This window comes from Kitasatospora sp. NPDC001225, assembly GCF_053597855.1.
The window spans coordinates 1-54,802 of sequence record NZ_JBSFJC010000032.1 but is presented as its reverse complement, the minus strand read 5'-3'; the positions used below and the strand labels follow the sequence as shown (position 1 = coordinate 54,802).

At 73.2% G+C, this 54,802-nt stretch carries 54 protein-coding genes (1 of these 54 cut by a window edge); 32 read left to right on the top strand and 22 right to left on the bottom strand.

Annotated features, from left to right (window positions below):
* From ACWDCZ_RS14025 to ACWDCZ_RS13975, 11 genes are all read left to right on the top strand, one after another.
* Positions 1-787: the 3' portion of a peptide ABC transporter substrate-binding protein gene (locus tag ACWDCZ_RS14025; RefSeq protein WP_380777417.1), read on the top strand. 857 nt of this gene lie to the left of the window's left edge; only the last 787 of its 1,644 coding nucleotides appear in the window; its start codon lies off the left edge, out of view; it ends in the stop codon at positions 785-787.
* 140 nt (positions 788-927) lie between these two features.
* Positions 928-1,854 carry an ABC transporter permease gene (locus ACWDCZ_RS14020; RefSeq protein WP_049654878.1) on the top strand — a complete coding sequence of 309 codons (927 nt, stop codon included), beginning with the start codon at positions 928-930 and terminating at the stop codon, positions 1,852-1,854.
* Positions 1,847-2,791 (top strand): ABC transporter permease, encoded by a 945-nt coding sequence (locus ACWDCZ_RS14015; RefSeq protein WP_117489407.1) that lies wholly within the window; start codon positions 1,847-1,849, stop codon positions 2,789-2,791. Before ACWDCZ_RS14020 ends, ACWDCZ_RS14015 begins: the two co-directional genes overlap by 8 nt.
* Positions 2,792-2,811: 20 nt before the next feature.
* A complete protein-coding gene (locus ACWDCZ_RS14010) occupies positions 2,812-3,861 on the top strand; it encodes an ABC transporter ATP-binding protein (RefSeq protein ID WP_049654875.1) in 1,050 nt (349 codons plus the stop codon).
* Positions 3,854-4,870: an ABC transporter ATP-binding protein gene (locus tag ACWDCZ_RS14005; protein WP_117489409.1), complete on the top strand. Its 1,017-nt coding sequence runs from the start codon at positions 3,854-3,856 to the stop codon at positions 4,868-4,870. Before ACWDCZ_RS14010 ends, ACWDCZ_RS14005 begins: the two co-directional genes overlap by 8 nt.
* 203 nt (positions 4,871-5,073) lie before the next feature.
* Positions 5,074-6,699 (top strand): peptide ABC transporter substrate-binding protein, encoded by a 1,626-nt coding sequence (locus tag ACWDCZ_RS14000; RefSeq protein ID WP_049654867.1) that lies wholly within the window; start codon positions 5,074-5,076, stop codon positions 6,697-6,699.
* Between the two features lie 115 nt (positions 6,700-6,814).
* A complete protein-coding gene (locus ACWDCZ_RS13995; protein ID WP_049654864.1) occupies positions 6,815-7,741 on the top strand; it encodes an ABC transporter permease in 927 nt (308 codons plus the stop codon).
* A gap of 76 nt (positions 7,742-7,817) precedes the next feature.
* Positions 7,818-8,732, top strand: a complete 915-nt coding sequence (locus ACWDCZ_RS13990) for an ABC transporter permease (RefSeq protein ID WP_074001556.1) — start codon at positions 7,818-7,820, stop codon at positions 8,730-8,732.
* A gap of 16 nt (positions 8,733-8,748) precedes the next feature.
* On the top strand, positions 8,749-9,801 hold the full coding sequence (locus ACWDCZ_RS13985) for an ABC transporter ATP-binding protein (protein WP_380777420.1): 1,053 nt from the start codon (positions 8,749-8,751) through the stop codon (positions 9,799-9,801).
* On the top strand, positions 9,791-10,885 hold the full coding sequence (locus ACWDCZ_RS13980; RefSeq protein ID WP_074001356.1) for an ABC transporter ATP-binding protein: 1,095 nt from the start codon (positions 9,791-9,793) through the stop codon (positions 10,883-10,885). The genes ACWDCZ_RS13985 and ACWDCZ_RS13980 overlap by 11 nt, the downstream gene beginning before the upstream one ends.
* A gap of 157 nt (positions 10,886-11,042) precedes the next feature.
* Positions 11,043-12,092: an ABC transporter ATP-binding protein gene (locus tag ACWDCZ_RS13975; protein ID WP_074001357.1), complete on the top strand. Its 1,050-nt coding sequence runs from the start codon at positions 11,043-11,045 to the stop codon at positions 12,090-12,092.
* A gap of 13 nt (positions 12,093-12,105) precedes the next feature.
* Here the strand turns inward: ACWDCZ_RS13975 and ACWDCZ_RS13970 are convergent, their stop codons facing one another.
* From ACWDCZ_RS13970 to ACWDCZ_RS13950, 5 genes are all read right to left on the bottom strand, one after another.
* Positions 12,106-13,818 (bottom strand): ABC transporter family substrate-binding protein, encoded by a 1,713-nt coding sequence (locus tag ACWDCZ_RS13970; protein ID WP_117489416.1) that lies wholly within the window; start codon positions 13,816-13,818, stop codon positions 12,106-12,108.
* Positions 13,819-13,983: 165 nt separating this feature from the next.
* The gene (locus ACWDCZ_RS13965) at positions 13,984-16,443 is read right to left on the bottom strand and encodes a peptidoglycan binding domain-containing protein (protein ID WP_449816040.1); all 2,460 of its coding nucleotides are present in this window, start codon (positions 16,441-16,443) and stop codon (positions 13,984-13,986) included.
* A gap of 244 nt (positions 16,444-16,687) precedes the next feature.
* Positions 16,688-17,146 carry a DUF6113 family protein gene (locus ACWDCZ_RS13960; protein ID WP_220450057.1) on the bottom strand — a complete coding sequence of 153 codons (459 nt, stop codon included), beginning with the start codon at positions 17,144-17,146 and terminating at the stop codon, positions 16,688-16,690.
* The gene (gene mshB, locus ACWDCZ_RS13955) at positions 17,143-18,051 is read right to left on the bottom strand and encodes an N-acetyl-1-D-myo-inositol-2-amino-2-deoxy-alpha-D-glucopyranoside deacetylase (protein ID WP_449812132.1); all 909 of its coding nucleotides are present in this window, start codon (positions 18,049-18,051) and stop codon (positions 17,143-17,145) included. The genes ACWDCZ_RS13960 and mshB overlap by 4 nt, the downstream gene beginning before the upstream one ends.
* 31 nt (positions 18,052-18,082) lie before the next feature.
* Positions 18,083-18,277 carry a DUF2304 family protein gene (locus ACWDCZ_RS13950; RefSeq protein ID WP_049658010.1) on the bottom strand — a complete coding sequence of 65 codons (195 nt, stop codon included), beginning with the start codon at positions 18,275-18,277 and terminating at the stop codon, positions 18,083-18,085.
* A 313-nt stretch (positions 18,278-18,590) separates the two neighbouring features.
* Here ACWDCZ_RS13950 and ACWDCZ_RS13945 point away from each other — a divergent pair, with 313 nt between their 5' ends.
* From ACWDCZ_RS13945 to ACWDCZ_RS13930, 4 genes are all read left to right on the top strand, one after another.
* Positions 18,591-20,744: a S9 family peptidase gene (locus tag ACWDCZ_RS13945; RefSeq protein ID WP_387821805.1), complete on the top strand. Its 2,154-nt coding sequence runs from the start codon at positions 18,591-18,593 to the stop codon at positions 20,742-20,744.
* 195 nt (positions 20,745-20,939) lie between these two features.
* On the top strand, positions 20,940-21,929 hold the full coding sequence (locus ACWDCZ_RS13940) for an ABC transporter ATP-binding protein (RefSeq protein WP_449816039.1): 990 nt from the start codon (positions 20,940-20,942) through the stop codon (positions 21,927-21,929).
* The gene (locus tag ACWDCZ_RS13935) at positions 21,926-22,648 is read left to right on the top strand and encodes an ABC transporter permease (protein ID WP_049658004.1); all 723 of its coding nucleotides are present in this window, start codon (positions 21,926-21,928) and stop codon (positions 22,646-22,648) included. The genes ACWDCZ_RS13940 and ACWDCZ_RS13935 overlap by 4 nt, the downstream gene beginning before the upstream one ends.
* 8 nt (positions 22,649-22,656) lie before the next feature.
* Complete coding sequence (locus tag ACWDCZ_RS13930) at positions 22,657-23,919, top strand: sensor histidine kinase (RefSeq protein WP_449816038.1); 1,263 nt, start codon at positions 22,657-22,659, stop codon at positions 23,917-23,919.
* Positions 23,920-23,936: 17 nt separating this feature from the next.
* Here ACWDCZ_RS13930 and ACWDCZ_RS13925 read toward each other — a convergent pair whose 3' ends face one another.
* Together ACWDCZ_RS13925 and ACWDCZ_RS13920 are read right to left on the bottom strand one after the other, a co-directional pair.
* Positions 23,937-25,355, bottom strand: a complete 1,419-nt coding sequence (locus ACWDCZ_RS13925) for a sensor histidine kinase (RefSeq protein WP_449816037.1) — start codon at positions 25,353-25,355, stop codon at positions 23,937-23,939.
* Positions 25,356-25,358: 3 nt separating this feature from the next.
* On the bottom strand, positions 25,359-26,024 hold the full coding sequence (locus ACWDCZ_RS13920; RefSeq protein WP_049657347.1) for a response regulator transcription factor: 666 nt from the start codon (positions 26,022-26,024) through the stop codon (positions 25,359-25,361).
* A 143-nt stretch (positions 26,025-26,167) separates the two neighbouring features.
* Here ACWDCZ_RS13920 and murJ point away from each other — a divergent pair, with 143 nt between their 5' ends.
* From murJ to ACWDCZ_RS13905, 3 genes are read left to right on the top strand one after another with little or no spacing between them, the layout of a single operon-like run.
* Positions 26,168-27,772, top strand: coding sequence for a murein biosynthesis integral membrane protein MurJ (gene murJ, locus ACWDCZ_RS13915; RefSeq protein WP_375874144.1), 1,605 nt, complete (start codon positions 26,168-26,170; stop codon positions 27,770-27,772).
* On the top strand, positions 27,769-28,089 hold the full coding sequence (locus ACWDCZ_RS13910) for a hypothetical protein (RefSeq protein ID WP_049657348.1): 321 nt from the start codon (positions 27,769-27,771) through the stop codon (positions 28,087-28,089). The genes murJ and ACWDCZ_RS13910 overlap by 4 nt, the downstream gene beginning before the upstream one ends.
* 14 nt (positions 28,090-28,103) lie before the next feature.
* Entirely contained in the window at positions 28,104-28,457 is a 354-nt protein-coding gene (locus tag ACWDCZ_RS13905) for a hypothetical protein (RefSeq protein WP_117489428.1), read from the top strand.
* A 41-nt stretch (positions 28,458-28,498) separates the two neighbouring features.
* Here the strand turns inward: ACWDCZ_RS13905 and ACWDCZ_RS13900 are convergent, their stop codons facing one another.
* Positions 28,499-28,990: a GNAT family N-acetyltransferase gene (locus ACWDCZ_RS13900; RefSeq protein ID WP_375874143.1), complete on the bottom strand. Its 492-nt coding sequence runs from the start codon at positions 28,988-28,990 to the stop codon at positions 28,499-28,501.
* On the bottom strand, positions 28,987-29,928 hold the full coding sequence (locus ACWDCZ_RS13895; RefSeq protein ID WP_449816036.1) for a MerR family transcriptional regulator: 942 nt from the start codon (positions 29,926-29,928) through the stop codon (positions 28,987-28,989). The genes ACWDCZ_RS13900 and ACWDCZ_RS13895 overlap by 4 nt, the downstream gene beginning before the upstream one ends.
* A gap of 64 nt (positions 29,929-29,992) precedes the next feature.
* Between ACWDCZ_RS13895 and ACWDCZ_RS13890 the strand changes: the two genes are divergently transcribed.
* Entirely contained in the window at positions 29,993-30,622 is a 630-nt protein-coding gene (locus ACWDCZ_RS13890; RefSeq protein WP_380741170.1) for a response regulator, read from the top strand.
* Between the two features lie 6 nt (positions 30,623-30,628).
* Here ACWDCZ_RS13890 and ACWDCZ_RS13885 read toward each other — a convergent pair whose 3' ends face one another.
* Positions 30,629-31,501, bottom strand: coding sequence for a transglutaminase family protein (locus tag ACWDCZ_RS13885; protein WP_074001369.1), 873 nt, complete (start codon positions 31,499-31,501; stop codon positions 30,629-30,631).
* Positions 31,502-31,598: 97 nt separating this feature from the next.
* Positions 31,599-32,612, bottom strand: a complete 1,014-nt coding sequence (locus tag ACWDCZ_RS13880; protein WP_449816035.1) for a GNAT family N-acetyltransferase — start codon at positions 32,610-32,612, stop codon at positions 31,599-31,601.
* 130 nt (positions 32,613-32,742) lie between these two features.
* Here ACWDCZ_RS13880 and fdxA point away from each other — a divergent pair, with 130 nt between their 5' ends.
* Both fdxA and dapC read left to right on the top strand, forming a co-directional pair.
* Positions 32,743-33,069, top strand: a complete 327-nt coding sequence (fdxA, locus tag ACWDCZ_RS13875) for a ferredoxin (protein ID WP_030061559.1) — start codon at positions 32,743-32,745, stop codon at positions 33,067-33,069.
* Between the two features lie 20 nt (positions 33,070-33,089).
* Positions 33,090-34,238: a succinyldiaminopimelate transaminase gene (gene dapC / locus ACWDCZ_RS13870; protein ID WP_074001371.1), complete on the top strand. Its 1,149-nt coding sequence runs from the start codon at positions 33,090-33,092 to the stop codon at positions 34,236-34,238.
* 125 nt (positions 34,239-34,363) lie between these two features.
* Here dapC and ACWDCZ_RS13865 read toward each other — a convergent pair whose 3' ends face one another.
* The gene (locus ACWDCZ_RS13865) at positions 34,364-35,182 is read right to left on the bottom strand and encodes a hypothetical protein (RefSeq protein WP_387968424.1); all 819 of its coding nucleotides are present in this window, start codon (positions 35,180-35,182) and stop codon (positions 34,364-34,366) included.
* A gap of 302 nt (positions 35,183-35,484) precedes the next feature.
* A complete protein-coding gene (locus ACWDCZ_RS13860; protein ID WP_416875348.1) occupies positions 35,485-36,477 on the bottom strand; it encodes a hypothetical protein in 993 nt (330 codons plus the stop codon).
* Positions 36,478-36,680: 203 nt separating this feature from the next.
* On the opposite strand from ACWDCZ_RS13860, the gene dapE reads away from it, so the two are divergent.
* Both dapE and ACWDCZ_RS13850 read left to right on the top strand, forming a co-directional pair.
* Positions 36,681-37,757 (top strand): succinyl-diaminopimelate desuccinylase, encoded by a 1,077-nt coding sequence (dapE, locus tag ACWDCZ_RS13855; RefSeq protein ID WP_375874138.1) that lies wholly within the window; start codon positions 36,681-36,683, stop codon positions 37,755-37,757.
* 111 nt (positions 37,758-37,868) lie between these two features.
* Positions 37,869-38,678 carry an LOG family protein gene (locus ACWDCZ_RS13850; protein ID WP_049655631.1) on the top strand — a complete coding sequence of 270 codons (810 nt, stop codon included), beginning with the start codon at positions 37,869-37,871 and terminating at the stop codon, positions 38,676-38,678.
* Positions 38,679-38,808: 130 nt separating this feature from the next.
* Here the strand turns inward: ACWDCZ_RS13850 and folP are convergent, their stop codons facing one another.
* Positions 38,809-39,621: a dihydropteroate synthase gene (folP, locus tag ACWDCZ_RS13845; protein WP_074001558.1), complete on the bottom strand. Its 813-nt coding sequence runs from the start codon at positions 39,619-39,621 to the stop codon at positions 38,809-38,811.
* A gap of 181 nt (positions 39,622-39,802) precedes the next feature.
* Here folP and ACWDCZ_RS13840 point away from each other — a divergent pair, with 181 nt between their 5' ends.
* Positions 39,803-40,243, top strand: a complete 441-nt coding sequence (locus tag ACWDCZ_RS13840; protein ID WP_063780265.1) for a DivIVA domain-containing protein — start codon at positions 39,803-39,805, stop codon at positions 40,241-40,243.
* Positions 40,240-40,833 carry a DNA-3-methyladenine glycosylase I gene (locus ACWDCZ_RS13835; RefSeq protein ID WP_449816034.1) on the top strand — a complete coding sequence of 198 codons (594 nt, stop codon included), beginning with the start codon at positions 40,240-40,242 and terminating at the stop codon, positions 40,831-40,833. Before ACWDCZ_RS13840 ends, ACWDCZ_RS13835 begins: the two co-directional genes overlap by 4 nt.
* 42 nt (positions 40,834-40,875) lie before the next feature.
* Here ACWDCZ_RS13835 and ACWDCZ_RS13830 read toward each other — a convergent pair whose 3' ends face one another.
* Positions 40,876-41,676 (bottom strand): enoyl-CoA hydratase-related protein, encoded by an 801-nt coding sequence (locus ACWDCZ_RS13830; protein WP_074001375.1) that lies wholly within the window; start codon positions 41,674-41,676, stop codon positions 40,876-40,878.
* Positions 41,677-41,973: 297 nt separating this feature from the next.
* Here ACWDCZ_RS13830 and ACWDCZ_RS13825 point away from each other — a divergent pair, with 297 nt between their 5' ends.
* Positions 41,974-42,141: a DUF3117 domain-containing protein gene (locus tag ACWDCZ_RS13825; protein ID WP_074001376.1), complete on the top strand. Its 168-nt coding sequence runs from the start codon at positions 41,974-41,976 to the stop codon at positions 42,139-42,141.
* Positions 42,142-42,275: 134 nt separating this feature from the next.
* On the opposite strand, the gene ACWDCZ_RS13820 is transcribed toward ACWDCZ_RS13825, so the two are convergent.
* Entirely contained in the window at positions 42,276-42,908 is a 633-nt protein-coding gene (locus tag ACWDCZ_RS13820; RefSeq protein WP_049655642.1) for an O-methyltransferase, read from the bottom strand.
* 287 nt (positions 42,909-43,195) lie between these two features.
* Here ACWDCZ_RS13820 and sigE point away from each other — a divergent pair, with 287 nt between their 5' ends.
* From sigE to ACWDCZ_RS13800, 4 genes are all read left to right on the top strand, one after another.
* Entirely contained in the window at positions 43,196-43,927 is a 732-nt protein-coding gene (sigE, locus tag ACWDCZ_RS13815; RefSeq protein ID WP_049655634.1) for an RNA polymerase sigma factor SigE, read from the top strand.
* Between the two features lie 122 nt (positions 43,928-44,049).
* A complete protein-coding gene (locus tag ACWDCZ_RS13810; protein ID WP_375874135.1) occupies positions 44,050-44,931 on the top strand; it encodes a zf-HC2 domain-containing protein in 882 nt (293 codons plus the stop codon).
* Positions 44,932-45,091: 160 nt separating this feature from the next.
* Positions 45,092-45,532, top strand: coding sequence for a sec-independent translocase (locus tag ACWDCZ_RS13805; RefSeq protein WP_074001378.1), 441 nt, complete (start codon positions 45,092-45,094; stop codon positions 45,530-45,532).
* 222 nt (positions 45,533-45,754) lie between these two features.
* Complete coding sequence (locus ACWDCZ_RS13800) at positions 45,755-46,423, top strand: hypothetical protein (protein ID WP_049654115.1); 669 nt, start codon at positions 45,755-45,757, stop codon at positions 46,421-46,423.
* Positions 46,424-46,487: 64 nt separating this feature from the next.
* Here the strand turns inward: ACWDCZ_RS13800 and ACWDCZ_RS13795 are convergent, their stop codons facing one another.
* The 4 genes from ACWDCZ_RS13795 to ACWDCZ_RS13780 form a co-directional block, all read right to left on the bottom strand.
* Positions 46,488-47,648 (bottom strand): Mrp/NBP35 family ATP-binding protein, encoded by a 1,161-nt coding sequence (locus tag ACWDCZ_RS13795; protein WP_049654113.1) that lies wholly within the window; start codon positions 47,646-47,648, stop codon positions 46,488-46,490.
* A 56-nt stretch (positions 47,649-47,704) separates the two neighbouring features.
* Positions 47,705-48,361, bottom strand: coding sequence for a DUF1003 domain-containing protein (locus tag ACWDCZ_RS13790; RefSeq protein ID WP_079271870.1), 657 nt, complete (start codon positions 48,359-48,361; stop codon positions 47,705-47,707).
* Complete coding sequence (locus tag ACWDCZ_RS13785; RefSeq protein WP_049654112.1) at positions 48,351-49,649, bottom strand: magnesium transporter MgtE N-terminal domain-containing protein; 1,299 nt, start codon at positions 49,647-49,649, stop codon at positions 48,351-48,353. The genes ACWDCZ_RS13790 and ACWDCZ_RS13785 overlap by 11 nt, the downstream gene beginning before the upstream one ends.
* Positions 49,650-49,777: 128 nt before the next feature.
* On the bottom strand, positions 49,778-50,317 hold the full coding sequence (locus tag ACWDCZ_RS13780) for a hypothetical protein (protein WP_049654123.1): 540 nt from the start codon (positions 50,315-50,317) through the stop codon (positions 49,778-49,780).
* 85 nt (positions 50,318-50,402) lie between these two features.
* On the opposite strand from ACWDCZ_RS13780, the gene ACWDCZ_RS13775 reads away from it, so the two are divergent.
* A complete protein-coding gene (locus tag ACWDCZ_RS13775; RefSeq protein WP_449816033.1) occupies positions 50,403-51,371 on the top strand; it encodes a DMT family transporter in 969 nt (322 codons plus the stop codon).
* Between the two features lie 59 nt (positions 51,372-51,430).
* Here the strand turns inward: ACWDCZ_RS13775 and corA are convergent, their stop codons facing one another.
* Positions 51,431-52,552, bottom strand: a complete 1,122-nt coding sequence (gene corA, locus ACWDCZ_RS13770; protein WP_049654109.1) for a magnesium/cobalt transporter CorA — start codon at positions 52,550-52,552, stop codon at positions 51,431-51,433.
* A 484-nt stretch (positions 52,553-53,036) separates the two neighbouring features.
* On the opposite strand from corA, the gene ACWDCZ_RS13765 reads away from it, so the two are divergent.
* Complete coding sequence (locus tag ACWDCZ_RS13765) at positions 53,037-53,678, top strand: suppressor of fused domain protein (protein ID WP_079271871.1); 642 nt, start codon at positions 53,037-53,039, stop codon at positions 53,676-53,678.
* Between the two features lie 89 nt (positions 53,679-53,767).
* Here the strand turns inward: ACWDCZ_RS13765 and ACWDCZ_RS13760 are convergent, their stop codons facing one another.
* Positions 53,768-54,628 (bottom strand): PHP domain-containing protein, encoded by an 861-nt coding sequence (locus tag ACWDCZ_RS13760; protein ID WP_375874132.1) that lies wholly within the window; start codon positions 54,626-54,628, stop codon positions 53,768-53,770.
* Positions 54,629-54,802: the final 174 nt, after the last annotated feature.

Genomic DNA, 54,802 nt, shown 5'->3' with positions numbered 1-54,802 from the left:
GGACGACCTGGGCAAGCGCGCGGTCGACCAGCCGCAGGGCGCCATCCAGAACATCTCCTTCGCGCTGTACCAGGGCGACTGGAACGCCCCGGGCAAGGAGAAGGTCCGTCAGGGCCTCTCGATGGCGATCGACCGCGACACCATCACCAAGACCGTGCTGAACGGCAACCGCATCCCCGCCGACTCGTTCGTGGCGCCCGGCGTCATGGGCTACAAGGCCGGCACCTGCGGCGACGCCTGCAAGTTCAACCCGGAGAAGGCCAAGCAGCTCATCACCGAGGGCGGCGGCGTTCCCGGCGGCAAGATCACCATCCTGTACAACTCCGACGGCAGCCACAAGGAGTGGGTGGACGCGGTCTGCAACTCGATCCGCCAGTCGGTCGGCGTCGAGTGCCTCGGTGACCCGAAGCCGGACTTCAAGACCTCGCGTGACCTGGTCACCAGCAAGCAGGTCCAGAGCATGATGCGTACCGGCTGGGTGCAGGACTACCCGCTGAACGCCAACTTCCTGCGCGACGTCTACGGCACCGGTGCCGCGGCCAACGACGGCAGCTACTCCAGCTCCGAGTTCGACAAGCTGTCGAAGGAGGCGGACGCCGCCACCACGGTCGAGAAGACCGCGGAGTACTACCAGCAGGCCGAGGCCGTTCTGGCCAAGGACATGCCGGCCATCCCGCTCTGGTACTACAAGACCAGCTCCGGCTACTCCAAGAACGTCCAGAACGTGAAGTTCAACTCCTTCGGCGACCCGGTCTACACCGACGTCGAGGTCAAGAAGAAGAAGTAATCGGTCGGCACCGCCTGACCCGGTGACAACGGCCGGTGCCCGTCCATCCCCACAAGGGCGAGGACTGGCACCGGCCGTTGGCACGCCGACTTATCTCTTGCCGGGTTGACGGGCCCGGCAGAGTCATACATGGAGGCACGATGGGGCGCTTTGTCGCAAGGCGACTGCTCCAGATGATCCCGGTGTTCCTCGGAACGACCGCACTCATCTTTTTCATGGTGCACTTGCTGCCCGGTGACCCGCTGGCAGCGCTGTGGGGCGACAAGGCGCCGGACCCGGTGCAGCTCGCCGCGCTGAGGCACCAGCAAGGCTTCGACAAGCCGCTGGTCCAGCAGTACCTCGACTACATGGGGAAGCTGTTCACCGGTGACTTCGGCACCGGCCTGGACGGACGCCCGGTGCTCGACAAGATCACCGAGGCGCTGCCGGTCACGGTCCAGCTGGCGCTGTTCGCGTTCGCCATCGAGATCGTGCTCGGCATCGGGATCGGCCTGTACGCCGGTCTGCGCCGCGGCAAGCTCTTCGACAAGGGCGCCCTGGTCATGACCCTGCTGCTGATCTCGATCCCGGTCCCGGTGCTGGGCTTCATCGTTCAGACGGTCTTCGGGCAGAACCTGAAGTGGGTCACCCCGACCGTCCAGGACAGCAACGACATCACCCAGATGGTGCTGCCGGCCGTCGTGCTCGGCTCGCTCTCGCTGGCCTACGTCGCGCGCCTCACCCGCACCTCCATCGCCGAGAACATCAAGGCCGACTACGTCCGCACCGCGGTGGCCAAGGGCCTGCCGCGGCGCAAGGTGATCGGCACCCACCTGCTGCGCAACTCGATGATCCCGGTGGTCACCTTCCTCGGTACCGACCTCGGCGCCCTGATGGGCGGCGCCATCGTCACCGAGGGCATCTTCAACGTCCAGGGTGTGGGCCACGCGCTCTACCAAGCGATCAACATGAAGGAGGGCTCGACGGTCTCCGGCTTCGTGGCCTTCCTGGTGATCGTCTACCTGGCCGCCGGCCTGATCGTCGACCTGCTTTACGCGGTCCTGGACCCGAGGATCCGTTATGCCTGACCTGACCGAGAAGAAGACCGCCGGGAAGATCCCGGCCCAGGGCGGCGCCGCCACCGCGGCCGCCAAGCCCGAGAAGCCCCGCAGCCTCGGCTCCGACGCCTGGCACGACCTGCGGCGCAAGCCGATCTTCGTGATCTCCGCGCTGCTGATCCTGCTGCTGATCGTCATCGCGATCGCGCCCGGTCTGTTCACCTCGGTGGACCCGCGGGCCGGCGACCTGCGCAACCACTACCTGACGAAGCCGAACTACGGCCACCTCTTCCAGGCGGACTGGTTCGGCTACGACCTCCAGGGCCGCAGCATCTACGCCCGCGTCGTCCACGGCGCCCGCGCCTCGATCATCGTCGGCATCTGCGTCACCGCCGGTGTGACCATCATCGGCGGCCTCACCGGCATGCTGGCCGGCTACTTCGGCGGCTGGGTCGACACGATCATCTCCCGGATCACCGACATCTTCTTCGGCATCCCGCTGCTGCTCGGCTCGCTGGTGGTCCTGAACGCCTTCACCTCGCGCACCGTCTGGAGCGTGGTCTTCGCGCTGGTCGCCCTGGGCTGGACCCAGATGACCCGTGTCATGCGCGGTTCGGTGATCACGGTCAAGCAGGCCGACTTCGTGACGGCCGCCAAGGCGCTCGGCGCCGGCACCTGGCGGATCATGTTCAAGCACATCCTGCCGAACGCGGTCGCCCCGGTGATCGTCGTCGCCACCATCGCGCTCGGCGGCTACATCGCCGCCGAGGCGACGCTGAGCTTCCTCGGCATCGGTCTGCAGGACCCGACCATCTCCTGGGGCATCGACATCTCCTCCGCCCAGAAGGTGATCCGGACGGCGCCGTTCGCGCTGTTCTTCCCCGCCGGAATGCTGAGCCTCACCGTTCTGGCGTTCATCATGCTCGGCGACGCGGTGCGCGACGCCCTCGACCCGAAGCTCCGTTGAGAGAAGAGGTGACGACCCCGATGACCACCGTGATCGAGAACGACCAGAAGAACGACCGTCTCGAAGTTGGCACTCCTCTTCTCGAGGTGAAGGACCTCCACGTGGAGTTCCACACCCGGGACGGTGTCGCCAAGGCCGTGAACGGCGTCAACTACTCCGTCGCGGCCGGCGAGACGCTCGCCGTGCTCGGCGAGTCCGGCTCCGGCAAGTCCGTGACGGCGCAGACCATCATGGGCATCCTGGACATGCCCCCGGGCAAGGTGACCCAGGGCGAGATCCTGTACCGCGGCCAGGACATGCTCACGATGAGCAACGAGGAGCGGCGGCGGATCCGCGGCCAGAAGATCGCGATGATCTTCCAGGACGCGCTGTCCGCGCTGAACCCGGTGCTCTCCGTCGGCTACCAGCTCGGCGAGATGTTCCGCGTGCACCAGGGCGCCTCCCGCAAGGAGGCGAAGGAGAAGGCCATCGAGCTGATGGACCGGGTGCGCATCCCCGCCGCCCGGCAGCGGGTGAACGACTACCCGCACCAGTTCTCCGGCGGCATGCGCCAGCGCATCATGATCGCGATGGCGCTGTCGCTCCAGCCCGACCTGATCATCGCGGACGAGCCCACCACCGCCCTGGACGTGACCGTCCAGGCCCAGGTGATGGACCTGCTGGCCGAGCTGCAGGCCGAGTACAACATGGGCCTGATCCTGATCACCCACGACCTCGGCGTGGTCGCCGACGTCGCGGACAAGATCGCCGTGATGTACGCGGGCCGGATCGTGGAGACCGCCCCGGTGCACGAGCTGTACGCGAACCCCGCGCACCCGTACACCAAGGGCCTGCTCCGCTCCATCCCGCGCCTGGACCAGAAGGGCCAGGAGCTGTACGCGATCAAGGGCCTGCCCCCGAACCTGCTGAAGGTTCCGACCGGCTGCGCGTTCAACCCCCGCTGCGACGTCGCCACCGACCTGTGCCGCACCGAGATCCCGGCGCTGCACCACGTCACGGACAAGGACGGCAAGGAGCTCACCGGCCGCCGCAGCGCGTGCCACCTCTGGAAGGAGACCCTCCATGGCTGAGAACATCCTGGAGGTCAAGGACCTGGTCAAGCACTACCCGCTGAGCCAGGGCATCCTCTTCAAGAAGCAGGTCGGCGCGGTCAAGGCGGTCGACGGCATCTCCTTCGAGCTGAAGAAGGGCGAGACGCTCGGGATCGTCGGCGAGTCCGGCTGTGGCAAGTCCACGCTGGCCAAGGTGCTGATGAACCTGGAGCGGGCCACCTCCGGCCAGGTGCTGTTCAAGGGCGAGGACATCTCCACCCTGCAGGGCGCCGCCCTGAAGGCAGTCCGCCGGAACATCCAGATGGTGTTCCAGGACCCGTACACCTCGCTCAACCCGCGCATGACGGTCGGCGACATCATCGGCGAGCCGTTCGAGATCCACCCCGAGGTGGCGCCCAAGGGCGACCGCCGCAAGGCCGTCCAGGACCTGCTGGACGTCGTGGGTCTGAACCCGGAGTACATCAACCGCTACCCGCACCAGTTCTCCGGCGGCCAGCGCCAGCGCATCGGCATCGCCCGCGGCCTCGCGCTCAAGCCCGAGATCATCATCTGCGACGAGCCGGTCTCCGCGCTGGACGTGTCCGTCCAGGCGCAGGTGATCAACCTGCTGGAGCAGCTGCAGGGCGAGTTCGGCCTCTCCTACATGTTCATCGCGCACGACCTCTCCATCGTCCGGCACATCTCCGACCGCGTCGGCGTGATGTACCTGGGCAAGATGGTCGAGATCGGCTCGGACGAGGAGATCTACGAGAACGCCACCCACCCGTACACCCAGGCGCTGCTCTCCGCGGTGCCGGTGCCGGACCCGACGGCGCGCGAGTCCCGCGAGCGGATCATCCTCACCGGAGACATCCCCTCGCCGGCCAACCCGCCGTCCGGCTGCCGCTTCCGCACCCGCTGCTGGAAGGCGGAGGACCGGTGCTCCGAGGAGGTCCCGCTGCTCGCGGTCCCCTCGCTGCTGGAGGGCGCGGCCGCCCACGAGTCGGCCTGCCACTTCCCCGAGGTCCGGGAGCAGGCCGCGGCCTGATCCCCCGGTAGTCGCAGGAAGGGCCCGTGGCGTTCGCGCCGCGGGCCCTTTCCGCGTTCCGCCGGTGCCACGCCGCGTCGTCCGGCGCCGCGTCAACTCGGCAGGGGGTCACCGCACCCGTCCGGGTGCACCTGACGCGCGCCGTCGCCGGGGCGCGCTTCTCATGGGGTGTGATGCGAAACACACCCTGAGGAGGGACCTCCATGCCCGTAGCCGCCCGTGCTCGTTGGGTCCTCGCCGTTGCGACCTCCGTGGCCCTGGTGGCCACCGGCTGCAGCAGCAGTAGCGGCGGAGGGGGCAGCGGTTCGTCGGACGCCGGCAAGTCCTTCAGCTACCAGAGCAACGAGCCGCAGAACCCGTTGCAGCCGGCCAACGCGAACGAGGTCGGCGGCGGTCGCATCATCCAGAACCTCTTCAAGGGGCTGGTCGACTACGACCCGAGCAACGCCAAGATCCGGATGCAGGTCGCCGACAAGATCGACACCAGTGACTCGCAGACCTTCGACATCACGCTGAAGGACGGCTGGAAGTTCCACGACGGCACCCCGGTGCACGCCCAGAACTTCGTCGACGCCTGGAACTGGGGCGCCAGCCCGGCCAACAACCAGATCAACAGCTCCTGGTTCTCCGACATCGAGGGCTACCAGGACGTCCACCCGACCTCCGGCCAGCCCACCGCGGACAAGATGTCCGGGCTGACCGTCACCGACGAGCTGCACTTCACCGTCAAGCTGAGCCACAAGGTCTCGTACTTCGAGTACAAGCTCGGCTACATCGCCTTCTCCCCGCTGCCCGAGGGCTTCTTCAAGGACCCGGCCGGGTACGGGCAGAAGCCGGTGGGCAACGGCCCGTACCAGTTCGTCAGCTGGTCGCACAACAACAACGTGGTGACCAAGTCCTTCCCGGACTACCAGGGCGTGGACAAGCCGAAGAACGGCGGCATCGTCTTCAAGATGTACACCACGTCCGAGGCCGCCTACGCGGACCTCCAGTCCAACAACCTGGACGTGATGGACCAGGTGCCGCCGTCCGCGCTGGCCACCTACAAGAGCGACCTCGGGGACCGGGCGGTGGACGCGCCGCAGGGCGCCATCCAGAACATCGGCTTCACGCTCTACCAGGCCGACTGGGCGTCGCCGGACAAGGCGAAGGTGCGCCAGGGCCTGTCGATGGCGATCGACCGCGCCACCATCACCAAGACGGTGCTCCAGGGCTCCCGCAAGCCCGCCACCGCCTGGGTGGCCGAGGGCGTCGAGGGCTACAAGGACGGCGCCTGCGGCGAGTTCTGCACGTTCGACGCGGCCAAGGCCAAGCAGCTGATCCAGGAGGGCGGCGGCGTCCCCGGCAACAAGCTGCTGATCACCTACAACGCGGACGGCGGCCACAAGGAGTGGGTCGACGCGGTCTGCAACTCGATCCGGCAGAACACCGGGGTCGACTGCCTGGGCGACCCGAAGCCCGACTTCAAGACCGCGCGGGCCGCGATCACCGGGCACACCCTCAACGGCGCCTTCCGCACCGGCTGGGTGCAGGACTACCCGCTGAACGCCAACTTCCTGGCCGACGTCTACCGCACCGGTGCCGCGTCCAACGACTTCGGCTACAGCAACCCGCAGTTCGACGACGCGGCCACCAGGGCCGACGAGGCCGCCAGCGTCGCCGACACGGTGACCGGCTACCAGCAGGCCGAGGCCGTGCTGCCGAGCGGGATGCCCGCCATCCCGCTCTGGTACTACCGCACCAACTCGGGCTACTCGACCAAGGTGCAGAACGTGAAGTTCGACTCCTTCGGCAACCCGGCCTGGACCCAGGTCGAGGTCAAGGGCTGAGCCCCGAGCCCTCGCGCCGGCCCCGCCCTCCCCGCACGGAGGGCGGGGCGCGGTCTCTCGGCCGACCGGTCCGGTCGGCCGGGCACCCAGTCGGACACCTAGGAAGGAGGCTCGGATGGGCAGTTACGTGCTGCGTCGGGTGCTGCAGATGATCCCGGTGTTCTTCGGCACCACGCTGCTGATCTTCCTGATGGTCTACACGCTGCCCGGCGACCCGGTGGCGGCGCTGTTCGGGGAGAAGGCCGCCGACCCGGCCGTGGTCGCCAGCATCAAGCACACGTACTACCTGGACCAGCCGCTCTGGAAGCAGTACCTGCACTACATGGGGAACCTCTTCCAGGGGGACTTCGGCACCAGCTTCACCGGCCGTCCGGTCACCGACATCATGGCGGACGCCTTCCCGGTCACCATCCGGCTCGCCCTGATGGCCTTCGTCTTCGAGATGATCGCGGGCCTGGCCCTCGGCCTGGTCTCCGGCCTGCGGCGCGGCAGCGTCGCGGACACCCTGGTGCTGGTCTTCACCCTGGTGGTGATCTCGATCCCGGTCTTCGTGCTGGCCTACATCGCCCAGACGGTGTTCGCCACCAACCTGGGCTGGGTCACCCCGACGGTGCAGGACAGCTACGACCTGACCCAACTGGTGCTGCCGGCCGTCGTCCTGGGCTCGCTCTCGCTCGCGTACGTGGCCCGGCTCACCCGGACGTCGATCGGCGAGAACCTGCGGGCCGACTACATGCGCACCGCGGTCGCCAAGGGCCTGCCCCGGCGCACCATCATCTCCCGCCACCTGCTGCGCAACTCGCTGATCCCGGTGATCACCTTCCTCGGCACCGACCTCGGCGCGCTGATGGGCGGGGCGATCGTCACCGAGGGCGTCTTCAACGTGCAGGGCATCGGCAACGTCCTGTACCGGGCGGTCAACCAGAAGGAGGGCCCCACCGTGGTCGGCATCGTGACCGTCCTGGTGATCATCTACCTGGTCGCCAGCCTGCTCGTCGACCTGCTCTACGCGGTCCTGGACCCGAGGATCCGCTATGCCTGACATCCACGACGAGGACTCGTACGAGCCGCACCCCAAGCCCGGGGTCTCGCGCCTCGACTACGCGGGCGAGCAGGGCATGGCGGTCGAGCAGGAGACGTTAGTCGAACCGGACGTGGTGAAGCGGGAGGAGGCCCGCAGCCTGTGGGCCGACGCCTGGCGGGACCTGCGCCGGCGGCCGATCTTCCTGATCTCGGCGGTGCTGATCGTGCTGCTGGTGGTGATGGCGGTCTTCCCCTGGGCGTTCACCTCCGCGGACCCGCGCAAGGCCGACCTGGTGAACGACTACCTCAGGCGGCCGAACTGGGGCGACGTCTTCGGGGCCGGCTGGTTCGGGTACGACGCCCAGGGCCGGTCCATCTACGCCCGGGTGGTGTACGGCGCCCGCGCCTCGATCACCGTCGGCATCTTCGTGACCGCCGCCGTCACCCTGCTCGGCGGGCTGACCGGGATGGTGGCCGGCTTCTTCGGCGGCTGGGTCGACGCGCTGCTCTCCCGGATCACCGACATCTTCTTCGGCATCCCGCTGCTGCTCGGCGCGCTGGTGCTGCTGAACGCCTTCGCCACCCGCACGGTGTGGAGCGTGGTCATCGCGCTGGGCGTGCTCGGCTGGACCCAGATCGCCCGCGTGATGCGCGGGGCGGTGCTGACCGTCAAGCAGGCCGACTACGTGGTGGCCGGCCGGGCGCTCGGCGCCGGGACGGGCCGGCTGATGTTCCGGCACATCCTGCCGAACGCGATCGCCCCGGTGATCGTGGTGGCGACGATCGCGCTCGGCGGCTACATCGCCACCGAGGCGACGCTGAGCTTCCTCGGCATCGGCCTGCAGGACCCGACCATCTCCTGGGGCATCGACATCTCCTCCGCCCAGAAGGTGATCCGGACGGCGCCGTACGTGCTGTTCTTCCCGGCCGCGGCGCTCTCGATCACCGTGCTGGCCTTCATCATGCTGGGCGACGCGGTGCGCGACGCCCTCGATCCGAAGCTTCGCTGAGCGAGGGGAGCGCATCGTGAGTACAGCGGTGGACACCACCGGGCACGAGCGGAAGGCGCCGTACCAGGGGCCGCTGCTCGACGTCCGGGACCTGCACGTCGAGTTCGCCACCCGGGACGGGGTCGCCCGGGCGGTGAACGGGGTGAGCTACTCCGTCGCGGCGGGGGAGACGCTGGCGGTGCTGGGGGAGTCCGGCTCGGGCAAGTCGGTGACGGCGCAGGCGGTCATGGGCATCCTGGACATGCCGCCGGCCCGGATCCCGCGCGGCGAGATCCTCTACCGGGGCCAGGACATGCTCAGGATGGGCAAGGAGGAGCGGCGGCGGATCCGCGGCCAGAAGATCGCGATGATCTTCCAGGACGCGCTGTCCGCGCTGAACCCGGTGCTCAGCGTGGGCTACCAGCTCGGCGAGATGTTCCGGGCGCACCGGGGGGTGTCCCGCAAGGAGGCGCGGGACAAGGCCGTCGAGCTGATGGACCGGGTGCGAATCCCGGCCGCGAAGGAGCGGGTGAACGACTATCCGCACCAGTTCTCCGGGGGCATGCGGCAGCGGATCATGATCGCGATGGCGCTGGCGCTGGAGCCGGACCTGATCATCGCGGACGAGCCGACCACGGCGCTGGACGTGACGGTGCAGGCCCAGGTGATGGACCTGCTCGCCGAGTTGCAGGCCGAGTACAACATGGGGCTGATCCTGATCACCCACGACCTCGGCGTGGTCGCCGACGTCGCGGACAAGATCGCGGTGATGTACGCGGGCCGGATCGTGGAGACCGCCCCGGTGCACGAGCTGTACGCCCGGCCCGCGCACCCGTACACCAGGGGCCTGCTGGACTCGATCCCCCGGCTCGACCAGAAGGGCCAGGAGCTCTACGCGATCAAGGGCCTGCCGCCCAACCTGCTGCGCATCCCCCCGGGCTGCGCCTTCAACCCGCGCTGCCCGCGCGCCCAGGACGTCTGCCGGGCCGAGGTGCCGGAGCTGTTCCCGGTCGCCGAGGAGGACGGGACGCCATTGGAGGGGCGCGGCAGCGCCTGCTTCTTCTGGAAGGAGACCCTCCATGACCGTTAACGGGTCCAGCGCACTGGGCGCGGTGGTGCCGGAGGAGGTCGCCCTCGCGCGGGAGGTGCCGCGCGGCGAGCCGATCCTCGAAGTCCGGGACCTGGTCAAGCACTTCCCGCTCACCAAGGGCATCATCCTCCGGCGGCAGGTCGGGGCGGTGAAGGCGGTCGACGGGGTCACCTTCGACCTGATGCACGGTGAGACGCTCGGGATCGTCGGCGAGTCCGGCTGCGGGAAGTCCACGCTGGCCAAGGTGCTGATGAACCTGGAGCCGGCCACCTCGGGATCGGTCCGCTACAAGGGGGAGGAGATCTCCCGGCTCTCCGGGGCGGGGCTGAAGGCCGTCCGGCGGAACATCCAGATGGTGTTCCAGGACCCGTACACCTCGCTCAACCCGCGCATGACGGTCGGCGACATCATCGGCGAACCGTTCGAGATCCACCCCGAGGTGGCGCCCAAGGGCGACCGCCGCAAGGCCGTCCAGGACCTGCTGGACGTGGTCGGGCTCAACCCCGAGTACATCAACCGCTACCCGCACCAGTTCTCCGGCGGGCAGCGCCAACGCATCGGCATCGCCCGGGGGTTGGCGCTCAAGCCGGAGGTCATCATCTGCGACGAGCCGGTCTCCGCGCTGGACGTCTCGGTGCAGGCGCAGGTGATCAACCTGCTGGAGCAGCTGCAGGGCGACTTCAACCTGTCGTACATGTTCATCGCGCACGACCTCTCGATCGTCCGGCACATCTCCGACCGGGTCGGGGTGATGTACCTGGGGAAGATGGTCGAGATCGGCAGCGACGCGGAGATCTACGACCACGCGACCCACCCGTACACCCAGGCGCTGCTCTCGGCGGTGCCGGTGCCGGACCCGACGGCGCGCGAGACGCGGGACCGGATCGTGCTCACCGGCGACGTGCCCTCGCCGGCCAACCCGCCGTCCGGCTGCCGCTTCCGCACCCGCTGCTGGAAGGCGCAGCAGCGGTGCGAGGTCGAGGAGCCGCTGCTGGTCGCGCCGTCCTGGCTGGGCGACGCGGCGCGGCACGACTCGGCGTGTCATTTCGCGGCGGAGCGGGGCGTCGAGCGGGAGTCCGGCTGACACCGGCCCCCTACCAGGGCGCGTCCTCGCAGGTGGGGGCGCGCCCTTTCCCGTGACGGAAAAGAGATCTGCCGCGGGCTCGCCAAGTACCCTCCCTTCCCTGATAGTTGCTCTGCGCCCAGCGGTGGGTGCCGCGGTGCTGAGGAGGGCGGCTCTGATGGACGCGGTGGAGGTGATCGGCGGTGGCCGGGGGAGCGTGGAGCCCGGGACGCCGCTGCTGGAGGTCGACGACCTGCACGTGGAGTTCCACACCCGGGACGGGGTCGCCAAGGCGGTGAACGGGGTGAGCTACTCCGTCGCGGCGGGGGAGACGCTGGCGGTGCTGGGGGAGTCCGGCTCGGGCAAGTCGGTGACGGCGCAGGCGGTCATGGGCATCCTGGACATGCCGCCGGGGCGGATCACCGCGGGGCGGATCCTGTTCCGCGGCGAGGACCTGCTGACCATGGGCACGGCCGCCCGGCGGTCCATCCGGGGCGGGCACATCGCGATGATCTTCCAGGACGCGCTGTCGGCGCTGAACCCGGTGCTCAGCGTGGGCTACCAGCTCGGCGAGATGTTCCGGGCGCACCGGGGGGTGTCCCGCAAGGAGGCGAAGGAGAAGGCCGTCGAGCTGATGGACCGGGTGCGCATCCCGGCCGCCAGGCAGCGCGTCGGGGACTTCCCGCACCAGTTCTCCGGCGGGATGCGGCAGCGGATCATGATCGCGATGGCGCTGGCGCTGGAGCCGGACCTGATCATCGCGGACGAGCCGACCACGGCGCTGGACGTGACGGTGCAGGCACAGGTGATGGACCTGCTGGCCGACTTGCAGGCCGAGTACAACATGGGACTGATCCTGATCACCCACGACCTGGGCGTGGTCGCCGACGTCGCGGACAAGATCGCGGTGATGTACGCGGGCCGGATCGTGGAGACCGCCCCCGTCAGGGAGTTGTACGCCCGGCCCGCGCACCCGTACACCAGGGGCCTGCTGGACTCGATCCCCCGGCTCGACCAGAAGGGCCAGAACCTGCACGCCATCAAGGGCCTGCCGCCGAGCCTGCTGAGCCTGCCGGAGGGCTGCGCCTTCAACCCGCGCTGCGACCGGGCGCAGGACCGCTGCCGCACCGAACTCCCGGCGCTGACGCCGGTCACCAGCGAGTACGGGACGGAGCTGGCGGGCCGCCGCAGCGCCTGCCACTACTGGCGCGAGACGCTGCACGGCTGAGCCCGTCCACCCGCTACTTCACGAAGCCGACGTTCTCCCAGACGATGTCGGACAGGCCCTGCGCGCCGATGTTGGCGAGGTCGGCGCGGGCCCCGTACAGCTGCGGGCGCTGGTAGAGCGGCAGGACGCCGGCCACCTTCCAGAGCTCGCCGTCGGCCTGGTTGATCGCCTCGGAGGCGGTGCCCGCGTCGGCCGCGGCGGCGGCCCGGTCGAGCGCGGCGTCCACCGCCGGGCTGCCCGCGCCGACGTGGTTGGTGCCGCCGCTCTGGACGAAGTTGGCGCGGTTGCCGCTGGCCGGGAAGGGGGTGCCGATCAGCGAGTAGGCGGCGATGTCGAAGTCGTCGCGGTTGACGTACCGGTCGAAGAACTCGTTGGCGGGGGCGGTCACCGTGGTCACCTTGATGCCGACGTCCTTGAGCATGGCGGTGGCGTTGGCGGCCTCGCTCTGGGCCGGGGTGACGCCGGCCGGGACGACCATCCGCAGGTTCAGCTCGCGGCCGTCCTTCTTCCGTACGTCGCCGTCCAGCTTCCAGCCGGCCGCGTCCAGCTTGCGGGCGGCCTCGGCGGGGTCGTAGCGGGCCAGGCCCAGAGAGTTGTCGCGGTAGCCGTTCTGGTTGGTGACCAGCAGGTGGTTGTTGAGCGGGACGGCGGGCCAGTCCAGGCCGTTGAGGTCGGCGCGGATCACCACGTCCCGGTTGATCGCCTGGAAGACGGCCTGGCGCACGGTCGCGTCGCTGAGCGCCGGGGTGCGGGCGTTCAGGGTGAGCTGGCGGAAGTCCGGGCCGCCGGCCCGGCGCACCACGGCGCCCTTGGTGTTCCTGATGACCTGGTAACCGGCCACGTCCGGGCCGTTGTTGACGAGGTCGATCCGGCCCTGGGCGAAGGCGGCGGGCATCGCGTCGGGCAGCATCGCGTGGAAGACGATCCGGTCCAGCACGGGCTTGTCGCCCCACCAGGAGGGGTCGGCGACCAGCGTGACGGTCTGGGTGGCGCGGTCCAGCTGCTCGACCTTGAACGGGCCGGCGCTGACCGGGAACCCGTCCAGGTAGGAGCTGTTGAACAGCTCCGGGGTGGAGACCCTACTGGCGGGCAGCAGCGGGGCGTTGCCGGCGCTGTTGAACATCGACTGCCACTCGGAGAACGGGCGGTCGAAGGTCATCACGGCCTGGTAGTCGTCCTTGCCGCGCTCGACCGCCGAGACCAGCTCGAAGCCGGTGCTGCTGGAGGCCTTGTAGGCCGGGTCCTTCCCGTTCAGGGCGCGCCAGTTGGCCTCGATGTCGCGCCAGGTGATCGGGGTGCCGTCGGACCAGTGGGCCTTCGGGTTGAGCGTCCAGGTGACCACCTGCCGGCCGTCCCTGAGCTCCGCGTGCGCCTCCTGCAGGTAGGCGGGGTTGGGCGTCTGGGTGCCGGCGGCGTCCGAGCGGAAGAAGGTCGGCAGCAGCGGCTTGCTGACCATGACGGTCGAGGACTCGCTGCCGTCGGCGTGGATCGGCGACCACTGGCGGGAGAACTGGGCGATCGCCAGGTTCAGGGTGCCGCCCTGGCGCAGCCGGGCCCGGTCGTGCGGGTTGATGTCGATCGCGGTCAGCTTGGGCGCTGTGGTGCCGGAGGGCAGCGCGTCGCCGCCGCCCTGGCCGGCGGTGCAGGAGCAGAGCGCCAGCGAGAGCGTGAGGGCGGTGAGACCGGCGAGCAGGGCCGTCCCGTGGCGCTGGAGGCGGCGGTGCATCGGCGTGCTCCCGGGGTGGATGTGGCGGATGGTGTGGCGTCACATCTTGCTGACCGGGAGGGGGCGTTGTCGAGGGGCGGGCCCGGATGCGGGCCCGCCCCCCGTGGGCGCGGGTTCGTCGGGGACGGACGCGCCCGACCGTGCGGGTGTCCGACCGCGGACGGGTCAGACCACGAACTTGAAGGTGCGGTCCTTGTCGCCGGTCTTGTCGAACACCGAGGTGATGCCGTCCGCGACGTCCTGCGGGGTGATCACGGCGACCTGGCCGTTCTTCTTGACCTTCACCTTGTCGAACGCGGTGCCCAGCTGGGCGGCGAGCGCGTCGAGGTCCCACTTGGGCACGATCTTGCCGGAGGCGTCCGGGACGAGCGTGAGCGCCTTGGCCGCGGTCTTGGGGCCGAAGTCCCAGGTCTTCGCGCCGGCCACGACGTGCACCTTGCCCGCGGCGATCTGCTTGCCGAGGCTGTCGGCGGCGGCCTGGAGGGCCTGGGTGGAGATCTTCGGCTGGGCGGCCGTGACGGCGAGGGCGATCGGCTGGTCGGGCTTGCCGTCGGCGCGGTCGCGGTAGGCCTGCTCGATCGCCTCCAGGGCGCTCGCCGACTCCACCGCCTGCCCGGCCCGGCCGGGCACGACGATCGGCTCGCCGTTGACGTCGCCGAACTTGATGTAGCCCTCCTGGAGGCCCTGGCCGGAGCCGGCCGCGAGGGTGTCCAGGGCGGCCCGGAGCTTGGCCTTGTCGACCTTGACCTCCGGGGCGACGGCCTTGGTGCCGCCCTGGAGCGACTTGATGACGTCGACCGGGTTGTAGCTGTGCTGGGCCAGGCCGTCCACGGTGGCGGTGGTGTCGAAGCTCAGGCCGGCGACCGCCGGGTCGAGGTCCACGGCCTGGTCGCCGATCTTCAGCTTGAGCGGCTGCTGGCCGGCCTTGCCGACCGACTCGTCCAGCTGGTGGATCGCCTGGTCGCGGCTGCTGCCGCCGATCTCGGCGCCGAGCACCACGGTGCCCTTGGGGACGTCGGACTGGTTGAGCATCAGACCGGTGCCGTACGCGGCCGCGCCGAGGAACAGCACCGCGACGCCGCCGTAGACGCCCAGCTTGACCAGCTTCTTGCCGGCTCCGCCGCGCTTGGCCTTGGCGGGGGCGGCGGGCTCGGCCTTCGCCTTGGCGGGGGCCGGCGCGGGGGTGGCCTTGTCGCCCTTGGCGTCCTTGCTGCCCTTTCCACCCTTGCCCTTGCCGCCCTTGGTGTCCGTGGCGGCCTCGGGCCGGGGGCCGGGGGCCGGGGCCGGCAGCGGGGTGACCGCGGTGGCCTCCGGGTCGCCGGGCTGCGGGGCGCCGCCGGGAGCGCCCGGGAAGAGGGCGCCGGGGCCCGCCGGGGTGGCGGGGGCGTCCTGGCCGGGAGCGGTCGGGCGCTGGGCGGCGAACGGGTCGGTGCCGGTCGGGGCCGAGGCGAACAGGCCCGGCTGCGGACGGCCGTCGGCGCCGTGCGGGGCGCCGTTCCGGGGCAGGCCGGGTATCGCGGCGGGCGGCGGGGTGGTGTCGCGGATCGGCGCGAAGCCGTCGACCGAGGTGTCCTCCGGGCCCGGCTCGCCGGCCGGTCCGGCCTGCGGGTGCGGTGCGGGGGCCGGGTGGCCGTTCGCCTGGAAGTCGTTGCGCGGACCGGACTGGCGCGGGCCGCCCGCCCGGTCGTCGAGCTGCTGCCCGCCCGGCTGCTGACGGTTCCGCTGGCCGCCGCCCCGCCGGGGGAGGCCGCCCTGCTGGCCGGCGTCGGGGACGGAGGTGCCGAACGGGTCGGCGACCGGTGCGCCGAACGGGTCGGCGGTCGGCGCGAACGGGTCGGCGACCGGGGCGAAGGGATCGGCGACCGGCGTGAAGGGGGCGGCGGCCTCGTACACGCCGGGCTCCTCCACCGGGGCCTCGGCCTGGAACGGCGCGGCGGGCGCGGCCGGGCGCGGCTGCTTGCCCTGGGCGGGCACCGGGCGGCCGTTCGGGGCGCCGTTGGCGTGGGCGGCCTGGCCCGCGGCCGGGTGGGCACCCTGCGGGCGCGGCTCGGCGACGGCGCCCGGCACGGCCAGGGCCTCCGCCGCTCCGGCGGCACCGGCCGGCACGGCCGCGGGCACGGCGGCCGGGGCGGGCTCGGCGACCGGGGCCTTCTTCTGACGCGGCCGGAACCAGGCGCCGGTGGACTCCGACTCGGAGGTGGCCGGCGGGATCGGCGGGATCTGCCACTCCGGCGGCAGGTTCGGCGGGGCGGCCTGGCGGCCGCCGTCCTCCATCACGCCGAGGACGGGCGAGGTCGGCGCGGACCGGTGCCGCGGGCCGCCCGGTTCGGCGGCGGCCGCCGCCGGGGCGTCATCGCCGGGGCCGTCCTCGTTCTTGACGGCGCTGCGGACGACGACCGGCGGGATCGGACGCGAGCCGGGGATGTTGATCCGGACCCGGGTGGTCAGGGTGGTCTCGGTCTTCGGACCGTCGTCCTCGCCGCCCGACGCGGCGCCCGGTCCGGCGTCCGCCCGGTCGCCGCCGGGGAGCCCCGGTGTGCCGTAGGGCGGGGTGCCCGACGGGTAGGCGTCCGGACCCGTGCGCCGGGGCGTCGGGTGGGCGTTGTCAGATTCGCGGCTGCTCAATGCTGCTCTGCTCCGGGTTCGCGGGCGGGCCGTGCGGCGCGACCGCGGTTCGTGGTCGCCGGGCCTTGACGGGGGCGGGCGGCGGTCGGGTACGGCGTTCTGCGGGACCACCATACTGGGAAGAACAGAGCGGCGAACGGCTTCGGACAGATCCTGATACGTCCGGTTCCTCCGGTATGAGAGTAAGGCCGTACGCTCCTGACTGCGCGTCGTACGCGGTACGGTACGCCGTTCACGACCGGGGTCAGCGCGGGGGGCCGGGCACCCCGGGGAACCAGCTGGTGCGGGTGGGCAGGGTGGCGCAGATCACGCCCAGCACCGAGCCGGCGAACAGCCAGGCCAGCGAGGTGGCGTTGGACCACAGCACGTTGTCGCCCTCGGGCCGGGGCACCATCAGCAGCAGCATCGCCAGGAACCAGCCGGCCGCGGGCGCGCCCGCGCCGAGCCGGGTGCCGGTGACCCGCAGGCCGGCGTAGAAGGTGGCCGCGGTCGCGGCGAGCGCCAACAGGACCCCCACCGGCGGCCACAGGGCCTGCACAAAGGATCCGCAGACCGACACCGCGACGCCCAGCAGGAAGAACAGGGCGTAGGCGGCGATCCGGGCGGCGCGCGGGGGCTGGGGCTCGGCCAGCCGCTCCTCGCGGGTGCCGAGCACGGCGGCGGCGAGCGGGCGGCGGGTCGGCCGGGCGGCGGGCTTGCTCATCGGGTGCCCTCCTCGGCGGGCGCGGCGTCGGGCGCGAGGCCGGCGAACAGGTCGTCCTCCGGCTCGCCCGGCCCGGCCTGGCCGCGCACCAACTGGTAGTACTCGGTGGTGAACAGCGGCTGGGCCAGGTCGTTGGAGAGCGCGAAGAAGGCGCCGTCCACGGTGATCTGGGTGGCGTGGGCGGTCATCGCGGCGGTCTTGCGCCCCGCCTGCGCGGCGCCGTCCAGCACGGTGGTGACCACCCCGTCGTCGACCACGCCGGGGACGTCGGCGGGCTGCGCGACACCCGGGAAGGACGCCTTGGCGGCGGCCTCGGCGAGCCCGGCCTCGATCACCGAGCAGGGCATCCGGTTCCAGTACACCTTGGCGATCCGCCAGGCCGGGCCCAGCTCCGGCCGGTGCGCCGGGTCGGCGGCCAGCTCGTACGCGCGCATCGCGACCCGGTGCGCCTGGATGTGGTCCGGGTGCCCGTAGCCGCCGTCCGGGTCGTACGTGACCAGCACCTGCGGGCGCACCTCGCGGACCACCGCGACCAGGTGGCCGGCCGCCTCGTCGACGTCCGCCTGCCAGAAGCAGCCGGGCACGTCGTTCTCGGGCACGCCCATCATCCCGGAGTCGCGGTAGCGCCCCGGGCCGCCGAGGAAGCGGAAGTCGGACACGCCGAGGGCGCTCATCGCCTCGGTCAGCTCGCCGATCCGGTACGCGCCGAGGGTGTCGTCCCGATCGGCCGTCAGGTGGGCCAGCTCCGGGGGGATCACCTCGCCGCCCTCGCCGAGGGTGCAGGTCACCAGCGTGACCCGGGCGCCCTCGGCGGCGTACCGGGCCATGGTGGCGCCGTTGCCGATCGACTCGTCGTCGGGGTGCGCGTGGACCAGGAGGAGGCGGCGGCCGGTAGTCGCGGTCATGGGGTGAAGCCTAACGACCGCCGTGGCGCGGTCAGAGCCTCAGGCCGTTGATCATTCCGGCGAGGTTGCTGGTGACCTGGCTGATCGACGGGGCGATCGAGCTGGAGGCCAGGTAGAAGCCGAGCAGCGCGCAGACGATCGCGTGCGCCAGCTTCAGGCCGGACCGGCGGATCAGGATCACCACGATGACCAGCATCAGCACGGCGGCGGAGATGTTCATGGCCATGTCGGCTCACACCCCTTCTCGGGCACGCCGCCTCCGGGGAGGCGGCGAGGGACGGTGCGGGACTGGGGGCTGCGGGCGACCGCGGTCCGGGACGGGGCCGGACGGCCGCTCGCGCGACAAGTCATACCCGATGGGTAAGGGTGGCATTACCCTCGGTGAGGCCACGCGCGCCGGGGCATCGTGGCATCCGAGGGGCGCATGGGCCGGTCGGAGGCGGTTTGGACCCCTTTGGGGCGTACTTGCCGACGATGCTCCGAACGAGTGATCAGTGCACGCCCGGGGGTGGTGGTCCGGCGTCATAAGGTCTGGTGCCATGACCTCCCACACCCCTGCCGACACCTTCCCACGGCAGTACGCGCGGACCCTGCGCTACACCGTCGGCGCGCCCCGCTCCTTCTCCGTCGCGCCCGACGGCTCGCGGGTCGTCTTCCTCCGCTCCGGCTCGGGCCGCGACCGGGCCAACCTGCTCTGGACCCTCGACACCGCCACCGGCGAGGAGCGGGTCGCCGCCGACCCGGCCGCGCTGCTCGGCGGCGGCGGGGAGGACCTGTCGCCGGCCGAGAAGGCCCGCCGCGAGCGCAGCCGCGAGGGCTCGGCCGGCATCGTCGGCTACGCCCTGGACGCGGCCGGCGCGCTGGCCGCCTTCGCCCTCTCCGGCCGGCTGTTCACCGCCGACCTCGGCACCGGTGCCACCGCCGAACTGCCCGCCGAGGGCCCGCTGTTGGATCCGCGCCCGTCGCCTGACGGCGCCCACGTCGCGTACGCCAACGCCGCCGGCGAGCTGCGGCTGACCCGCACCGACGGCGGCGGCGACCGGGTGCTCGCCGAGCCGGACGGCCCGAACGTCACCTGGGGCCAGGCCGAGTTCATCGCCCAGGAGGAGATGGACCGCGACCGCGGCTTCTGGTGGTCCCCGGACAGCGACCGGCTGCTGGTCGAGCGCGCCGACGACAGCCCGGTGCGCCGCTGGTGGATCGCCGACCCGGCGAACCCGGACCGCGAGCCCGCCGAGGTCGCCTACCCGGCGGCCGGCGGCGCCAACGCGGAGGTCGGGCTCTGGCTGCTCGACCTGTACGGCGGGCGCACCGAGGTGGTCTGGGACCGCGAGGCCTACCCGTACCTGGGCCGGGTGCACTGGTCGAAGGGCGGCGTGCCGCTGCTCCTGGTCCAGACCCGCGACCAGCGCGGCCAGCGGATCCTCGGCCTGGACACGGCCACCGGCGCCACCGAGGTGCTGCACGAGGAGAAGGACGGCGCCTGGCTGGAGCTGTTCCAGGGCGCACCGGCCTGGACCCCGGACGGCAAGCTGGTCCGGATCTCCGACGAGGGGGGAGTGCGGGCGCTGGTGATCGGCGACCGCGCCGTGACCGGGGCCGACCTGCACGTCCGCTCGGTCGTCGCGGTCACCGAGCGGGAGGTGTTCTTCAGCGCCGCCGGCGGCGCCGAGGAGACCGACCCCGAGCCGGGCTGGATCGGCGTCGGCCGGATCAGCCACGACGGCACGCGGCTGGGCTGGGAGTCCGCCAACGGCCGGCCGTTCACCTCCGTCACCAGCGCGGTGCACGGCGGCGGGATCACCGTCCGGGCCACCGCCGAGCCCGACCTGCCCGGCACCCTGGTCACCGTCGCCCGGGACCTGCCGGAGGGCCTGGCGGTCGACGACGTCGCCACCATCGCCTCGTACGCCGAGACCCCGGCCATCACCGCCCGCCCGGTCTTCCGCTTCGCCGGCGAGCGCCGCATCCCGTCCGCCGTCTTCCTGCCCACCGGCTACGACCGCGAGCGGGACGGCCTGCTGCCCGTCCTGATGGACCCGTACGGCGGCCCGCACGGCCAGCGCGTCCTCCAGGCGCACAACCCGCACCTCAACTCGCAGTGGTTCGCCGACCAGGGCTTCGCGGTGGTGGTCGCCGACGGGCGCGGCACCCCCGGGCGCGGGCCGGCCTGGGAGAAGTCGATCGCCTTCGACTTCGCCGGGGCCACCCTGGACGACCAGGTGGAGGCGCTGCGGGCGCTCGCCGAGGAGTTCCCGCTGGACCTCGACCGGGTCGCCGTCCGCGGCTGGTCGTACGGCGGCTACCTCTCCGCGCTCGCCGTGCTGCGCCGCCCGGACGTCTTCCACGCGGCGGTGGCCGGGGCGCCGGTCACCGACTGGGAGCTGTACGACACCCACTACACCGAGCGCTACCTGGGCGACCCGGCCGAGCGGCCCGAGGTGTACGCCGCCAACTCGCTGAGCGGGTACGCGGCCGGGCTGGAGCGCCCGCTGATGATCATCCACGGGCTGGCGGACGACAACGTGGTGGCCGCGCACACCCTGCGGCTGTCCTCGGCGCTGCTCGCCGCCGGGCGTCCGCACACCGTGCTGCCGCTGTCCGGCGTCACCCACATGACCCCGCAGGAGGAGGTCGCGGAGAACCTGCTGCTGCTCCAGGTCGACTTCGTGAAGCGCTCGCTGGGCGTGTGACACCCGTCTGACCAGCGCTTTCGGCGGCCGGTGCCCCTGACGGGGGTACCGGCCGCCGGCATGACATCCGTCATGCCGAAGGCACGACGGCGGACACTGCCGCCGCCACCCGCCCGCGCGGGACTCTGAGGTGGTGCGAACAGCACCGGTCGTGACACCACGAGCGTGACACCGTCAGGGAAGAGGAGCCGGGCAATGGTTACCGAGGTGGCCGCCTTCCGCGGCGTGGGCAAGAGCTACGGGCGGGTGCGCGCCGTGGACGGACTGGACCTCGTGCTCCGACCGGGCGAGACCGTCGCCCTGCTCGGGCCGAACGGCGCCGGGAAGTCCACCAGCCTGGACCTGCTGCTCGGCCTGCGCGAGCCCGACCGGGGCAGCGTGACCCTGTTCGGCGGCGCCCCGCGGGCCGCGATCGAGGACGGCCGGGTCGGCGCGATGCTGCAGAGCGGCGGGCTGATGTCCGACGTCAAGGTGCGCGAGCTGGTGCAGCTCGCCTGCGACGTGCACCCGCGCGGCCGGTCGGTCACGGAGGTGCTGACCGACGCCGGGATCACCGAGTTCGCGGAGCGCCGGGTCGACAAGCTGTCCGGCGGCCAGGAGCAGCGGGTCCGCTTCGCCCTGGCCATCGCGGGCGACAACGACCTGATCGTGCTCGACGAGCCCACCACCGGCATGGACGTCAGCGTGCGGCAGTCGTTCTGGGCGAGCATGCGCGCCCAGGCCGACGCCGGGCGCACGGTGCTGTTCGCCACCCACTACCTGGAGGAGGCCGACTCGATCGCCGACCGCGTCCTGGTACTGCACCGCGGCCGGCTGATCGCCGACGGCAGCTCGGCGGAGATCAAGGCACGGGCCGGCGCCCGCCGGATCGCCTTCGAACTCCACGACGCGGACGGCGGGTTCGAGGAGTCCGTGCTGCGCACCCTGCCCGGCGTGCAGTCGCTGGACGTCACCGCGAGGGTCCCGGGGGTGCGGACGGTGCGGATCCGGACCGCGGACGCCGACGCCACCGCGGCCGGGATCTACCGGGCGGGGCTGTACCCGCGCGGGCTGGAGGTGGCCGGCGTGGGCCTGGAGCAGGCCTTCCTGACCATCACCGGCGAACTGGACCGCCAGGACGGCGCCCGGAGCACCGACGAGCAGAGCACCGACGAGCGGAGCGCCGACAAGGAGAGCGTGCGATGACCACCCTGATCAAGCTGGAGATCCTGCGGACCCTGCGCAACCGGCGCTACCTGCTCTTCACCATCGCCTACCCGGCGCTGATGTACTTCTTCTTCATCAACGCCTACGGCTCCACCCAGCTGGCCGGCGGCCTGCCGGTGAAGACCTACTTCATGGTCTCGATGGCCACCTTCGGCGCCGTCGGCGCGGTGCTGACCGGCAGCGCGCAGCGGATCTCGCTGGAGCGCAAGAGCGGCTGGGTGCGCCAGCTGCGGCTGACCGCGCTGCCCGGCCGGGCGTACACCGTCGGCAAGATCGCGGCGACCGCGGTCACCACGCTGCCGGCGATCCTGGTGGTCTTCGCGGTCGGCGCGAGCCAGGGGGTCTCGCTGACCGTGCCGCAGTGGGCCGGACTGACGGCCGCGCTCTGGCTGGGCAGCTTCGTCTTCGCCGCGCTCGGGGTGGCGCTCGGGTACGCGGCCGCGCCGGACGCGGTGCAGCCGATCGTGATGATCACCTACATGGCGATGGCCCTGCTCGGCGGCACCTGGTTCCCGGTGAGCGGCTCGCTGGAGAAGTTCGCCCGGTTCAACCCGGTGTACCTGTACAACCAACTGGCCGGCTTCACCCGGCCCGGGCACTCCCTGGACACCGTCGCGGTCGCCGGGCTGGCCGGCTTCCTCGTGGTGTTCGCCGCCGCCGCGGCGGCGCTGTACCGCCGCGACACCCGCCAGGCATGATGACCGGCATGAGTGACGCGCGCCGGACCCACCGCACCGACGAACCGCCGGAGGCGGGAGCGGCGCGCGCCTCCTTCATGAACGTGCCCGGCTCCCCAGTGGAGACCAGGCGGCAGCTGCTGGTCAAGGTCGCCTGGATGCTGCTGTGGATGCTCTACCTGGCCTACCCGGCCGGCGACCTGCTGAGCGGCGCCCACACCACGGCCGGGACGGTGCTCGGCTGGTGCTGCCTGGCCGGGTTCGTGGGCGCCTACGTGCTGCTGGTGATCTTCCGCTCGCAGGCCGGGATGCGGCCGCGGGCCTGCCTGGCGATCGTCACGACGATGGTCGCGCTGGCCGTCGCCACCTCGGTCGTCCTCGGCTCCGCCTTCCTGACGCTGTTCATCTACGCCTCGGTGTGCGTCGCCATCATCACGTCGGCCCGGTACGCGCTGCGGGTGCTGATCGCCATGGCCGTGCTCACCGCCGTGGTCGGGGCGGCGATCGGGGCGGGCAACGACAACATCACCACCTTCGCGCTCAGCGCCTTCCTCTCCGGTGTCGCGATGACCGGGCTGCAGCGGCTGGTCGCCACGATGAAGGAGCTGCGCGAGGCCCGGGCCGCGGTCGCGCACCTGGCCGCCTCCGAGGAGCGGCTGCGGATGGCCCGCGACCTGCACGACCTGCTCGGGCACTCGTTGTCGCTGATCACCCTGAAGAGCGAGCTGGCCGGGCGGTTCATGGACGCCGGCAAGGACGAGGCGGCGCGGGCGCAGGTCGCCGACATCGAGCAGGTCGCCCGGCAGTCGCTGATCGACGTCCGGGAGGCGGTGACCGGCTTCCGCCGGCCGACCCTGCCGGTGGAACTGGCCGCCGCCCGTACCGCGCTGGCCGCCGCGCAGGTCCGGCTGGAGGCCGCGCCGGAGCTGGTGGACGCCTGGCCGTCGCTGGCCGAGGAGGAGACGGGCGCGCTGGCCTGGGCGCTGCGCGAGGCCGTGACCAACGTCGTCCGGCACGGCGAGGGCGCCACCGTCTGCACGGTCACGGCGGACGAGAGCTGGGAGGCGAGCGGCGAGCGGTACGCCGTCCTGGAGATCGTCGACAACGGGCGCGGGCCGGGCAAGTCCCAGCCGGGCAACGGGCTGTCCGGGCTGGAGGAGCGGCTGGCGCTGGTCGGCGGGCGGCTGGAGACCGGGCCGGGGGAGCGTGGGCGGGGCTTCCGGCTGCGGGCCTCGGTGCCGCTGCGGACGGCGCCCACTGCGGCGCCGGCGCCCGTGTCGAAGCCTCTTTAGGGCTGCCGCGCAGGCCGTCAGGCCAGGGGGAGCTCCAGGACGAAGCGGGCGCCGCGCGGGGCGTGGGCGACCCGCAGGGTGCCGCCGTGCCGCGTGGCGATGTCCGCGGCGATGGCCAGGCCCAGGCCGCTGCCGCCGGAGTCCCGGCTGCGGGCCTCGTCCAGCCGGGTGAACGGCTCGAAGATCCGCTCGCGGTCCTCCGGCGGCACGCCCGGGCCGTCGTCCCGGACCTCCAGGACGCAGCCGTGCGCGGTCCGCCGCGCGGACAGCACCACCTCGGCGGACGCGTGCCGCCTGGCGTTGTCCAGCAGGTTGCGCACCAGCCGGTGCAGCCGGATGCGGCTGCCGAGCACCGGCACCGCCTCGGGCGCGTCCACCCGCAGGGCGAGCCGGGCGCCGAGGCCGGGGCGGTACTGGTCGGCGAGCTCGCGCAGCACGGCGGACAGGTCGACGGTGGTGAGTCGGCCGGCCGTCGCCGGGTGCGCGCCCCGGGCCAGGAACAGCAGGTCCTCGGTGAGCTGCTGGAGCCGCTCGACCGAGGTGAGCGCCTCCCGGGTGGTGGCCGGCCAGTCGGTGCGGTCGGGGTGCGCCAGCGACACCTCCAGATTGGTGCGCAGCGCGGCGATCGGGCTGCGCAGCTCGTGCGAGGCGTCCGCGACGAAGCGCTGCTGCTGCACGGCCGAGCGCTCCAGCCGGTCCAGGGTGGCGTTGGTGGTCCGGGCCATCCGGGTGAGCTCGTCGCCGGCGGGCGGCACCGGGACGCGGCGGTCCAGCCGGTGCTCGCCGATCTCGGCCAGTTCGGCGCGGATCGCCTCCACCGGGCGCAGCGCCCGGCTGGTCGCCGCCCAGGCCGTCAGCGCGACCAGCAGCGCGGCGGCCGGCACGCCCACCTGCAGCACCGGGTCGATGGTGTGCAGCGAGGCCTCGGCGGCGAACGGGGTGGCCAGCACGTACACGGTGAACGGGCCGACCACCGGCTTGACCGGCTGGCCGTTCTCGTCGTTCTGCCGCAGCAGCGGGCTCCAGCTGCCCAGCGCGGTGAAGGTGCGCCCCGAGTAGCGGTTGGCGGCGGCCTCCCCGGCCGGGCCGATGGCGACCCGCTGGACCGACTGCCAGTCGTCCGGCGCGAGTTTCGGTACGGCGGCGGGCGGGTCCCCGGCCAGGTGCTGGGTGGTCAGCGGGCCGCCCATGGTCAGCACCCGGCCGTCGCTGTCCAGCACGAGGTACGGCAGCCGCCCGTAGTCCGCGAGCTGCTGGCCGTGCTTGTAGCCGCTGCTGATCTCGCGGGCCTGGGCCTGGGCGTCCGCCTCGGCCGCCTCCAGCTGGGCGTCGTACATGTGGCCGCGCAGCCACCAGGCGCCGACGCCGAGCAGCAGCAGCGCGGCCAGGCCGGCCGCCAGCGAGGTGCGCAGCCGGGTGGAGAGCCTGCCGGGCACCGGTCAGGCCTCCAGCCGGTAGCCGACGCCGCGCACGGTGGTGATCGAACGGACGCCGAACGGCGCGTCCACCTTGCGGCGCAGCATGCTGACGTACACCTCGACGATGGACTCCTCGCCGTCGAAGGCGATGTCCCACACCTCGTCGACGATCCGGCGCTTGGACAGCACCTCGCCGGGGTGCTCGGCCAGGCAGCGCAGGACGGCGAACTCCCGCTCGGTGAGGGTGATCTCGGCGCCGCCCCGGCCGCAGCGGCGGCCCGCCGGGTCCAGCCACAGGTCGCCGACCCGCAGCAGCGGGCCCGGCGTCTGGCTGCGGCGGATCAGCGCGCGCAGCCGGGCCAGGAAGACCAGGTAGGAGAACGGCTTGGTGAGGTAGTCATCGGCGCCGGTGTCCAGGCCCTCGGCCTCGTCGTACTCGCCGTCCTTGGCGGTCAGCATCAGGATCGGGGTGGTGACGCCGTCGGCGCGCAGTGCCTCGCACACCTTGTAGCCGTTCAGGCCGGGCAGCATGATGTCGAGCACGATCGCCCGGTAGGCGTGCCGCTGGGCCAGCCGCAGGCCGGTGAGGCCGTCCGGGGCGAGGTCGACGGTGTAGCCCTCGACCTCCAGGCCGCGCCGTACGGCCGCCGCGACCTGGGCGTCGTCCTCCACCACCAGAATCTCCATGCGGATCAGGATGCCACCGGCGCCGGATCCGTTCCTTAAGCCGTCTTCAGCTTTCTCAGCCCCGCTTCAGGGGCGCGGGTGCATGCTCTCGCCGTTTCCGCCGATCAGTTCGAGTCGGTGCCTGACACGGGAGGTGCCGGCGGATGACCGTACTGGAGGGTCCTCCGTTGCCCCGCCCTCCGCTGCCCGGTCCGCCGGGGCCCGCCCGCCACCGGCGGCCGCGCCGCACGCCGCCGCCCAGCCTGGTGATGGCGGCCGGGACGGTGGTCTCCCGGGCCACCGGCTTCGTCCGCTCGGCACTGCTGGTGGCGGTCCTCGGCTCGGGGCTGCTCGCGGACGGGTACAACGTGGCCAACACGGTGCCCAACCTGCTGTTCGTGCTGCTGATCGGCGGCGCCCTGAACACCGCGCTGGTGCCCCACCTGGTGCGCGCCGCCAAGGAGTCGGCGGACGGCGGGGCGGCGCACGTCGACCGGCTGGTGACGGTGCTGGTGGTCACCCTGCTGGTGCTGACGGCGGTGGTGGTGCCGGGCGCGCCGTACCTCGTGCGGGCCTACACCGCTTACGGCGGTGCGCAGTTGGACCGGACGGTGCTGCTGGCGTACCTGTGCCTGCCGCAGGTGTTCTTCTACGGGCTGTTCACGGTGCTCGGCCAACTCCTCAACGCCCGGCAGCGGTTCGCGCCGATGGCCTGGGCGCCGGTGCTCAACAACCTAGTGGTGATCGGGGTGTTCGCCGGGTACCTCGGCCAACGGTCCTTCTCCACGGCCGACGTGACCGTGCTCGGGGCCGGTACGACGGCCGGGGTGGTGGCGCAGAGCCTGGTGCTGCTGCCCTGCCTGCGGGCCGCCGGGGTGCGGCCCCGGCCGCGCTGGGACTGGCGGCAGGCCGGGCTCGGCGAGCCGCTGCGGGCCGCCGGGTGGACGCTGCTGCTGGTGCTCGGCGACCAGGTGGGCTACTGGGTGGTGACCCGGCTGTCGACCTCGGTCGGCGCGCGGGCCGCCGAGGCCGGGCTGCCGGGCGTCGGGTACACCGCGTACAGCAGCGCGTACCTGCTGTGGATCGTGCCGCACGGGGTGGTCACGGTGTCGGTGGTGACGGCGGTCGTCCCCGCGCTCACCGCCGCCGCCGACTCCCCGCGGGCCGTCCGCGCGCTGCTCGCCCGCACCGTCCGCACCATCGCGGTGGTCACCGTCCCGGCGGCCTGCGCGTTCGCGGTCCTCGCGCCGCAGCTGTGCGCGCTCGCCTTCGGACACGGGAGCACCGGCGCCGACGACGTGCGGGCCATCGCCGGGATGCTGACCGCCTTCGCGCCCGGCCTGGTCCTGTACTCCGCCGGCTACGCGCTGACCCGCGTCTTCTACGCGCTCGGCGACAGCCGTACGCCCTTCCTGCTCAACCTGCTGCCGGTCGCCGCCACGGCGCTGGGCGCGGTGCTCTGCCACCGGCTGCTGCCGCTGCGCTGGGCCGTCACCGGGATGGCCGGCTGCTACGGGGCGTCGTTCCTGCTCACCTGCGCGGCCGCCGCCCTGCTGCTGCGCCGGCGGCTCGGGCCGCTGCGGGTCCTGGGAGCCCACGGGAAGCCGCTGCTGGCGGCCCTGCCGGCCGCCGCGGGCGCCTGGTGGGCCACCCGGTACGGCCTCCTGCCGGCCGCCGCCGCCCTCGCCGTCGGCTACCTCCTGCTCGCCCACCTCCTCCGGATCGAAGAACTGTCCGTCCTCACCACACGATTGCGCAGGCGCCCATGACCCTCCTCCCCAGCGACGTCGCCCGGGTCCTCGACTTCCTCCTCCCCGAGGGCCACCCCCTGCGCGCCCAGGTCCCGCACCTGCGCGTCGAGTCCCGCTGCCGGTGCGGCTGCAGCACCGCCCTGTTCGCCGGCGTCCAGGACGGCGCCCGCTCGGAGGTGGTCGCCGAGGCGGCGATCGGCTCCGACGGCGAGATCCTGCTCTTCGCCGAGGACGGCCGGCTCTCCTGGCTGGAGGTCTGCTCCTGGACCGACCCCAAGCTCACCCTCGTCGACGCCGCCCGCTACCTCGGCGGGGAACCCGGGCGGCCGGAGTGAGCGTCGTACCGGGCATGCCCACCGTTCTCATCCTCGGCTTCGACCCGCACACCGTCCCCGGCGTGGACGGCGACGCGGTGCGGGCCCTCCTCGACGCCGAACTCGCCCGCTTCACCGAGCACGGCATCGACGCCGCCGTGACCCTGGTCGCCCCCGACGACACCGCCGAACCCGCCGTCGTGGCGGCCCTCGCCGGGCGCCGCTGGGACGTCGTCGTCATCGGCGGCGGCATCCGCAAGCCCGAACCGGCGCTGCCGTTCTTCGAGGCGGTCGTCAACCTGGTCCGCCGTCACGCCCCGCAGGCGGCCGTCGCCTTCAACACCAGCCCCGCCGACAGCGTCGAGGCCGCCCGCCGCTGGCTGCCGTAGCGGGACGCCGGCCCGGCCTTCAGTCCGCGCCGGGCCCGCGCTCAGCCGAGGTCGCCCAGGGGACGGCGGTAGGCGAGGGCGGGGCGGTCGGCGAGGAGGAACCGGTGGCTGAGCGCGAAGCCGTTGCGGGCGAGGACGGCCTGGGAGGCGGGGTTGTCGACGGTGGTGACGGCGGTCAGGACGGTCAGGCCGTAGGCGGTGGCCGCGAGGCGGCAGGCCTCGGCGACGGCGGCCTTCGCGACGCCGCGGCCGGCGGCCGACTCGGCGATCCGGTAGCCGAGTTCGGCGCTGCCGTCGGCGAGGTCGACGAGGTTGGCGCGGCCGACCAGCCCGCCGGCCGCGTCGAGCACCACGTGGAACCGGCAGGTGCCCTCGGCCTGTTCGGCGAGGAGGGCGGCGTGGCGGTCCGCGAAGCCGGTGAAGTAGGCGTCGCCGCGGTCCGGGATGCTGCGGGCGAAGTACGCGCGGTTGGCGCGTTCGAAGGCCAGCAGGGCCTCGGCGTGGTCGGGGCGCAGGGGTTCCAGGGTGATCATTGCGCCAGTCTGGCCCGCAGCGCCCCGGTGAACCACCGGAATACCCCGGTGAGGCTCTCCGGGACGGGCCAGCCGTTGATGACCGCCAGCAGCTGCCAGTAGCGCTCGGCGCGCGGGTCGTCGGCGGTCTCCAGGCGGTCGAGCAGCCAGCGCCGCAACCCGGCGTCGTCGGGGCGGCCGAAGGTCTCGGCGTAGGCGGCGGTGAGGGCGTCGAGGACGGGGTCGGCCGCGGGGGAGGCGGGGTCGGTGCCGGCGGCCAGCGCCGCACCGACCAGGGACCGTACGGTCTCGGTGAGCGCGTGGTGCAGCCCGCCGCGGTCGCCCTCGGCCCGTTCGGCGGCCTGCTGTTCGGCCATCCGCCGGACGGCCGCGCGGAAGTCCGGGTCCTGGACGAGTTCACCGAGTTCGACCCAGGCCTCGACCTGCTCCGTCCGTGGCTCGTCCGGCAGTTCGGGCATGGCGGAGCGCATCATGGCGACGAACTCGGGGTTGGCGTCCAGGCCGCCGAAGGCCTCGTCGACGAAGTCGTGGACCAGGCGCCGGCGTTCGGCGTCGGAGAGTTTGGCGAGCTTGTGCATGAGTCCCATCTCCTCGGGTGTGGAAGCGCGTTGGGCGACGGCGAGCAGCACCGCCCGGCGCAGCCGGAGGGTGCGGATCTGCACCTCCAGCGCCTCGGCGTGTGCGGCGGCCACCTCGTGCAGCGGGGCCTCCCGTTCCAGCACCCGGCGGATCGCGGGCAGGTCGAGCCCGAGTTCGCGCAGGGTGCGGACGAGGTCCAGCCGGGCGAGGGCGTGCACGTCGTACAGCCGGTAGCCGGCGGCGCTGCGCCCGGTGGGCGGGACGAGGCCGGTGTCGGCGTAGAACCGGATGGTCTTGACGGTGAGTCCGGTGCGCCGGGCGAGGTCGCCGATCGGGTAGAGCGTTTCGCTGCCGTCCATGGGGACCACTCTGGACTCTCCCCTTACCGGAGACGCAAGCCCGCGGCCCTCTAAGGTCGTGGCCATGAACGACACTGACAACGGGGCCTCGATCCGCGTGCTGCTCGCCGAGGACCAGGGGATGGTCCGGGAGGCGCTGGCCGCGCTGCTCGGGCTGGAGGGGGACATCGACGTCGTCGCGCAGGTCGGCCGCGGGGACGAGGTGGTGGCGGCGGTGCTCGCGAACGACGTGCAGGTCGCCGTGCTGGACATCGAGATGCCGGGGATGACGGGCATCGAGGCGGCCGCGGAGCTGCGCGACCGGGCGCCCCGGACCAAGGTGGTCATCGCGACGACCTTCGGCCGGCCCGGCTACCTGCGCCGGGCGATGGAGTCGGGCGCGGACGCGTTCCTGGTGAAGGACGCGCCGGCCGCCGAGCTGGCGGAGGCGATCCGCCGGGTGCTGCGCGGCGAGCGGGTGATCGACCCGGTGCTGGCCGCCGCCGCGCTGGCCGAGGGCGCCAACCCGCTGACCCCGCGCGAGCGGGACGTGCTGGGCGCGGCCGCCGACGGCGCGGTGAACGCGGACATCGCCCGGCGGCTGCACCTCTCCGAGGGGACGGTGCGCAACTACCTGTCGATGGCGATCCAGAAGACCGAGGCCCGCAACCGCACCGAGGCGGTCCGGATCGCCCGGGAGAAGGGCTGGCTGTGACGGGAGTCAGTTGAGCCGGTGCCGGGCCGCCCGGGCCTCCTGCCGGACCTTGGCGGCGGTGTCCGGGTCGAAGGCGTCGAGGATCTGCGCGTAGGCGTCCATCTCCGCCGAGCCGCCGAGGAAGTCCCCGGTGCGGACGAGGAGTTCGGCCCGTTCCAGGCGCAGCTGGGCGGGGTGCCGGGGCAGCAGCAGGGCGAGTTCGGTGGCCCAGAGCTGGGTGCGGGCGTGCTCGGGGCGGTCGGCGGCCCAGAGCCGGATGTTGCCGAGCACCCGCAGCACGACCTCCAGCGGCTGGGCCGGGGTGAGCAGGGCGGGGGTGAACTCCGCCCCGGCGGCGGCGACCAGCCGTTCGACGTCCGCCGGGTCGAGCAGCCGCCCGCCGTGGAACGGGTCGGCCAGGACGTAGTCCTCGCCGCCGGCCGGGCCGCCCACCGCGACGATGAAGTGGCCGGGCAGCGCGATGCCGTGGACGGTCAGCCCGGCCCGCCGGCCGACCGCCATCCACACCAGGGAGAGCGTGATCGGCAGCCCGCGCCGGCGCCGCAGCACCTCGGGCAGCAGCGAGGACTCCAGCCGCCGGTAGTCCGACTGCCGCCCGTGGAAGCGCTCCCGCCCGCCGAGCACCGCGGCGAGCAGGGCGGCGGTCTCCTCCGGCCCGGTCGGCGCCCGCTCGGCGACGGCCGTCCGGACCGCCGCCGCGTGCCGCTCGAACGCGGCCTCGCAGGCGGCGAGCAGCGCGTCCACGCCCGGCGGTTCGCCGGGGTCGCCGGGGTCGGGCACCATGCCGTGCTCGGCGGCGGCGAGCAGGCACAGCAGCACCGGGTCGGGCTGCTCGGCGCGGGCGGCGGTCCGGAAGCGGTCTCTGCTCTGCTCGGTCACGGTGACGGCGACGGCTTTCGTACGGCGGACGGACAAGGCGGCGGACGGACGATCGGGCGGGCGATCGGACGAACGGACGGACGGTACGGCCTGGCGGCTACCCCTGGGGGAGGAGCGCGTAGTGGTAAGTGTGACTGGTCGTGAAGCCGAGTCCGTCATAGAGCGCGATCGCCCCCGCGTTCTCCGCCTCGACCTGGAGGTAGCCGCCGCTCGCGCCCTCCTCGGCCGCGCGCGAGGCGAGCACCGCCATGACCGTCGTCGCCAGTCCGGCCCGCCGGGCGTACGGCTGGACCTCGATCGCGCCGAAGCAGGCCCAGGCGCCCTCGATGACGCAGCGTCCGATCGCCGGCGGCGGCTGCCCGGGGGCGCCCGGCACGGTGGCGAACCAGACCGAGGGCCCGCCGTGCAGCACCCGCCGGGCCGCCTCCTCCAGCGTCGGGTCGCCGCTCACCCGCCGGTACACCGACAGCCACCGGTCGTCCGCGGTCCGCGCGAGGCGCACCCTGTCGTGCCCGGCGCCGGCCCGGGCGAGCCCGGCCAGCGGGGCGGTGCGGACCAGGGTGGGCGCGTACCCGGCGCCGAGCCGGTCGAGTTCGGCGACCAGCGCCGGGGGTGAGCCGGGGGAGATCACCTCGACGTACGCGGGCAGTCCGCGCGCCGCGTACCAGGCGCGGACGGCCGCCAGCGCCCGGGGCAGCGGCAGTCCCGGGTCCCCGAGCGCCTGGACGGAGTTGGCCCGCCGGGTGAACCCGGCGGCGGCGCGCAGCGTCCACTCGCCGAGCGGCTCCTGCTCGACGGCCGGCCAGCCGCGGCCCGCGATCCGCTGCAGTTCGACCGGCGCGGTGACCGGCAACGGGACGCGCCGGGCCGGGAACGGCGGCACGGTCTTGCCTGCGACCAGCAGCTTCTCCGGCAAGAACACCGGATCGCCGGTTCGAGGGGCGATCGTCAACCCATGATCGTCCCACGATGTGAGCACGCCGATCGAATCCCGGAACACCGGCCGGTCGTCCACGAACTCCGCGAGGCGGCGGACGGACACGCGTCGTCCCACGTCAGAGCGGTCTATCCGGACTTCCGGACGGTCGCCGACCGGGTCGTGCGTCGCCATCTGGCCACCTCCTGTGCATTTGCGGTCTCCGACCCGCGATACTAGGGGCGGGCATCGACGACGCCGCGCTCACCGCGCACGGCAGCAGAACAGAACGGGCCACCAGGCCCTTCCGAGGAGGAACGACAGCGTGACCTACGTCATCGCGCAGCCTTGTGTCGACGTGAAGGACAAGGCGTGCATCGAAGAGTGCCCGGTTGACTGCATCTACGAGGGCGAGCGATCGCTCTACATCCACCCGGATGAGTGTGTCGACTGTGGCGCGTGCGAGCCGGTCTGCCCGGTCGAGGCGATCTTCTACGAGGACGACACTCCGGAGGAGTGGAAGGACTACTACAAGGCGAACGTCGAGTTCTTCGACGACCTGGGTTCCCCCGGCGGCGCCTCCAAGCTCGGTCTGATCGAGCGTGACCACCCGTTCATCGCCGCTCTGCCGCCGCAGAACGCCGACCACTGACGATCGGTGGCACAACAGCTGTGAGTACCAACAGCACGCGCGCGCCGTTCCCGGGTCACCCGGGGGCGGCGCGCCGCGTTTCGGACAAGCTCCCCGTCTTCCCCTGGGACAAGCTGGAGCCGTACAAGGCGACCGCCCTGGCCCACCCCGGCGGGCTCTGCGACTTCTCCGTCGGCACCCCGGTGGACCCGGTCCCCGAGGTGATCCAGAAGGCGCTGGCCGCGCACACCGACACCCCCGGCTACCCGACCGTCTGGGGCCCGCTGGAGCTGCGCGAGGCGATCGCCGGCTGGCTGCACCGCCGCCTCGGCGCGGAGACCGGCCCGCAGGCCGTGCTCCCGACCGTCGGCTCCAAGGAGCTGGTGGCCTGGCTGCCGACCCAGCTCGGCCTCGGCCCCGGCGACCAGGTCGCCTACCCGCGCCTGGCCTACCCGACCTACGAGGTGGGCGCCCGGCTGTGCGGCGCCGAGCCGGTCGAGTACGACTCGGTGGACGAGCTGGACGGCTCCCGGGTGCGCCTGCTCTGGGTGAACTCGCCGTCCAACCCGACCGGCCGGGTGCTGGGCGCGGACGAGCTGCGCCGGGCCGTCGAGTGGGCCAGGGAGCACGGGGCGCTGCTGGTCAGCGACGAGTGCTACCTGGAGCTGGGCTGGGAGGCCGAGCCGGTCTCCGTCCTGCACCCGGACGTCTGCGGCGACGGCCACGAGGGCCTGCTGGCCGTCCACTCGCTCTCCAAGCGCTCCAACCTGGCCGGCTACCGCGCCTCCTTCGTGGCGGGCGACCCGGTGGTGGTCAGGGAACTGCTGGAGGTGCGCAAGCACGGCGGCATGATCGTGCCGGCGCCGGTCCAGGCGGCGACGGTCGCCGCGCTCGCGGACGACGCCCACGTGGCCGAGCAGCGCGAGCGGTACGCGGCCCGGCGCTCGGCGCTGCGGGCGGCGCTGGAGGCGTACGGCTTCCGGATCGAGCACTCCGAGGCGAGCCTCTACCTGTGGGCGACCCAGGACCGCCCGTGCTGGGAGACCGTGGCCGAACTGGCCGGGCTGGGCATCCTGGTGGCGCCCGGCGACTTCTACGGGCCGGCCGGCGACCGCTTCGTGCGGGTCGCGTTCACGGCGACCGACGAGCGGGTCGCCGCGGCCGTGGAGCGGCTGGGCGCGGCGAGCTGACCGCGACCGCGCCGAGCTCGGCGCGCCGACCGTAGCGGGCGACCGTACGGCGAAGGGGGCCGGTGTCACGGACACCGGCCCCCTTCGGGGTTCTCCCCGAGCCGGGGGTTGTGCGGCGGCGGGGGTTACAGCGGCAGGCCGCTGAGGCTGCCGCCGCTCAGGTTGCCGCCGCCCAGGCCGCCCAGCAGGCCGCCGAGCGGGCCGAGCGCGCCGGTGAGACCGGACAGCGGGCTGTTCGCGCCGAGGTCGGCACCGCCGAGGCGGTTGGCCGACCCGTGCTCGGCCAGGCCGAGCACGTCGGTGGCGGGCAGGTCGGCGGGCAGGGCGTGCTCGACCGAGCCGAGCGGCAGCGCGCGCTGCACCGCGCCGACCGGCAGGGCGTCGGCGACGGCGGTGCCGCCGGGGACGGCGCCGGTGAGCGTCTCGGCACCGGGCACGGCCTGGGTGACCGAGCCGGTCTGGGTGAGTCCGCCGAGCGGGCCGGTGCCGGCGGTGGCGCTGCGGGTCTCCGCGCTCTTGCCGGTGACGGCCTCGCCGAGCTTGCCGGCCAGGGACGAGGCGACCTTCGGGGTGACCGAGGAGAGCTGGCCCGCGGTCGCCGCGGTCTGGTCGACCGGGGCGGTCAGCGAGCCGGCCTTCTCGTTGGCCTCGGGCAGCTGCTGGGCGACGATGTTTCCGGCGGCGTCGGCGGAGGCCGGTACGCCGGCGGCGACGGTGGCCGCACCCGTGGTCCCGGCGGCCTGGCCGAGCTGGTGGGTGGTGTGCTGGAGGGTGGAACCGGTGTCGGTGTTGGCCAGCTGGCCCAGCGGTGCCGCGAGGTCGCTCTTGGGCAGCAGGGCGTCCCCGCCCAGGGCGGACGCGGAGCCGGCCGCGAGAAGCGGGGTCGCTCCGGCGGCCACGACGAGCGCGGCCTGGGCGATCCGGCGCGTGAGGGGGTGAGACATGGGGCTCCTCGAAGGGGTCTGGGTCCGTCCCGTCCGCCAAAGGACCGGGCGTGGACGACCGGGCGGACGACGTTGTTACCGCTTGAGAAGCCAGAAGGTTTCGGCCGACGCAAGGAATCTTCCTGGCCGACCATCGGATCGTACGACCACAACAGCGCTGTCCGACCGGCCCGGTCGGACGCCGTCGAACCGCCCCGGTCAAGGGGAGTGACGGTTCTCCAGCCGGGTTCGCCGGAGCGGGCGGCCGGTCCACCGGGGTTGACCGGAATCACCCGTCCGGCGGCAACCCGAACACCAGTGCGTCAACTCTTGTCGGCCGGGGCCAGCGTGACCTGGACGAGCTTGGTCGAGGTGCCCGAGGTCTGGTTCTGCCAGCCGTCCTCGGACTTGGACTTGCGCCAGATCTTCCCGTCGTAGGCGACCGTCGCGATGCCCAGCTGCTGGGCCTGGGCGACCGCCCAGTGGGCGACCTCCCAGCCGCTCGCCCGCTCGGCGCTCACCCCGCCGTCCGCCGCCCCCGCGTCCGGCGAGGAGGTCAGGGCGGCGGTGGCCGGGTCCGGGGTCAGCGAGACGGCGTTCTCGGCGCCCTTGATGGTCGAGGTGTAGCCGGTCGCCGGGGTCACCGTGCGGCCGAACTCCCGGCGCACCCGGTCGGACAGCACCTGGGCCCGGTCCGGCGCGGCGGCCGGGGCCGCGGTGGCGCCCGGGGTGGCGCCCGGCGCGGCCGAGGCGGAGTCCGCCGGGTCCGGCTTGGCGTAGTCGTGCACCACGCAGGAGAACGAGGCGGGCTCCCGGCCGGCCAGCGCCGAGGTGAGCAGGGTCGCCTTGGTCTCGTGCTTGGCGTAGGCCTGCGGGTAGCCGCTCTTCTGCACCGTCTGCGCGGCGTCGGTCAGCGGCATCCGGGTGTAGCCCGGGACCTTGACCAGGCCGTCCAGGAACTTGTTGGTCGCGTACACCGGGTCCGAGATCTGCGCCGGGGTGCCCCAGCCCATCGACGGCCGCTGCTGGAAGAGGCCGATCGAGTCCCGGTCGCCGCCCGCGAGGTTGCGCAGCTTGGACTCCTGCATGGCGGTCGCCAGCGAGATCGTGGTGGCCCGGTCCGGCAGCCCGCGCGAACGCGCCACCGCGGCGATCGTCGCGGCGTTGGCGGCCTGCGGCAGCTCCAGCGTGCCGTTCCCGGCCGCCGTCTTCACCGAGCACTCCTCGGACGCGCCGGGCTTGAAACCGAACCACCAGATCCCGACCACGGCCAGGCCGGCGACCATGGCCAGGCCGAGCAGCCCGACGATCACCATCAGCAGGGCGCGAAGCGGCCCGCGGCGGCGAGTGGGCTCCTCTTCGTCGCCCAGCTCTTCGCTGCTCCTTCTCCTGGCCACCGTCGCCCCTCTCGCGCCTGCACCTTGATCCGACACCGTACCCACTCGGACGGATGTGCGGCGCCTTCCGGTTGCCGTCACCCGCCTCCGACCGGACCGGGCCGCGGATTAGGCTGGCTCCCATGAGCAGCTCGAACCCGACGCCCCTGGACCTCACTCTCGACGGCGGCACGCTGACCGCCCGGCTCGTCGACATCCCCTCGGTGAGCGGCGACGAGCAGGCGCTCGCCGACGCCATCGAGACCGCGCTGCGCGGCTACCCGCACCTCACCGTGGACCGCCACGGCAACAACGTGGTGGCCCGGACGAACCTGGGCCGGGCCGAGCGCGTCGTCCTGGCCGGCCACCTGGACACCGTGCCGATCGCCGACAACCTCCCCTCGTGGGTCGAGGGCGACCTGCTCCACGGCTGCGGCACCACGGACATGAAGTCCGGCGTGGCCGTGCAGCTGCGCCTCGCCGCCACGGTGCCCGAGCCCAACCGCGACCTCACCTTCGTCTTCTACGACTGCGAGGAGGTGGAGGCCTCCCGCAACGGCCTCGGCCACCTGGCCAAGGACCACCCGGAGTGGCTGGCCGGCGACTTCGCGGTGCTGATGGAGCCCAGCGGCGGCATGGTCGAGGGCGGCTGCCAGGGCACCCTGCGGGCGCAGGTGCGACTCACCGGCGTGCGCGCCCACTCGGCCCGCAGCTGGCTCGGGGACAACGCCATCCACCACGCCGCCGAGGTGCTCACCCGGCTGGAGAACTACCAGCCGCGCCGGGTGGAGATCGACGGCCTGGAGTACCGCGAGGGCCTGAACGCGGTCCGGATCGACGGCGGCGTGGCCGGCAACGTGATCCCGGACGAGTGCGTCGTCACGGTCAACTTCCGCTACGCGCCGGACCGCGACGAGGTGGACGCGGAGAAGCACGTGCGCGAGGTCTTCGACGGCTTCGAGCTGACCGTCACCGACTTCGCCGTGGGCGCCCTGCCCGGGCTCTCCCAGCCGGCCGCCCAGGCCTTCCTGGAGGCCACCGGCGGCCAGGCCCGGGCCAAGTTCGGCTGGACCGACGTCGCCCGGTTCAGCGCGCTCGGCGTCCCGGCGGTCAACTACGGCCCCGGCGACCCGAACCTGGCGCACAAGCGCGAGGAGTACTGCTCGCTGAGCGCCATCGCCGAGGTCGAGGACCGGATGCGCGCCTGGCTGACCAGCTGAGCCGACGCCGGCGACGCTCGTCCGATCAGCAGTCGAACGCCACCTTCCGGATGCTCAACCGACCTTCCCCCGTTGCCTGAAAACGGGGGAGGGCGGGCGTAGGGTTTCGTCATGACAGGCACAGGAGACGAGAAGCACTACGGCCACGGCCCCGAGCAGGTCGGTGCGCCGCGGAAGAAGAAGGCCTGGCCCGAGAAGCAGAAGGGCCCGGTGCTGGTGCGCCGGGACCAGGTCGGTACGAGCACCACGGACCAGCGCCTGCTGGACACCACCGGTCCGACCGACTGGCTGCACACCGACCCGTGGCGGGTCCTGCGGATCACCTCGGAGTTCGTCGAGGGCTTCGGCGCCCTCGCCGAACTCCCTCCCGCGATCAGTGTCTTCGGCTCCGCCCGGACCCCGGTCGACTCGCCCGAGTACCAGGCGGGCGTGGCCATCGGCCGGGCCCTCGCCGAGGCCGGCTACGCGGTGATCACCGGCGGCGGCCCGGGCGCGATGGAGGCCGCCAACCGCGGCGCCTCCGAGGCGGGCGGCCTCAGCGTCGGGCTCGGCATCGAGCTGCCCTTCGAGCAGGGCCTCAACGAGTTCGTCGACCTCGGGCTGAACTTCCGCTACTTCTTCGTCCGCAAGACGATGTTCGTGAAGTACGCGCAGGGCTTCGTGGTCCTGCCCGGCGGCCTCGGCACGCTGGACGAGCTGTTCGAGGCGCTCACCCTGGTGCAGACGAAGAAGGTCACCCGCTTCCCGGTGATCCTCTACGGCAGCGCCTACTGGGGCGGCCTCTACGAGTGGCTGAAGGACACCCTGGTCGCGCAGGGCAAGGCGGCCCCGCACGACCTGGAGCTGTTCCACATCACCGACGAGATCGACGAGGTCATGAAGATCCTCGCCGACGCCCGCCGGCCCGCGAACGAGATCTAGCGCGAGCGAGCCGAAGGGTCGCGCCGGTGCCGAAAGCGAGGAGCGACAAGCGAGGGACGAGCGCCGGAGCGACGAACGTCGGCACCGGGTCCGAGCGCCCCGGAGGCGAGCCGAGCGCCGACAGGAGGGTTCACGCCAGCCCCCGGCGGGCGACCGCCGGGGGGCGGGTGCCCCGGATCGAGGCGACCATGTCCAGCACCTGGCGGGTCTCCGCGACCTGGTGCACCCGGTAGACCCGCGCGCCCAGCCAGGCCGAGACGGCGGTGGTGGCCAGGGTGCCGAGCAGCCGCTCGTTCACCGGCCGGTCCAGGGTCTCGCCGACGAAGTCCTTGTTGGAGAGCGAGACCAGCACCGGGAAGCCGGTCGCGGTCATCTCCGGCAGCCGCCGGGTGGCCTCCAGCGAGTGCCGGGTGTTCTTGCCGAAGTCGTGCCCCGGGTCGATGACCACCGCGTCCCGCCGCACGCCCAGCTCCACCGCGCGCTCGGCGAGCCCCACGGTCACCCGCAGGATGTCCGCCATCACGTCCTCGTACCCGACCCGGTGCGGCCGGGTACGGGGCTCGGCGCCGCCCGCGTGGGTGCAGACCAGCCCGGCGTCGTACCGGGCGGCCACCTCGGCGAGCCTCGGGTCCACGCCGCCCCAGGCGTCGTTCAGCAGGTCCGCGCCCACCTCGCAGACCGCCTCGCCGACCTCGTGCCGCCAGGTGTCCACGCTGATCACCGCCTCGGGGTGGCGCTTGCGCAGCTCGGCCACGAAGGGCACGGTGCGCCGCAGCTCCTCCTCGACCGTGACCTCGTCGCCCGGCCCGGCCTTCACCCCGCCGATGTCCAGGATCGCCGCGCCCTCGGCCATCGCGCGGTCCGCGGCGGCGAAGGCGGCCTCGTCGGCGAAGGTCGCGCCCTTGTCGAAGAACGAGTCCGGCGTCCGGTTGACGATCGCCATGATCACCAGCTCGTCGTCACCGAATTCCCGCGGTCCCAGGCGCAGTGCCACCGATGTCTCCTCCAGAGCTCCTGCGGGTGCGATGATGGCCCCCGGCCTCACTAAGGGACCATGCTGTCATGATCAGTGTGGTTGCCTGCCACCACATAGCGGACCGGCCGGGAGTTCGGGAGGACAGCTCGTGTTCTGGGTGATCGTGGTCGCCATGGCCGTGGTGGTCGGCGGTGCCGCCCTGGTGGCGCTCGGCGGGGGCGGCTCGATGCCGGAGGCGGCACCGGACCGGATCTCCGCGCGGCTGCCGCAGGACCGCCCGCTGGGCCGGGCGGACGTGGACGAGCTGCGCCTGCCGATGGCGCTGCGCGGCTACCGGATGGACGAGGTGGACGACGTCCTGGACCGCCTCGGCGCCGAACTCGCCTACCGCGACGCGCGGATCGCCGAGCTGGAGGCCGCCGCCCACCTGCGCGGCGCCGTCGAGGCGACCAGCGCCCCCGACCCGGCGGCCGAACCGCTGCCCGGCCTGGAGCAGTTCGCCCAGGTGGTCGAGCCGGCCGTGGTGCTCGCCAAGCAGCCGGCCGGGGAGCACGCCCCCGAGGACGCGAAGCCGGGGACGGAGAAGTGACCGACCCGGCCGGGGGCGCGGTGCTCGGCGCGGACGGCCTGCGCCGCTGCGGTTGGGGCGACTCCACCGACGACTACCGGGTCTACCACGACACCGAGTGGGGCCGCCCGGTGCACGGCGACGACGCGCTGTTCGAGCGGGTCTGCCTGGAGGCCTTCCAGTCCGGCCTGTCCTGGCTGACCATCCTGCGCCGCCGCGAGGGCTTCCGGGCCGCGTTCGCGGGCTTCCGGATCGCCGAGGTCGCCGAGTTCGGCGAGGCGGACAAGGAGCGCCTGCTCGCCGACGCCGGCATCATCCGCAACCGGGCCAAGATCGAGGCGGCGATCGCCAACGCGCGGGTCGCCCGCGACCTGGCGGGCGGCCTGGACGCGCTGATCTGGCAGTTCGCCGCCGAACCGGGCCGGCCGGCCCCCCGCACGATGGGCGAGGTGCCGGCCGTCACGCCGGAGTCGACGGCACTGGCGAAGGCGCTGAAGAAGGCGGGCTTCCGCTTCGTCGGCCCGACCACCGCGTACGCCCTGATGCAGGCCTGCGGGCTGGTCGACGACCACCTGGCGGACTGCCACGTCCGCACCGGCGTCAAGGGCTGACCGGCGGGTCCGGGCCGGCCGGCCCGGACCCGGACACCGGCCCTAGCGGCCCAGGTACGTCGGCTTCTCCTTGGCGATGAAGGCGCGCACCGCGATCCGGTGGTCCTCGCTGTCGCCGGCCAGCGTCTGCAACTCGTCCTCCTTGTCGAGGAGTTCGTCCAGCGAGTGGGAGGCGCCGTAGGCCAGCGACTCCTTGATGGCGCCGTAGGCGACGGTCGGGCCCTCGGCCAGCTCGCGGGCGAAGGCCCGTGCGGTGGCGGCGAGTTCCCCGGCCGGCACCACCCTGGTGGCCAGGCCCAACTCGGCGGCCTCGGCGGCCTTGACCGTGCGGGGCAGCATCAGCAGCTCGGTGGCCCTGGCGTGCCCGACCAGCCGGGGCAGCGTCCAGGAGGCGCCCGAGTCGGCCGTCAGCCCGATCCCGGCGAAGGCGGTGTTGAAGCCGGCCCGGTCGGACAGGACGCGGAAGTCGCAGGCGAAGGCGAGCGAGGCGCCGGCCCCGGCCGCCACCCCGCCGACCGCGGCGACGGTCGGCTTGCGCATCCCGGCCAGCGCCCGCACCAGCGGGTTGTAGTGCTCGCCGACGGTCCGCAGCGCGCCCTCGCCGGTCTCCTCGGCCCGCTTCAGCATGGCCAGGTGCTCGTTCAGGTCCTGTCCGACGCAGAACGCCCGCTCGCCCGCTCCGGTGAGCAGGACGGCCCGCACCGCCGGGTCCGCGGCCGCGGCGGTCACGGCGTCGCGCAGCGCGACCTTGGTGGCGACGTCGAGCGCGTTCATCGCCTCCGGGCGGTTGATGGTGATGACGGCCAGGCCGCCGTCCAGCTCGTACAGCACGGAATCGGACATGGGTGAGGGCTCCCGGGATCGAGGCGTTGTCGGTCGTGTGTGTCAGGATGCCGGAGCACGCGGGGGCCTGGGGAGTGTGAGGTATCGCACCTTCGGGCGGTGTCCGCACCACCGCCACGCCGGGGCTTATGACGTGGTTTGCGGCGGTTGGGGGCGGTCCGGTCGTGGTTGCACCGAGAGTGATGTTGGTCATCAGCCCGTGGCATGCGGGATAATGGCTTCCGATCAATGCGTTCGATACCGGCGGTGGACGGACTGCCGGTGCGTAGCTGAGCGGTTGCAGGAAGGGGAACGAGCATGGCGGCCATGAAGCCGCGGACGGGTGACGGCCCGCTCGAAGTCACCAAAGAGGGACGGGGCATCATCATGCGCGTTCCGCTCGAAGGCGGCGGACGCCTTGTGGTGGAGCTCACGCCGGACGAGGCCCAGGCCCTCGGCGAGGCCCTGAAGAAGGCCTGCGGCTGACCGCAGCAGGTGCTCGCCATCTCCTGGAGATGTGCTGCCGGGCCCGGGTTCGACGTCATGTCGGCCCGGGTCCGCACGTTTTCCCGGGCCCGAAGGGGCGCCGGGCTCGGCGCCCGACGCTCAGCGCTTGATGTTCAGCGCTTGACGGCGCAGAGCAGCCCGTCCGACACCGGCAGCAGCGCCGGCAGCAGGGCCTCGCTCTCCCGCACGTCCCGGACCAGGTCCCGGACCGCGCCGGTCTGCGGGTCCTGGAGCTCCGGCTCGGCCAGCCGGCCCTCCTGGAAGACGCCCTCGAAGCAGACCATCCCGCCCGGCCGCAGCAGCCGCAGCGCCTCCCGCAGGTACTCGCAGGACTCGACCGGGTCGCCGTCGCAGAACACCAGGTCGTACTGGCCGTCGGCGAGCCGGGGCAGCACCTCCAGCGCCCGGCCCGGTATGAACCGGGAGCGGTTGGCCGCGAACCCGGCCGCCTGGTACGCCTCGCGGGCCAGCTGCTGGCGCACCGGCTCGGAGTCGACCGTGGTGAGCACGCCGTCCGGCCGCATTCCGCGCAGCAGGTAGACCCCGGACACCCCGGTGCCGGTGCCGATCTCGGCCACCGCCTTGGCGTCCAGTGCGGCGGCCAGCAGCCGCAGGCAGGCCCCGCCGCTCGGTCCGATCGCCCGTATCCCGGTCCGCGCGGACTGCGCCCGGGCGTAGGTCAGCACGGCGTCCTCGCTCACGTAGGTGTCGGCGAGGGCCGCGTGCGCGGGCCCGAACTCGCTGATGGCTGCCTCTTTCGGAGCCCCGGGCGAGGCCCGGTGCCGAAGGATGTCGATATTTCCTGGCACAGATTACTGGCCGACCGGGAACCGCGTACGGCGGCGGGCCGTTGTCAGGACGGACCGGGTGCGGAAGACCTCCCGGGCACTTTTATCCGGGCTTGACGGGTGAGGTGGATATGGTGGTGGCCCTGCTGGGCAGAAGAGCCGACCGAGGAGGTGTGGCCGAGGGCGACGTCCCTGTGCGGCGGCACTCCCGCGGCACCGCGTCAGCCCGTACGCCGAAGCCCGTGATGAACCAGCCTGCGCACTCCGACCTGGACCAGCCCGTGGCCGCGACGCCGGCCGGCGGCGCCACCGAGGCCCCCGCCCTCGCGACCTTCACCGAGGGTCCCGACGCGCAGACCTGGACTCCGCCCAGCTGGGAGGAGATCGTCGAGGCGCACAGCGCCCGCGTCTACCGGCTCGCCTACCGCCTGACGGGCAACCAGCACGACGCCGAGGACCTCACCCAGGAGGTCTTCGTCCGGGTGTTCCGTTCGCTGTCCACGTACACCCCCGGCACGTTCGAGGGCTGGCTGCACCGGATCACCACCAACCTCTTCCTGGACATGGTCCGCCGCCGCCAGCGCATCCGCTTCGACGCGCTCGGCGAGGACGCGGCCGAGCGGCTCGCCTCCCGCGAGCCGAGCCCGGCCCAGCACTTCAGCGACACCCACTTCGACGCCGACGTGCAGCAGGCGCTGGACACCCTGGCGCCGGAGTTCCGCGCCGCGGTGGTGCTCTGCGACATCGAGGGCCTGTCCTACGAGGAGATCGCCGCCACGCTGGGCGTCAAGCTCGGCACCGTCCGCAGCCGCATCCACCGCGGCCGCTCGCACCTGCGCGCCGCGCTCAAGCACCGCGCCCCCGGCTCGGCCCCCGGCCGGGAGCGCCGCGGCGGCTCGGAGGAGCCGGTGCCGGTCGGCGTCGGCGCGGTCGAGGCCGCGGTCGCGCCCGGTGGGCGCGGACGGAGGCGGTCGTGAGCGGAACCAGCCGGTCCGGTTCGGGTCGGTCGGACGCCTCCGACCGGTCCCCGAACCGACGGGGCTGGGCCCTGCCGGGCCGTCGCGGAGGCGACGAACCCGGTGAGCCCGTGCTGCCCGCGGTGGCACTGCCCGCGGACACGGCGCTGCACGCGCTTCCCGTCCGCCCCGCCGCACCCGCCGAGGACCACCACCTCGGCGAGCGCCTCTCCGCCTTCCTGGACGGCGAGCTCGGCCACGACTCGCGCGACCGCGTCCAGGCCCACCTGGCGACCTGCCCGCACTGCCTCGCCGAGGTCGACGAGGCCCGCGCCGTCAAGCACATGCTGACCCGCACCGGCACGCCCGGCCCGTCCTCCGCGCTGATGGCCCGCCTGATGGCCGTCGGCGGCCTTCCCGAGGACGCCCCGGCGGACGGCGACTGGCCGGCCGGCCGCGGCCGCCGCGATGACGACGACGACCTGCCCGGCGGCGGGGTCGCCGCCGCCGGGACGCTCGGCGGCAGCCGGCTCGACGGCGGCTCCTTCGGCCGCGGTGCCGGGGCCTCCTTCGGCGCCGGCGCGCTCGGCGCGGACACGCCGCTGCCCGGGGTCGACCCGCGCGCCTTCGGGCGCGGCGCGGTGCTGCGGCCGCTGATGGGCCGGCGCTCCGCCCGCCCCGAGCCCACCGCCGCCCCCGCCCGTCCGCAGTCCTCCGCGGCCGTCGTCCGCCCGCCCGCGCGGGGCCGCCGGCTGGTGTTCGCCGCCGCGGGCGCCTTCTCCGTCGCCGCGGTGACGCTCGGCGGTGTCGGCGGGCTCAGCACGCAGGGCGAGGAGCGCCACGGCACCACCGTCAGCCCGCCCGGCTCCGGCACCGGACGCGGCGGCGGCCTCGTCCCGATGAACGCCCAGGTCCCGGTGGACTTCCCCGGCCGCCCGGTCGCCGCGACCCGCGACGCGACCCCGCCGGGCTCCCCGGAGCGCTACCCCGGGGGCGCCGTGGCACAGCGCCAGCAGACCCGCTAGAACAACCCTCGACGGACCCGGGACGCGCGCTCGATCCCCCGTCCGGACGGCCTCGGCCACCGGCAGGTCTTTACCACGGCTTCATCCCAGCGTGGACCAGGGACTCGCCGGTGGCCATTACCCTGTAGGAACCGTCGTCCGACGAGCTAGGGAGCCAAAGGTGTTCAGCGACGTGAGCGGGCTGGAGGTGCTGACCCTCGTCGTGATGGCCATCATCATCTTCGGTCCGGACAAACTGCCGAAGCTGATCCAGGACACCATGAACGTCGTCCGGAAGATCCGTTCCTTCGCCGACAACGCGAAGGAGGACATCCGCAGCGAGCTGGGCCCCGATTTCCAGGACTTCGAGTTCGAGGACCTGAACCCCAAGACCTTCGTCCGCAAGCAGCTCATGGGCGGCGAGGAGGACCCGCTGGGACTCAAGGGGATGAAGGACTCGCTGGACATCCGCTCCGTCCTGGACGACAAGCCCGCGGCCCCGGTCAACGGCCGCAGCGGCAGCGTCAGCTTCGAGAAGTCCGCGCCGGCCCCCGCCTCCGCCTCCGCCGGCGCCCCGCTGGCCCCCGGCGAGCGCCCCCCGTTCGACCCCGACGCCACCTGACCGACCCCGCGTACGGCGCCCCGGCGCCGCGCCACCGCCCCGCCCGGCCACCCGGCTGAGCGGGGCGGTGGCGTGTGCGCCGCTATTGTGCTGATTGCTCCCGCTGAGCCGTCCGTCACACCGCGCCCCGTCGCGGAGCGGTAACGGCCCCGGGGAGCGCCGCGGTACGCCACCATGGGAGCGCGCCACGGCAGGCAAACGTGTGTTTGAGGAGGCCCGGGGATGGACGCGACGAGTCAGGCGGGAGGGGCGACGGCCACGGCCGGCGGCCCGGTGGTCGGCGGACAGGCGGGCCCGGCGGACCCGCTGGTGCCCTACCTGTCCGCAGACTTCCCCTGGTACGGGCTGGACGAGGGCTGGACCGGCCGTCGCTTCCTGGTGCAGGCCGGCGCCGGCCCCCGCACCGCGGGCAGCGTCGACTACGGCTCGCTCGGCCACGGCGAGGAGCCGGCCCAGCGGTACGAGCCGCGCGACGTGCGGAAGTTCGCCGTCGTGGTCACCGTGGCCCGCCGGGACAGCCGCCGCAGCGCCGACAACACCGGCACCCTGGAGGCGACCTCCGCCTCCTCCGCCGCCTGGCTGGCCGGCTCCGGCCTGCTCGCCGGCACCTGGCCCGGGCAGCTGGACCGGGCGCTGCGCCAGGACTGGCTGGACCAGCAGAGCAGCCTCGCCTGGGACCTCGCCGACGACCTGGCCGGCCCGGGCTGGTCCACCCTCAGCCTGCCGGTCAACGGCCTGCCGCAGCCCTTCCGCTACCGCGAGTCCGAGTACGGCTGGGTGCTGGCCGGCGAGGCCCCCGGCGTCCTGCTCGGCGCCTACGGCCGCGGCGTCAGCGCGTACGGCCTCGGCTTCTCCACCGTCCCGGACCTGACCGCCTACACCCGGCCGTAGGGCCCGCGGCGGTACGGCGAAGGGCCGGGTGGTCAGACCCACCCGGCCCTTCGTCGTCACCGTCTCAGAACTTGTTCCTGGGCGTCAGGCCCAGCGACATCCCGGACAGCCCGCGCTGGCGGCCGCCGAGCTTGCCGGCCACCGCGCGCAGGGCGACGCCGGCCGGGGAGTCGGGCGCGGCGAGCACGACCGGGCGGCCGTCGTCGCCGCCCTCGCGCAGCCGCACGTCGATCGGGATCGAGCCGAGCACCGGGACGGTCGCGCCGACGGTGCGGGTGAGCGCGTCCGCGACGGTCTGGCCGCCGCCGGTGCCGAAGACGTCGATCATCTCGTCGCAGTGCGGGCACGGCATGCCGGACATGTTCTCGATCACGCCGACGATCTTCTGGTGGGTCTGCACCGCGATGGTGCCGGCCCGCTCGGCCACCTCGGCGGCGGCCATCTGCGGGGTGGTGACGATCAGGATCTCCGCGTTGGGGACCAGCTGGGCCACCGAGATGGCGATGTCGCCGGTGCCGGGCGGCAGGTCCAGCAGCAGCACGTCCAGGTCGCCCCAGTACACGTCGGCGAGGAACTGCTGGAGCGCGCGGTGCAGCATCGGGCCGCGCCAGACCACCGGGGCGTTGCCCGGGGTGAACATGCCGATCGAGATGACCTTCACGCCGTTCGCCTGCGGCGGCATGATCATGTCCTGGACCTGGGTCGGCCGGCCCTCGACGCCCAGCATGCGCGGCACGCTGTGGCCGTAGATGTCGGCGTCCACCACGGCGACCTTCAGGCCGTCGGCGGCCATCGCGGCCGCCAGGTTGACGGTCACCGAGGACTTGCCGACGCCGCCCTTGCCGGAGGCGACGGCGTAGACCCGGGTCAGCGTGCCCGGCTTGGCGAACGGGATCTCCCGCTCGGGGGCGCCGCCGCGCAGCAGCTGGGACAGCTCCTTGCGCTGCTCGTCGCTCATCACGTCGAGCTCGACCTCGACGCCGGTCACGCCGGGGACCTTCCCGACCGCCTCGCGCACCCGGGTGACGATGGTGTCGCGCATCGGGCAGCCGGAGACCGTCAGGTAGACCGCGACGCTCACCACGCCGCCCTCGGCGATCCCGACCGATTTCACCATGCCGATCTCGGTGATCGGGCGGTTGATCTCCGGGTCGTTGACGGTCGCCAGCGCCTGGCGTACGGACTCCTCCGTGACGCCGGCCGCGACCTCTGTCTCGTTGGCCATGCCTTGATGGTACGGCGCCCGGCGAAGTCGTTAACCGGTCGGTAGCGTGCCGCGGGTCACAGCGGCTCGGGGGCTTCCCGGCGTTCGTCGATCTCCTTGAGCAGGGACTGGAGTTCGGACCGGATGCTGCCCAGTTCAGAAGTGATGAAGGCCCGGGTGGCGACCTCGCCGAGCCCGTGCCGAAGGGCCGCGACCTCGCGGGTCAGGTACTCGGTGTCGGCGATGTTGCGGTCGCTGCGGGCGCGGTCCTGCTCCATGTTGACGCGGTCCCGGTTGTCCTGCCGGTTCTGCGCCAGCAGGATCAGCGGGGCCGCGTACGAGGCCTGCAGGGACAGCGCCAGGGTCAGGAAGATGAACGGGTACTCGTCGAAGCGCACGGACATCGGCAGCAGCGTGTTCCACGCTATCCAGACGACGACCACCACCGTCATCCAGACGATGAACCGCCCGGTGCCGAGGAAGCGGGCGATCCGCTCGGACAGGACGCCGAAGGCCTCCGGGTCGTAGGAGGGCAGCGTGAGCAGGCCGGGCCGGGCGGTGCGCGGCTGGTCGAGCCGGGCGCGGCCGGTGCCGGTGATCGGCGCGGTCTCCGCGCGCCGGTCCCGGGCGCCCTCGCGGGTGCGCAGCTCGCGTAGCTGCCGCAGCTGGCGCAGTTCGCCTTGGAGGCGCCGGCGTGCGGAGTCGTCCGACCGTCCGCTGCGGTCACCGTCCATCGGTCACCCCTTCCGTCTCGTCGTCGCGGACCTCGTCGTGGGCGTGCAGCGCGGCGTCGCGCCAGTCGTCCGGCAGCAGGTGGTCGAGCACGTCGTCGACGGTCACCGCGCCGAGCAGGTGGTCCGCGTCGTCGACGACCGGCGCGGCGACCAGGTTGTAGGTCGCCAGGTAGCTGGTGATCAGCGACAGCGGGGTGTCCGGCGGCAGCGGGTCCAGGTCGTCGTCGACCAGCGAGCCGACCAGGACGTACGGGGGCTCGCGCAGCAGCCGCTGGAAGTGCACGGTGCCCAGGTAGCGGCCGGTCGGGGTCTCGTTCGGCGGGCGGCAGACGAAGACCTGCGCGGCCAGCGCGGGCTTGTGGTCGCTGACCCGGACCCGGGCCAGCGCCTCGGCGACCGTCGCGTCCGGCTCCAGCACGATCGGCTCGGTGGTCATCAGACCGCCGGCGGTGTCCTCCTCGTACGTCAGCAGGCGGCGCACCGGCGCGGCCTCGTCCGGCTCCATCAGCTGGAGCAGCCGCTCGGCCTCGTCGCCGGGCAGCTCGGAGAGCAGGTCGGCGGCGTCGTCCGGGTCCATCGCCTCCAGGACGTCGGCGGCGCGCTCCTCCTGGAGCTTGCCGATGATCTCGACCTGGTCGTCCTCGGGCAGCTCCTCCAGGACGTCGGCCAGCCGCTCGTCGTCGAGGGCGGCGGCGACCTCGGCCCGGCGCTTGGCGGACAGGTGGTGCAGCACGCTGGCGAGGTCGGCGGGGCGCAGCTGCTCGAAGGTGGCGAGCAGGTTGGCCGCGCCCTGGTCCTGCTCGGGCAGCGAGAAGCCGGTGACGTCCTGCCAGTCCAGGGTGAGCCGCTCGCCCTTGCCCTTGCGCAGCCGGCCGGCCCGGCCGACCTGGACGAAGACCTTGCTGATCTCCCACTCGCGCAGCCGGGTCTGCACCATGCCGACGTCCAGCACGGTGACGTCCTCGGCGGTCTTGGACCAGGTGACGGTGCGGTCCAGCAGCTCGGCGAGCACCAGGGTCTCGGACGGGCGCTGCTCGAAGCGGCGCAGGTTGATCACGCCGGTGGTGAGCACCTGGCCGGACTCCAGGCTGGTCACCCGGGTCATCGGCAGGAAGATCCGGCGCCGGCCGACCACCTCGACCACCAGGCCGAGCACGCGCGGCGGGCGGCCGCCGAGCCGCAGCGACACGACCACGTCCCGGACCCGCCCGACCTGGTCGCCGTTCGGGTCGAACACCGCGATGGCGGACAGATGGGAGATGAAGACCCGGGTGCCTGGCCCTGCCATGGACTCCCTCGACTCGCTCGACGCCGTACCGGGTGCGCCGGGGGCGCACTCGCGGCCAAGGCTACCCGCGTGTTCCGGGCCCGGCCGGGAGGCACGGTAGCCGCCGGACGCGTCCTGGGCATGAACCTTTAACGGCGCTTGAACAGCAGTTTGGGCAGGCCGGCCGGGATCGGCAGCCGGGTGGTGGCCGGGGTGGGCATCGGCTGGGCGGCGTGCGAGCCGTCCGGCATCGCCCCGGGGTGCTCGGTGAGCGGGCCGGTCGGCTCCAGCCGCAGCACCCGGCACTCGCGGGCCCAGCGCTCGGTGATGGCGTCGGTGTCGGGCGCGTTCAGCCGCTTGCCCTTGAGCTCCTCGACGGCGCCCAGCCAGGCCTCGCTGCCCGGGGCGGGTTCGACCACCCGGGCGCTCCAGCCGGTCAGCCGGCCGCCCTTGTCCTTGCTGCGGACGGTGACCACGGCCCCGGCGCCGGGCTCCAGGCCGTGCAGCGGCTGCTCGGCGCCCCCGCCGACCACCACGACCGCGCCGTCGTGCCAGGCGTGCCACAGCGGCCGGGCCTGCTCCTGCCCGTCCGCGCGCACCCAGAGCAGGCCGGACTTCTTCGCGGCCTCCTCCAGCAGGGCCCGGTCGAGGAAGTCGTCGGCGGTCGCGGCGGCGGGCGTACGGTCCATGGCGGACAGCGTACGGCTTTCGGCGTCCACCGGGCGTCTCAGCCTCCGGGCGACAGTTCCATTGCGCCGCCACGGGCCTTACCGTATGACCGCCCCACCCCCGCGACCAGCAAGGAGCGCCGTGCCCGCCGCCCGGCCCGCGACCGCCCCCTCCGCCGCCCCCGCGACCGCCGACCCGGGGCCGGCGCACCCGCTGCCCACCCTCGACCTGCTGCTGCTCGCCGTCTCGATCGGCGGCATCTCGCTGTCCGGCCCGCTGATCAGCGCCACCGCCGCGCCCGCGCTGGCGATCGCCCTCTGGCGCAACGTCATGTCGGTCGGCGTCCTCGGCCCGTACGCGCTGCTGCGCCACCGCGCCGAACTGCGCGGGATCGGCCGGCGGGCGCTGCTGCTCGCGGTGGCCGCCGGGGCGCTGCTCGCCGTGCACTTCGCGCTCTGGATGCCCAGCCTGCGGATGACCTCGGTGGCCTCGGCCACCGCCCTGGTCACCACCACCCCGCTGTGGACCATCCTGCTGATGCGGCTGATGGGCGTCCGGGCGCCGCGACTGGTCTGGCTCGGCACGGTCGTCGCCTTCGCCGGGGTGCTGGTGCTGACCGGCGTCGACCTCTCGCTCTCCCCGCGCGCGCTGGTGGGCGACGCGCTCGCGCTCGCCGCCGGCCTGGCCGCGGCCGGGTACATGCTGCTGGGCGCCGAGGTCCGCAAGACCGTCAGCACCACCGCGTACACGCTGGTCTGCTACGCCACCACGGCCGTGGTGCTGCTGGGGATCTGCCTGGTCGCCGGCACGCCGCTGGCCGGGTGGCCGGCCGGGGTGTGGTGGCAGATCGTGCTGCTGATGGTCGCCGCCCAGCTGCTCGGCCACTCGCTGAGCAACCGCGTGGTGCGCAGCCTCGGGCCGTCCGTCACCTCGACCGCGATCCTGATGGAGACGCCGGGCGCGGCGCTGATCGCCGCCCTCTGGCTGGGCCAGTGGCCGCCGGCGGCCGCCTACCCGGCGGTGGTGCTGATCCTGCTCGGGCTGGTCCTGGTCGCCCGCGGCGGGCGGCGCTGACCGCAGGCTCCGGCCGGGGTGCCGCCCTCAGCGGGGCCCGGGTGCCGACGCCGGCGCGGTCAGAGCCAGCCGTTGCGGCGGAAGCCCCGGTACATCCCGAAGCAGATCAGCACGATCGCGCCGAGCACCGTCGGGTAGCCGTACTTGTGGTGCAGCTCCGGCATGTACTCGAAGTTCATGCCGTAGACACCGGTGATCATGGTGGGCACCGCGAAGATCGCCGCCCAGGCGGTGATCTTGCGCATGTCCTCGTTCTGCGCCACCGAGACCTGCGCCAGGTTCGCCTGGAGCAGCGAGTTCAGCAGCTCGTCGAAGCCGTGCACCTGCTCGGCGACCCGGGCCAGGTGGTCGGCGACGTCCCGGAAGTACTTCTGGATGTCCGGGTCGACCAGCCGCTGGAGCGGCTCGGACAGCTGCTGCATCGGGCGCAGCAGCGGCGCCACGGCACGCTTGAACTCCAGGACCTCGCGCTTGAGTTGGTAGACCCGGCCGACGTCGGCGCTGCGCCCGCCCTTGGCCGAGAAGACGCCGTACTCGATCTCGTCCACGTCGTTCTGGAGCCGCTCGGCGACCAGCAGGTAGTTGTCCACGACGTGGTCGGCGATCGCGTGCAGCACCGCCGCCGGGCCCTTGGAGAGCAGCCCGGCCTCGTCCGCGTCGGCCTCCAGCCGGTGGCGCAGCTCCTGCAACGAGCCGTGGCCGCCGTGCCGGACGGTGATCACGAAGTCCCGGCCGGCGAAGACCATCAGCTCGCCGGTCTCCACCACCTCGCTGGTGGGCGTGAGCTGGTCGTGCTCGACGTAGCGGATGGTCTTGAAGACGGCGAACAGCACGTCGTCGTAGCGCTCGACCTTGGGCCGCTGGTGCGCGTGCACCGCGTCCTCGACCGCGAGCGGGTGCAGGCCGAAGCGCTGGGCGATCCCCTCGAACTCGGCCTCGGTCGGCTCGTGCAGCCCGATCCAGCTGAACGAGCCCTCGCCCTCGGGGAGTTGGTGGGCGGCCTTGACCCGGTGGGCGGCCTCGCGCGGGCTGCACGTCTCGCCCCTGCGCTTGCCGTGCTGGTAGACCGCGCAGTCCACGACCGCCGAACCGGCGTCCTCGGGCAGGACGGCGTAGACGCCGGCCGCGCCCCGGCGGCGGTTGGTGCGGACGGCGGCGCGCAGGCTGTTGATCATCGACATGGCAGGCTCCCAGAGGCAGGAACCGTCGCGCGGCCGCGCGGAAGGAAAAACGTTCGGCCGCGGTACGACGGCGGAGAACACCGGTGAAACGGGGGATGAAAGTGCTCTCCCGGCCGGTCCGTCCGCCGTGGGGCCTGTGCCCGGGGCTACCGCGGCTGATTCAGCCGGTTGGGCCTGCGGGGCGCGGGGTACGGGGAAGTCGGGGCCGGGCAGAGCTGCCGGTACTGCATGGTCGGCCGGTATCCACCGCAACCACCTCCTTCGCGCCGCCGCCCCGGGACGAACGATCCCGGTGGCCAGTCGCTCACCCTAACATCTGACCGGGCGTCGAGGCCGAGGGGTTCCCGGAGGTTTCCGAAGGCTTTACGGGATCCTTGCCCCGCCCGGCCGTTGCCCCGCCACGGCGCACCGCCGCACCGCCGTCGCACCGCCTCCGGCCCGCCCGCACGCGGCCCGCGAACCCCCGGGGGTTACGCTCACCGGCATGGCGCACGACTTCCCGCTCTTCGGCGACCCCCACGGCGGCAGCTCCCCGGAGCTCACCCGGGAGGCGGTGCTGGCCGCCGTCGAGGCCCGGCTGATCTCCACCTTCGGCGAACCGGGCGGCCGCGCCGCGGTCACCTTCCTCGGCGCCGACCGGATCGAGGTGCTGCGCTTCGGCCCGGACGCCGAGGGCCTGGTGCGGTACGCGACGCTCGGCATGTCCGCCGCACCGATGGCCGACCCGACCGCGCCGGTCGCCGACCAGGTGCGCGGCCCGCGCGTCGAACTGGTGCTGACGGTCCGGGGCGGGCGCGACAGCGTGCTGCGCACCCTGGCCACCTTCGCCGCCACCCCGCAGGTCGAGGGCCTGGTGGTGGCCCCGGGCGGCTCGCTGGACCTCGGCTCGCCGCTCTGGGACGGCGCGCCCTTCACCTCGGTGCTCGCGGCCGAACCGGGCGGCCTGGTCGAGGACCTGGAGCTGGCCGAGCCGGCCGACCCGGTCCGCTTCCTGCCGCTGCTGCCGATGACGCCCAACGAGGCGGGCTGGAAGCGGGTGCACGGCGCGGCCGCGCTCCAGGAGCGCTGGCTCGACCAGGGCGCCGACCTGCGCGACCCGGGCCGACGCGGCGTCCGGCTGGACTGACCGCCGCCCGGCCGTACTCCGAACTCCGAACGCCGGGCCAAGGGACTCATCATCCCCTTGGCCCGGCGTTCGCGTTCGTTCGCGTCCGCTCAGCGCTCGATCGGCTTCGCGCCGGTCGCCTGCGCCAGCAGCGCCCCGTACACCTCCGGGTCGGTGGTGTGCTCGCCGAGCCGTACGGTCTTGCGGGTGCCGTGGTAGTCGCTGGAGCCGGTGACCAGCAGGCCGAGCTCGCCGGCCAGGCCGCGCAGCCGCTCCCTGGTCTCCTCGTCGTGGTCGGTGTGGTCGACCTCCAGCCCGGCCAGTCCGGCCGCCGCGAGGTCGGCGATCACCTGGTCGGAGACCGTCCGGCCGCGCTTGACCGCGCCGGGGTGGGCGAACACCGGCACCCCGCCGGCCGCCCGGACCAGCCGGACCGCCGTGACCGGGTCGGTCTCGTGCTTGCGGACGTCCGCCCGCCCGCCGTTGGCCAGCCAGTCGGCGGTGAAGGCGTCCGAGACGGTGGCGACCACGCCGGCCTCGACCAGCGCGCTGGCGATGTGCGGCCGGCCGACCGAGCCGGCCCCGGCGATCCGCCGCACCTGCTCCCAGCTGATCTCCGCGCCGAGCTCCCGGCAGCGCTCCACGATCGCCCGCCCGCGCCGGAACCGGTCGGTGCGCACCAGGTCCCGCTCGCGCGCGAACTCCGGCTCCTCGGGGTCGAACAGGTACGCCAGCAGGTGCAGGCTGATCCCGTCCACGGCGCAGGACAGCTCGGCGCCCGGGACGACGGTCAGCCGGCTGCCCGCGGGCAGTGCGCGCACCGCCCCGGCGGCCTCGGCGTGGCCGGCCACGGTGTCGTGGTCGGTCAGCGCCACCACGTCGAGGCCCGCGGCGACGGCCGCCGCGACCAGCTCGGCCGGGCTGTCGGTGCCGTCGGAGGCGTTGCTGTGGGCGTGCAGGTCGATGCGCACGGATCGGGCTCCTGGAGGCTCGTGGGTGCCGCCCAGGATAGGCCTAGGGCCGGTCGTCAAACTCGCGTCTGCGGGGCGACGCCGGGGCACGCACCTCGCCGCGTTGTCGTCGGTCGCCAATGCTCCGCAGTGGCTCCCTCCTCCGCCTTGCGATGCACGCACCCCAACGCCGCC

Coding starts and splice junctions, on each gene's coding strand:
- ACWDCZ_RS13790 (WP_079271870.1), bottom strand. CDS start 48,361: ATGGACGGTGACCGCAGCGGACGGTCGGACGACTCCGCACGCCGGCGC.
- ACWDCZ_RS13800 (WP_049654115.1), top strand. CDS start 45,755: ATGGACGCGACGAGTCAGGCGGGAGGGGCGACGGCCACGGCCGGCGGC.
- ACWDCZ_RS13935 (WP_049658004.1), top strand. CDS start 21,926: ATGACCACCCTGATCAAGCTGGAGATCCTGCGGACCCTGCGCAACCGG.
- dapE (WP_375874138.1), top strand. CDS start 36,681: ATGAGCAGCTCGAACCCGACGCCCCTGGACCTCACTCTCGACGGCGGC.
- ACWDCZ_RS13775 (WP_449816033.1), top strand. CDS start 50,403: ATGACCGCCCCACCCCCGCGACCAGCAAGGAGCGCCGTGCCCGCCGCC.
- ACWDCZ_RS13895 (WP_449816036.1), bottom strand. CDS start 29,928: ATGGACGGCAGCGAAACGCTCTACCCGATCGGCGACCTCGCCCGGCGC.
- ACWDCZ_RS13975 (WP_074001357.1), top strand. CDS start 11,043: ATGGACGCGGTGGAGGTGATCGGCGGTGGCCGGGGGAGCGTGGAGCCC.
- ACWDCZ_RS14015 (WP_117489407.1), top strand. CDS start 1,847: ATGCCTGACCTGACCGAGAAGAAGACCGCCGGGAAGATCCCGGCCCAG.
- ACWDCZ_RS13795 (WP_049654113.1), bottom strand. CDS start 47,648: ATGGCCAACGAGACAGAGGTCGCGGCCGGCGTCACGGAGGAGTCCGTA.
- ACWDCZ_RS13945 (WP_387821805.1), top strand. CDS start 18,591: ATGACCTCCCACACCCCTGCCGACACCTTCCCACGGCAGTACGCGCGG.
- folP (WP_074001558.1), bottom strand. CDS start 39,621: ATGGCGATCGTCAACCGGACGCCGGACTCGTTCTTCGACAAGGGCGCG.
- ACWDCZ_RS13910 (WP_049657348.1), top strand. CDS start 27,769: ATGACCCTCCTCCCCAGCGACGTCGCCCGGGTCCTCGACTTCCTCCTC.
- ACWDCZ_RS13865 (WP_387968424.1), bottom strand. CDS start 35,182: ATGTCTCACCCCCTCACGCGCCGGATCGCCCAGGCCGCGCTCGTCGTG.
- ACWDCZ_RS13830 (WP_074001375.1), bottom strand. CDS start 41,676: ATGTCCGATTCCGTGCTGTACGAGCTGGACGGCGGCCTGGCCGTCATC.
- ACWDCZ_RS13960 (WP_220450057.1), bottom strand. CDS start 17,146: ATGAGCAAGCCCGCCGCCCGGCCGACCCGCCGCCCGCTCGCCGCCGCC.
- corA (WP_049654109.1), bottom strand. CDS start 52,552: ATGTCGATGATCAACAGCCTGCGCGCCGCCGTCCGCACCAACCGCCGC.
- ACWDCZ_RS13825 (WP_074001376.1), top strand. CDS start 41,974: ATGGCGGCCATGAAGCCGCGGACGGGTGACGGCCCGCTCGAAGTCACC.
- ACWDCZ_RS13900 (WP_375874143.1), bottom strand. CDS start 28,990: ATGATCACCCTGGAACCCCTGCGCCCCGACCACGCCGAGGCCCTGCTG.
- ACWDCZ_RS13990 (WP_074001556.1), top strand. CDS start 7,818: ATGGCGGTCGAGCAGGAGACGTTAGTCGAACCGGACGTGGTGAAGCGG.
- murJ (WP_375874144.1), top strand. CDS start 26,168: ATGACCGTACTGGAGGGTCCTCCGTTGCCCCGCCCTCCGCTGCCCGGT.
- ACWDCZ_RS13980 (WP_074001356.1), top strand. CDS start 9,791: ATGACCGTTAACGGGTCCAGCGCACTGGGCGCGGTGGTGCCGGAGGAG.
- ACWDCZ_RS13905 (WP_117489428.1), top strand. CDS start 28,104: ATGCCCACCGTTCTCATCCTCGGCTTCGACCCGCACACCGTCCCCGGC.
- ACWDCZ_RS13995 (WP_049654864.1), top strand. CDS start 6,815: ATGGGCAGTTACGTGCTGCGTCGGGTGCTGCAGATGATCCCGGTGTTC.
- ACWDCZ_RS13860 (WP_416875348.1), bottom strand. CDS start 36,477: ATGGTGATCGTCGGGCTGCTCGGCCTGGCCATGGTCGCCGGCCTGGCC.
- ACWDCZ_RS14020 (WP_049654878.1), top strand. CDS start 928: ATGGGGCGCTTTGTCGCAAGGCGACTGCTCCAGATGATCCCGGTGTTC.
- ACWDCZ_RS13850 (WP_049655631.1), top strand. CDS start 37,869: ATGACAGGCACAGGAGACGAGAAGCACTACGGCCACGGCCCCGAGCAG.
- ACWDCZ_RS13930 (WP_449816038.1), top strand. CDS start 22,657: ATGAGTGACGCGCGCCGGACCCACCGCACCGACGAACCGCCGGAGGCG.
- ACWDCZ_RS13780 (WP_049654123.1), bottom strand. CDS start 50,317: ATGGACCGTACGCCCGCCGCCGCGACCGCCGACGACTTCCTCGACCGG.
- ACWDCZ_RS13950 (WP_049658010.1), bottom strand. CDS start 18,277: ATGGCCATGAACATCTCCGCCGCCGTGCTGATGCTGGTCATCGTGGTG.
- ACWDCZ_RS13765 (WP_079271871.1), top strand. CDS start 53,037: ATGGCGCACGACTTCCCGCTCTTCGGCGACCCCCACGGCGGCAGCTCC.
- ACWDCZ_RS13890 (WP_380741170.1), top strand. CDS start 29,993: ATGAACGACACTGACAACGGGGCCTCGATCCGCGTGCTGCTCGCCGAG.
- ACWDCZ_RS14005 (WP_117489409.1), top strand. CDS start 3,854: ATGGCTGAGAACATCCTGGAGGTCAAGGACCTGGTCAAGCACTACCCG.
- mshB (WP_449812132.1), bottom strand. CDS start 18,051: ATGACCGCGACTACCGGCCGCCGCCTCCTCCTGGTCCACGCGCACCCC.
- ACWDCZ_RS13940 (WP_449816039.1), top strand. CDS start 20,940: ATGGTTACCGAGGTGGCCGCCTTCCGCGGCGTGGGCAAGAGCTACGGG.
- sigE (WP_049655634.1), top strand. CDS start 43,196: ATGAACCAGCCTGCGCACTCCGACCTGGACCAGCCCGTGGCCGCGACG.
- ACWDCZ_RS14000 (WP_049654867.1), top strand. CDS start 5,074: ATGCCCGTAGCCGCCCGTGCTCGTTGGGTCCTCGCCGTTGCGACCTCC.
- ACWDCZ_RS13920 (WP_049657347.1), bottom strand. CDS start 26,024: ATGGAGATTCTGGTGGTGGAGGACGACGCCCAGGTCGCGGCGGCCGTA.
- ACWDCZ_RS13880 (WP_449816035.1), bottom strand. CDS start 32,612: ATGGCGACGCACGACCCGGTCGGCGACCGTCCGGAAGTCCGGATAGAC.
- ACWDCZ_RS13970 (WP_117489416.1), bottom strand. CDS start 13,818: ATGCACCGCCGCCTCCAGCGCCACGGGACGGCCCTGCTCGCCGGTCTC.
- ACWDCZ_RS14010 (WP_049654875.1), top strand. CDS start 2,812: ATGACCACCGTGATCGAGAACGACCAGAAGAACGACCGTCTCGAAGTT.
- ACWDCZ_RS13785 (WP_049654112.1), bottom strand. CDS start 49,649: ATGGCAGGGCCAGGCACCCGGGTCTTCATCTCCCATCTGTCCGCCATC.